General features: G+C 76.0%; 50 protein-coding genes (1 of these 50 running past the window's edge). 13 read left to right on the forward strand and 37 right to left on the reverse strand.

What is annotated here, in order from left to right:
* Positions 1-109 precede the first annotated feature (109 nt).
* From hisF to priA, 3 genes are all read right to left on the reverse strand, one after another.
* Positions 110-904, reverse strand: a complete 795-nt coding sequence (gene hisF, locus ACI79L_RS16875) for an imidazole glycerol phosphate synthase subunit HisF (RefSeq protein WP_456937881.1) — start codon at positions 902-904, stop codon at positions 110-112.
* 73 nt (positions 905-977) lie between these two features.
* Positions 978-1,370: a RidA family protein gene (locus ACI79L_RS16880; protein WP_456937882.1), complete on the reverse strand. Its 393-nt coding sequence runs from the start codon at positions 1,368-1,370 to the stop codon at positions 978-980.
* The gene (gene priA / locus ACI79L_RS16885) at positions 1,367-2,101 is read right to left on the reverse strand and encodes a bifunctional 1-(5-phosphoribosyl)-5-((5-phosphoribosylamino)methylideneamino)imidazole-4-carboxamide isomerase/phosphoribosylanthranilate isomerase PriA (RefSeq protein ID WP_456937883.1); all 735 of its coding nucleotides are present in this window, start codon (positions 2,099-2,101) and stop codon (positions 1,367-1,369) included. Before priA ends, ACI79L_RS16880 begins: the two co-directional genes overlap by 4 nt.
* 58 nt (positions 2,102-2,159) lie before the next feature.
* Here priA and ACI79L_RS16890 point away from each other — a divergent pair, with 58 nt between their 5' ends.
* Both ACI79L_RS16890 and ACI79L_RS16895 read left to right on the forward strand, forming a co-directional pair.
* Positions 2,160-2,786 carry a nitroreductase family protein gene (locus tag ACI79L_RS16890; protein WP_456937884.1) on the forward strand — a complete coding sequence of 209 codons (627 nt, stop codon included), beginning with the start codon at positions 2,160-2,162 and terminating at the stop codon, positions 2,784-2,786.
* A 10-nt stretch (positions 2,787-2,796) separates the two neighbouring features.
* Positions 2,797-3,552: an SDR family NAD(P)-dependent oxidoreductase gene (locus ACI79L_RS16895; protein WP_456937885.1), complete on the forward strand. Its 756-nt coding sequence runs from the start codon at positions 2,797-2,799 to the stop codon at positions 3,550-3,552.
* A 6-nt stretch (positions 3,553-3,558) separates the two neighbouring features.
* On the opposite strand, the gene ACI79L_RS16900 is transcribed toward ACI79L_RS16895, so the two are convergent.
* The gene (locus ACI79L_RS16900) at positions 3,559-3,960 is read right to left on the reverse strand and encodes a VOC family protein (RefSeq protein ID WP_456937886.1); all 402 of its coding nucleotides are present in this window, start codon (positions 3,958-3,960) and stop codon (positions 3,559-3,561) included.
* A gap of 106 nt (positions 3,961-4,066) precedes the next feature.
* On the opposite strand from ACI79L_RS16900, the gene ACI79L_RS16905 reads away from it, so the two are divergent.
* Positions 4,067-5,047 carry a helix-turn-helix transcriptional regulator gene (locus ACI79L_RS16905; protein ID WP_456937887.1) on the forward strand — a complete coding sequence of 327 codons (981 nt, stop codon included), beginning with the start codon at positions 4,067-4,069 and terminating at the stop codon, positions 5,045-5,047.
* 33 nt (positions 5,048-5,080) lie between these two features.
* Here the strand turns inward: ACI79L_RS16905 and ACI79L_RS16910 are convergent, their stop codons facing one another.
* Positions 5,081-7,396, reverse strand: coding sequence for a M20/M25/M40 family metallo-hydrolase (locus ACI79L_RS16910; protein WP_456937888.1), 2,316 nt, complete (start codon positions 7,394-7,396; stop codon positions 5,081-5,083).
* A gap of 65 nt (positions 7,397-7,461) precedes the next feature.
* Here ACI79L_RS16910 and ACI79L_RS16915 point away from each other — a divergent pair, with 65 nt between their 5' ends.
* Positions 7,462-8,502 carry a molybdopterin-dependent oxidoreductase gene (locus ACI79L_RS16915; RefSeq protein ID WP_456937889.1) on the forward strand — a complete coding sequence of 347 codons (1,041 nt, stop codon included), beginning with the start codon at positions 7,462-7,464 and terminating at the stop codon, positions 8,500-8,502.
* A gap of 85 nt (positions 8,503-8,587) precedes the next feature.
* Here ACI79L_RS16915 and hisH read toward each other — a convergent pair whose 3' ends face one another.
* From hisH to hisD, 5 genes are all read right to left on the reverse strand, one after another.
* Positions 8,588-9,223 (reverse strand): imidazole glycerol phosphate synthase subunit HisH, encoded by a 636-nt coding sequence (hisH, locus tag ACI79L_RS16920; protein ID WP_456937890.1) that lies wholly within the window; start codon positions 9,221-9,223, stop codon positions 8,588-8,590.
* Between the two features lie 454 nt (positions 9,224-9,677).
* Positions 9,678-9,854, reverse strand: coding sequence for a hypothetical protein (locus ACI79L_RS16925; RefSeq protein WP_456926678.1), 177 nt, complete (start codon positions 9,852-9,854; stop codon positions 9,678-9,680).
* A gap of 3 nt (positions 9,855-9,857) precedes the next feature.
* Positions 9,858-10,454, reverse strand: a complete 597-nt coding sequence (hisB, locus tag ACI79L_RS16930; RefSeq protein WP_456926677.1) for an imidazoleglycerol-phosphate dehydratase HisB — start codon at positions 10,452-10,454, stop codon at positions 9,858-9,860.
* 5 nt (positions 10,455-10,459) lie between these two features.
* Entirely contained in the window at positions 10,460-11,578 is a 1,119-nt protein-coding gene (locus ACI79L_RS16935; protein WP_456937891.1) for a histidinol-phosphate transaminase, read from the reverse strand.
* Positions 11,575-12,879, reverse strand: a complete 1,305-nt coding sequence (gene hisD / locus ACI79L_RS16940; protein ID WP_456937892.1) for a histidinol dehydrogenase — start codon at positions 12,877-12,879, stop codon at positions 11,575-11,577. Before hisD ends, ACI79L_RS16935 begins: the two co-directional genes overlap by 4 nt.
* Before the next feature lie 106 nt (positions 12,880-12,985).
* Here hisD and ACI79L_RS16945 point away from each other — a divergent pair, with 106 nt between their 5' ends.
* Positions 12,986-13,822 carry an LON peptidase substrate-binding domain-containing protein gene (locus ACI79L_RS16945; protein WP_456937893.1) on the forward strand — a complete coding sequence of 279 codons (837 nt, stop codon included), beginning with the start codon at positions 12,986-12,988 and terminating at the stop codon, positions 13,820-13,822.
* On the opposite strand, the gene ACI79L_RS16950 is transcribed toward ACI79L_RS16945, so the two are convergent.
* From ACI79L_RS16950 to lspA, 6 genes are all read right to left on the reverse strand, one after another.
* Complete coding sequence (locus ACI79L_RS16950; RefSeq protein ID WP_456937894.1) at positions 13,815-14,486, reverse strand: hypothetical protein; 672 nt, start codon at positions 14,484-14,486, stop codon at positions 13,815-13,817. The genes ACI79L_RS16945 and ACI79L_RS16950 overlap by 8 nt on opposite strands.
* A 50-nt stretch (positions 14,487-14,536) precedes the next feature.
* Positions 14,537-18,100, reverse strand: coding sequence for a DNA polymerase III subunit alpha (dnaE, locus tag ACI79L_RS16955; protein WP_456937895.1), 3,564 nt, complete (start codon positions 18,098-18,100; stop codon positions 14,537-14,539).
* A 212-nt stretch (positions 18,101-18,312) separates the two neighbouring features.
* A complete protein-coding gene (locus ACI79L_RS16960; RefSeq protein ID WP_456937896.1) occupies positions 18,313-18,744 on the reverse strand; it encodes a GNAT family N-acetyltransferase in 432 nt (143 codons plus the stop codon).
* The gene (locus tag ACI79L_RS16965) at positions 18,741-19,547 is read right to left on the reverse strand and encodes a CPBP family intramembrane glutamic endopeptidase (RefSeq protein WP_456937897.1); all 807 of its coding nucleotides are present in this window, start codon (positions 19,545-19,547) and stop codon (positions 18,741-18,743) included. The genes ACI79L_RS16960 and ACI79L_RS16965 overlap by 4 nt, the downstream gene beginning before the upstream one ends.
* Before the next feature lie 7 nt (positions 19,548-19,554).
* Positions 19,555-20,490, reverse strand: coding sequence for an RluA family pseudouridine synthase (locus tag ACI79L_RS16970; RefSeq protein ID WP_456937898.1), 936 nt, complete (start codon positions 20,488-20,490; stop codon positions 19,555-19,557).
* Between the two features lie 17 nt (positions 20,491-20,507).
* Positions 20,508-21,089 (reverse strand): signal peptidase II, encoded by a 582-nt coding sequence (gene lspA, locus ACI79L_RS16975; RefSeq protein ID WP_456937899.1) that lies wholly within the window; start codon positions 21,087-21,089, stop codon positions 20,508-20,510.
* 332 nt (positions 21,090-21,421) lie between these two features.
* Here lspA and mqo point away from each other — a divergent pair, with 332 nt between their 5' ends.
* Positions 21,422-22,879 carry a malate dehydrogenase (quinone) gene (gene mqo / locus ACI79L_RS16980; protein WP_456937952.1) on the forward strand — a complete coding sequence of 486 codons (1,458 nt, stop codon included), beginning with the start codon at positions 21,422-21,424 and terminating at the stop codon, positions 22,877-22,879.
* 56 nt (positions 22,880-22,935) lie between these two features.
* Here mqo and ACI79L_RS16985 read toward each other — a convergent pair whose 3' ends face one another.
* Positions 22,936-23,820 (reverse strand): DUF559 domain-containing protein, encoded by an 885-nt coding sequence (locus tag ACI79L_RS16985; RefSeq protein ID WP_456937900.1) that lies wholly within the window; start codon positions 23,818-23,820, stop codon positions 22,936-22,938.
* A gap of 115 nt (positions 23,821-23,935) precedes the next feature.
* Positions 23,936-25,447, reverse strand: coding sequence for a potassium/proton antiporter (locus tag ACI79L_RS16990; protein WP_456937901.1), 1,512 nt, complete (start codon positions 25,445-25,447; stop codon positions 23,936-23,938).
* Between the two features lie 117 nt (positions 25,448-25,564).
* Between ACI79L_RS16990 and ileS the strand changes: the two genes are divergently transcribed.
* Complete coding sequence (gene ileS, locus ACI79L_RS16995) at positions 25,565-28,735, forward strand: isoleucine--tRNA ligase (RefSeq protein ID WP_456937902.1); 3,171 nt, start codon at positions 25,565-25,567, stop codon at positions 28,733-28,735.
* 20 nt (positions 28,736-28,755) lie between these two features.
* On the opposite strand, the gene ACI79L_RS17000 is transcribed toward ileS, so the two are convergent.
* Positions 28,756-29,406 (reverse strand): hypothetical protein, encoded by a 651-nt coding sequence (locus ACI79L_RS17000; RefSeq protein WP_456937903.1) that lies wholly within the window; start codon positions 29,404-29,406, stop codon positions 28,756-28,758.
* 27 nt (positions 29,407-29,433) lie between these two features.
* Entirely contained in the window at positions 29,434-30,555 is a 1,122-nt protein-coding gene (locus tag ACI79L_RS17005; RefSeq protein WP_456937904.1) for an ABC transporter ATP-binding protein, read from the reverse strand.
* 328 nt (positions 30,556-30,883) lie between these two features.
* Here ACI79L_RS17005 and ACI79L_RS17010 point away from each other — a divergent pair, with 328 nt between their 5' ends.
* The 3 genes from ACI79L_RS17010 to ACI79L_RS17020 all read left to right on the forward strand — a co-directional run bounded on the left by ACI79L_RS17010 (position 30,884) and on the right by ACI79L_RS17020 (position 34,286).
* A complete protein-coding gene (locus ACI79L_RS17010) occupies positions 30,884-32,254 on the forward strand; it encodes an ABC transporter substrate-binding protein (RefSeq protein ID WP_456937905.1) in 1,371 nt (456 codons plus the stop codon).
* Positions 32,255-32,376: 122 nt separating this feature from the next.
* Complete coding sequence (locus tag ACI79L_RS17015; protein ID WP_456937906.1) at positions 32,377-33,366, forward strand: carbohydrate ABC transporter permease; 990 nt, start codon at positions 32,377-32,379, stop codon at positions 33,364-33,366.
* Positions 33,363-34,286 (forward strand): carbohydrate ABC transporter permease, encoded by a 924-nt coding sequence (locus tag ACI79L_RS17020; protein ID WP_456937907.1) that lies wholly within the window; start codon positions 33,363-33,365, stop codon positions 34,284-34,286. Before ACI79L_RS17015 ends, ACI79L_RS17020 begins: the two co-directional genes overlap by 4 nt.
* 194 nt (positions 34,287-34,480) lie before the next feature.
* On the opposite strand, the gene ACI79L_RS17025 is transcribed toward ACI79L_RS17020, so the two are convergent.
* The 17 genes from ACI79L_RS17025 to mraZ all read right to left on the reverse strand — a co-directional run bounded on the left by ACI79L_RS17025 (position 34,481) and on the right by mraZ (position 53,195).
* Positions 34,481-35,200 carry a DivIVA domain-containing protein gene (locus ACI79L_RS17025; RefSeq protein WP_456937908.1) on the reverse strand — a complete coding sequence of 240 codons (720 nt, stop codon included), beginning with the start codon at positions 35,198-35,200 and terminating at the stop codon, positions 34,481-34,483.
* Positions 35,201-35,269: 69 nt separating this feature from the next.
* Entirely contained in the window at positions 35,270-35,566 is a 297-nt protein-coding gene (locus tag ACI79L_RS17030) for a YggT family protein (protein ID WP_073422422.1), read from the reverse strand.
* Positions 35,567-35,634: 68 nt separating this feature from the next.
* Positions 35,635-36,540 (reverse strand): cell division protein SepF, encoded by a 906-nt coding sequence (locus tag ACI79L_RS17035; protein ID WP_456937909.1) that lies wholly within the window; start codon positions 36,538-36,540, stop codon positions 35,635-35,637.
* Positions 36,540-37,289 (reverse strand): YggS family pyridoxal phosphate-dependent enzyme, encoded by a 750-nt coding sequence (locus tag ACI79L_RS17040; RefSeq protein ID WP_456937910.1) that lies wholly within the window; start codon positions 37,287-37,289, stop codon positions 36,540-36,542. The genes ACI79L_RS17035 and ACI79L_RS17040 overlap by 1 nt, the downstream gene beginning before the upstream one ends.
* A gap of 90 nt (positions 37,290-37,379) precedes the next feature.
* Positions 37,380-38,081 carry a peptidoglycan editing factor PgeF gene (gene pgeF, locus ACI79L_RS17045; protein ID WP_456937911.1) on the reverse strand — a complete coding sequence of 234 codons (702 nt, stop codon included), beginning with the start codon at positions 38,079-38,081 and terminating at the stop codon, positions 37,380-37,382.
* 98 nt (positions 38,082-38,179) lie between these two features.
* Entirely contained in the window at positions 38,180-39,463 is a 1,284-nt protein-coding gene (gene ftsZ, locus ACI79L_RS17050) for a cell division protein FtsZ (protein WP_456937912.1), read from the reverse strand.
* A 364-nt stretch (positions 39,464-39,827) separates the two neighbouring features.
* On the reverse strand, positions 39,828-40,613 hold the full coding sequence (locus ACI79L_RS17055; RefSeq protein WP_456937913.1) for a cell division protein FtsQ/DivIB: 786 nt from the start codon (positions 40,611-40,613) through the stop codon (positions 39,828-39,830).
* Complete coding sequence (murC, locus tag ACI79L_RS17060; RefSeq protein ID WP_456937914.1) at positions 40,610-42,055, reverse strand: UDP-N-acetylmuramate--L-alanine ligase; 1,446 nt, start codon at positions 42,053-42,055, stop codon at positions 40,610-40,612. The genes ACI79L_RS17055 and murC overlap by 4 nt, the downstream gene beginning before the upstream one ends.
* Positions 42,045-43,145 (reverse strand): undecaprenyldiphospho-muramoylpentapeptide beta-N-acetylglucosaminyltransferase, encoded by a 1,101-nt coding sequence (gene murG / locus ACI79L_RS17065; protein ID WP_456937915.1) that lies wholly within the window; start codon positions 43,143-43,145, stop codon positions 42,045-42,047. Before murG ends, murC begins: the two co-directional genes overlap by 11 nt.
* The gene (gene ftsW / locus ACI79L_RS17070; RefSeq protein ID WP_456937916.1) at positions 43,142-44,623 is read right to left on the reverse strand and encodes a putative lipid II flippase FtsW; all 1,482 of its coding nucleotides are present in this window, start codon (positions 44,621-44,623) and stop codon (positions 43,142-43,144) included. The genes murG and ftsW overlap by 4 nt, the downstream gene beginning before the upstream one ends.
* A 212-nt stretch (positions 44,624-44,835) precedes the next feature.
* A complete protein-coding gene (mraY, locus tag ACI79L_RS17075; protein WP_456937917.1) occupies positions 44,836-45,915 on the reverse strand; it encodes a phospho-N-acetylmuramoyl-pentapeptide-transferase in 1,080 nt (359 codons plus the stop codon).
* A complete protein-coding gene (locus ACI79L_RS17080; protein ID WP_456937918.1) occupies positions 45,912-47,321 on the reverse strand; it encodes a UDP-N-acetylmuramoyl-tripeptide--D-alanyl-D-alanine ligase in 1,410 nt (469 codons plus the stop codon). The genes mraY and ACI79L_RS17080 overlap by 4 nt, the downstream gene beginning before the upstream one ends.
* Positions 47,318-48,862 (reverse strand): UDP-N-acetylmuramoyl-L-alanyl-D-glutamate--2,6-diaminopimelate ligase, encoded by a 1,545-nt coding sequence (locus tag ACI79L_RS17085; protein WP_456937919.1) that lies wholly within the window; start codon positions 48,860-48,862, stop codon positions 47,318-47,320. Before ACI79L_RS17085 ends, ACI79L_RS17080 begins: the two co-directional genes overlap by 4 nt.
* A 65-nt stretch (positions 48,863-48,927) precedes the next feature.
* Complete coding sequence (locus ACI79L_RS17090) at positions 48,928-50,874, reverse strand: peptidoglycan D,D-transpeptidase FtsI family protein (protein WP_456937920.1); 1,947 nt, start codon at positions 50,872-50,874, stop codon at positions 48,928-48,930.
* A 2-nt stretch (positions 50,875-50,876) separates the two neighbouring features.
* Positions 50,877-51,437, reverse strand: coding sequence for a hypothetical protein (locus ACI79L_RS17095; protein ID WP_456937921.1), 561 nt, complete (start codon positions 51,435-51,437; stop codon positions 50,877-50,879).
* Positions 51,434-52,396, reverse strand: coding sequence for a 16S rRNA (cytosine(1402)-N(4))-methyltransferase RsmH (gene rsmH, locus ACI79L_RS17100; protein WP_456937922.1), 963 nt, complete (start codon positions 52,394-52,396; stop codon positions 51,434-51,436). The genes ACI79L_RS17095 and rsmH overlap by 4 nt, the downstream gene beginning before the upstream one ends.
* Before the next feature lie 364 nt (positions 52,397-52,760).
* Entirely contained in the window at positions 52,761-53,195 is a 435-nt protein-coding gene (gene mraZ / locus ACI79L_RS17105) for a division/cell wall cluster transcriptional repressor MraZ (RefSeq protein WP_387994466.1), read from the reverse strand.
* A gap of 317 nt (positions 53,196-53,512) precedes the next feature.
* Between mraZ and ACI79L_RS17110 the strand changes: the two genes are divergently transcribed.
* The 3 genes in view from ACI79L_RS17110 to ACI79L_RS17120 are tightly spaced (at most 5 nt apart) and all read left to right on the forward strand, a layout consistent with a single transcriptional unit that may run on beyond the window.
* Positions 53,513-54,496 carry an AAA family ATPase gene (locus ACI79L_RS17110; RefSeq protein ID WP_456937923.1) on the forward strand — a complete coding sequence of 328 codons (984 nt, stop codon included), beginning with the start codon at positions 53,513-53,515 and terminating at the stop codon, positions 54,494-54,496.
* A 5-nt stretch (positions 54,497-54,501) separates the two neighbouring features.
* Positions 54,502-55,917 (forward strand): DUF58 domain-containing protein, encoded by a 1,416-nt coding sequence (locus tag ACI79L_RS17115; RefSeq protein ID WP_456937924.1) that lies wholly within the window; start codon positions 54,502-54,504, stop codon positions 55,915-55,917.
* Positions 55,914-57,671 carry the 5' portion of a transglutaminase family protein gene (locus ACI79L_RS17120; RefSeq protein WP_456937925.1) on the forward strand. 678 nt of this gene lie beyond the right edge of the window, so the window shows 1,758 of its 2,436 coding nt (coding positions 1-1,758); its start codon is at positions 55,914-55,916; the stop codon falls past the right edge of the window. The genes ACI79L_RS17115 and ACI79L_RS17120 overlap by 4 nt, the downstream gene beginning before the upstream one ends.

The raw sequence follows: 57,671 nt of genomic DNA on the forward strand, positions 1-57,671 counted from the left end.
GGCGCGGGCTGGTGGGGGCGGCCGCGGCCCCCCGCCCCCCCCCCGCCCGGCCCCGCGCCCCCCCCCCCCCCCGCCCGCGGCGGCGGCCCCCCACGGCCCCCGGCCGCCGTCAGCGCAGGGGCGTGTCCGCGGCGGTGCGCACCGGGACGCCGGCGCCGGCCAGCGCGGCCTTGACGTCGCCGATCCGCAGCGTGCCGAAGTGGAAGACGCTGGCCGCCAGCACCGCGTCGGCGCCGGCCTCGACCGCGGGCGGGAAGTGCTCGACCGCGCCGGCGCCGCCGCTGGCGATCACCGGCACGCTCACCTCGCGGCGGACCGCGCGGATCAGCTCGGTGTCGAACCCGGCGCGGGTGCCGTCGGCGTCCATCGAGTTGAGCAGCACCTCCCCCACCCCGAGCTCCGCGGCCTGCACCACCCACTCGACGGCGTCCCGGCCGGTGCCGCGGCGCCCGCCGTGCGTGGTGATCTCGAAGCCGGAGTCGGTGGCCGCGCCGTCGCGCACCCGGCGGGCGTCGAGGGACAGCACGAGCACCTGGTTGCCGAAGCGGTCGGCGATCTCGCTGATCAGCTCGGGCCGGGCGACCGCGGCGGTGTTCACCGCGACCTTGTCCGCGCCCGCGCGCAGCAGCCGGTCGACGTCGTCGGGGCTGCGCACGCCGCCGCCGACGGTGAGCGGGATGAACACGCTCTCGGCGGTGCGCCGGACCACGTCGTAGGTGGTCTCCCGGTCGCCGGAGCTGGCGGTGATGTCCAGGAAGGTGAGCTCGTCGGCGCCCTCGGCGTCGTAGACCCGGGCCATCTCCACCGGGTCGCCGGCGTCGCGCAGGTCGACGAAGTTCACGCCCTTGACCACCCGGCCGGCGTCGACGTCGAGGCACGGGATGACCCGCACGGCGAGGCTCACGACGCCTCCTCGCTGGCGCTCGTCGGCGGCGTTCGCCCGGCTGCTCTGCTCATGCGTGAGCTCGCGAGCTCGCTCACGTCCCCGCCCCCCGGACCGCGTCGGCCTCCACCTCGACCAGCATGTCGGGGTGCAGCAGCGAGGCCACCCCGATCATCGCGGTGGCCGGCCGGACCGCGCCGAACACCTCGCCGTGGGCGCGCCCGACCTCCTCCCAGCGGGAGGTGTCGGTGACGTACATGCGGGTGCGGACGACGTCGGCGGCGGTCAGGCCGGCCGACTCCAGCGCGGCGACCAGCACGCCGAACGCGACCCGGGCCTGCGCGCCCGCGTCGCCGGGGTGGACGACCGCGCCGTCGACGGTGGCGGTGCAGCCGCTCACCCAGGCGGAGTCGCCGTGCACGACGACCCGGCTGTAGCCGACGACGTCCTCCCAGGGCCCGCCGGAGCCGATCCGCCGCGCGGTCACGACGACGCCTCGCGGGTGACCGCCAGCGCCTCGGACAGCGTGAACGCGCCGGCGTAGAGCGCCTTGCCGACGATCGCGCCCTCGACGCCGACCGCGGTCAGCCCGGCCAGTGCGCGGATGTCGTCGAGCGAGCTGACCCCGCCGGAGGCGACCACCGGCCGCGGGGTGGCGGCGCAGACCTCGCGCAGCAGGTCGAGGTTGGGGCCGCGCAGCGTGCCGTCCTTGGTGATGTCGGTGACCACGTAGCGGGCGCAGCCCTCGGCGTCGAGGCGGGCGAGGGTCTCGTAGAGCTCGCCGCCCTCGCGGGTCCAGCCGCGGGCGGCCAGCCGGGTGCCGCGGACGTCGAGGCCGACGGCGATCCGGTCGCCGTGCTCGGCGATCGCGCGGGCGCACCACTCGGGCGACTCCAGGGCCGCGGTGCCCAGGTTGACCCGGCGGCAGCCGGTGGCGAGTGCCGCGGCCAGCGACTCGTCGTCGCGGATGCCGCCGGACAGCTCCACGTCGACGTCGAGCTCGCCGACCACCCGGGCCAGCAGCTCGCGGTTGCTGCCCCGGCCGAAGGCGGCGTCGAGGTCGACCAGGTGCACCCACTCGGCGCCGTCGCGCTGCCACTGCAGGGCGGCGTCGAGGGGGTCGCCGTAGGAGGTCTCGCTGCCGGCCTCCCCCTGCACGAGACGGACGGCCTGGCCGTCGGCGACGTCGACGGCGGGGAGCAGCTGGAGGGTCGGCACGCTCCCAGCCTAGGGACCGGCCCGCTGTGGCCTGGCTCGCCCACGGCAGGCTGCGGGGGTGGAGTTCGCCGACGTCGTCCGCAGGCGCCGCATGGTGCGCGACTACGACCCCGACCGGCCGGTGCCGCCGGAGGTGCGCGAGCGGCTGCTCGCGCACGCCATCCGGGCGCCGTCGGCCGGGTTCACCCAGGGCTGGGCGTTCCTGGTGCTCGAGTCGGCGGAGGACCGGGACCTGTTCTGGTCGGTGACCGCCTCCGGTGCCGTCCCCCACCCGCCCGGCCCCGACGCGTGGCTGACCCGGATGCGGCGGGCGCCGCTGCTGGTGGTCCCGCTGTCGTCGAAGGACGCCTACCTCGACCGGTACGCCGAGCCGGACAAGGGCTGGACCGACCGCGACGAGGCCCGCTGGCCGGTGCCGTACTGGGACGTCGACGCCGGGATGGCGGCGCTGATGGTGCTGCTGACCGCCGTCGACGAGGGGCTGGGCGCCTGCCTGTTCGGCGTCCCGGCCGAGCGGGTGGACGCCTTCCGGGACGCGTTCGGGATCCCCGGCAGCCACCGGCCGGTCGGCGTCGTGTCGGTCGGCTACCCGGGCGCGGACGACCGGCGCTCGCCGTCGCTGAGGCGGGGCCGGCGGGGCGTGGAGGAGGTCGTCCACCGCGGCCGCTGGGGCACGGCTGGTTGACTGCCCGCCCGTGACCTCCTCGCGCGCCGTCCTCGTCACCGGTGGCTCCCGCGGCATCGGCCGCGCGATCGCCCGCGCCTTCGCCGGGCGCGGCGACCGGGTGGCCGTCCACTGGGGCAGCTCGAAGGAGCGCGCCGAGGCCGTGCTCGCCGAGCTGCCCGGGTCCGGCCACGCGCTGGTGCAGGCCGACATGACCGACGCCGAGGCCGTGGGCGCGATGGTCGACGCCGCCGCAGAGGCGCTGGGCGGGCTGGACGTGCTGGTCAACAACGCCGGCGTCTTCGTGGCCTCCCCGCCGCTGACCGCCTCCTTCGAGGAGTGGCAGGAGGTGTGGGAGCGGACGCTCGCGGTCAACCTGCTCGGCGCCGCCCACGCCACCTTCCGCGCCGTGCCGCACCTGCGGGCCGCCGGCGGCGGCGCGGTGGTCAACGTGTCCAGCCGCGGCGCCTTCCGCGGGGAGCCGCAGAACCCGGCCTACGGCGCGTCGAAGGCCGGGATGAACGCCTTCGCGCAGTCGATGGCGCTGGCGCTGGCGCCCCTGGGCATCTCGGTCACCGCCGTGGCGCCGGGCTTCGTGCAGACCGAGATGGCGCGCGAGGTGCTCGACGGCCCCGGCGGGGACGCCGTCCGCGCGCAGTCGCCGTTCGGCCGGGTCGCCCGCCCGGAGGAGGTGGCCTCGGCGGTGCTGTGGCTGGCCTCGCCCGAGGCGCGGTTCAGCACCGGCACGATCGTCGACGTCAACGGCGCGTCCTACCTGCGCAGCTGAGCCGGGTCAGCCGCCGTGGGCGGCGGCCCAGTGCGGGCTGGTGATGAGCCCGAGCAGGTTGCCGAACGGGTCGGCGACCACCGCGGTCGACCAGCCCTCGCCGCGCACGGTGGGCGGGGAGACGACGGTGGCGCCGGCGTCCTCGAGGCGCCGCAGCGCGGCGGGCAGGTCGTCGACGTGCCAGTGGACGACGACGCCGGCCGGCCGCCCGGCCGCCCAGGTGGCGTAGCGGGCGTCCATGACGCCGAGCTCGTCCTCGTCGTCGCCGATGCGGAACTCGACGTAGGCCGGCGGCCCCTCGACCGGCCGGGTGAAGTAGGGCTCGGTGCCGAGCACGCCGGCGTACCAGCGGACGGCGGCGGGGACGTCGTCGGCGAGCAGGGTCACGGTGGCCAGTCCTCGGAGCACGGAAGGGTCCCTCCGTCGGGCGGTCCGCCGGCTGCGTCCCGCTGGACCCCATGCTCCGGGCAGAAGTGCTCACCTCCTGAGCGCTTTCCGCGGCATCCTCGGCGGCGTGCGCGCGGACCGGCTGGTCGCCCTCCTCCTGCTGCTGCAGGCCCGCGGCCGGGTCACCGCCGCCCAGGCCGCCGCCGAGCTGGAGGTGTCGGTGGCGACCGCCCGGCGCGACCTGGAGGCGCTGTCGGCGGCGGGCGTCCCGGTGTACCCGCAGGCCGGTCGGGGCGGCGGGTGGCGGCTGGTCGGCGGGGCGCGCACCGACCTCACCGGCCTGACCGGGCCCGAGGCGCGGGCGCTGTTCCTGCTGCTCGGCCCCGCCACCGCGGCCGGGCCGGACGCGCGCGGCGCGCTGCGCAAGCTGCTGCGGGCGCTGCCGGGGACCTTCCGCGCCGAGGCCGCGGCCGCCGCGGACGCGGTCCTCGTCGACCCGGCCGGCTGGGGCGAGCGCGCCCGCGAGCGGCCGGAGGTGGCGCTGCTGCTCGACGCCGTCGTCGCCCGGCGGGTGGTGGAGTTCGACTACGCGGGGCGCGGCGGCGCCCCCGGCCGGCGGCGGGCCGAGCCGTGGGGGCTCGTGGACAAGGACGGCACCTGGTACCTGGTCGCCGGCACCGCGGCGGGGCGGCGCACCTTCCGCGTCGACCGCATGGGGTCGCCGACGGTGACCGGGGAGGTCTTCGAGCGGCCGGCCGGCCTCGACCTGCCCGGCGTGTGGGACGAGGTGGTCGGCGCGGTCGAGGACCGGCGGTCCCCCGTGACGGCGACGGTGCTGGTGGCCGGGCGCCTGGTCCCCGTGCTGCGGGACCGCTTCGGCCGGCACTGCGCCGTCGAGGGCGGCCCGGACGGCGACGGGCGGGTGCGGCTGCGGGTGGCGGCGCACACGGTGCGCGCGGTCGCCGAGCAGCTGGCCGGGTTCGGCGCCGCGGTGGAGGTGGCCGGGCCCGCCGCGGTGCGCGCCGAGCTCGCCGCGATCGGCGCCGAGCTGCTGGCCCGCCACGGGGACCCGCCGGGTGCCGACCTGCCGCGGCCTCGGCCGTCCTGAGACCGCAGCAGGTCGACACCCGGCCCGCGCCGGTCAGCCGAGGTCCGTCGTCGCCCCCACGACCACCAGGTCGGAGCTGTGCGTGCCGGCCGCGTCCACGCCGGGCGGGCGCTCCTCGAAGCCGGGCAGGCCGCCCAGCCCGTCGCTGCCGTCGACCACCCGCAGCCGCAGCGGCCCGTCGCCGTCCACGGTGAACGTCGCCTCCACGCCCTGCGCGGGCGGCGCGTGGAAGGTGACCCAGAGCCGGTCCTCCCCCAGCGCCTGCCCCGGGACGTCGCGCGCCTCCACCCGGGCGGCGCCGACCGTCCCGCCGTCGGCGGTGAGGTCCAGCACCACCAGCCGGACCTCGCGCTGCGGCGTGACCCGCACGGTCACCGTCCGCTGCCCGCCGGAGGAGCGGTCGTCGAGGACCTCGACCCGCGACGTCGGCAGGTTCGCGACCTCGGCCGGGCCGGCCGCCACCGCCTCCCCGGCGAGGTAGGGGTAGTCGTGCGGCAGCGTCCGCGGGGTGCCGACGTAGCGCGCGGTGTACTCCCCCGGGTCGTCCTCGGTGCTGGCCCACCACGCCTCGCCGGTGTCGGCCTCCAGCGCGTAGACCAGCTGGCTGGGCACCGGGTGCTGCGGGTCGAAGCGGTCCACGGCCAGCCCGACGGCGGTGAGCAGCACGGTTAGCGCGACGGCGACCCCGGGCACGGCGAGCGTCCGCAGCCGGGCGCGGCCGGCCGGGAACAGCCCCTCGACCACCGGCAGCAGCACCAGGGCGAGCACCGTGGCCACCGCCGCGGGCGCGGCCCCGCCGGCCAGGCCGAGCGCCGGGAAGAACAGCGCCACGGTCGGCGCGAGGACCACGACCGCGACCGCCCCGGCGACCAGCGCGCCGGCGAGCTGTGCCCGCCGCGGCAGCAGCCCGGCGAGCGCGCCGGCCAGCGCCGGCAGCGCGGCCAGGTACGAGCCGCCGGGCGCCAGCGCCGCGAGCAGCACCGCGAGGACGGCGAGCAGCGCCAGCGCCCCGGTGCGCAGCGCCGCGGCACCCAGGCGGCGGCGCAGCAGCGCGTACCAGGCCAGCACCACCGCCGCGACCAGTGCGACCGCCGCCAGCCGGAACCAGCCCGGCTGCCACGGGTCGATCATCGAGGCGTAGCCGGGCCGGACGAGCACCAGCAGCCGCCACAGCCCGACGGCGGCCAGCGGCGCGAGCACGAGCGGCAGCAGCGCGGCGGCCGTGCCGAGCAGCGTCCGCGGCAGCGACGAGCCGCGCCGCCGGTCCACCAGCGCCAGGACGGCGACGCCGAGCACCGCCGCCCCCGCCAGCGGCCACACCAGCGCGCCCGGGTACCGCGCGAGCCCGGTGGGCAGCGGGAAGTAGGTGGCGTCGCCGTCGCCGGGGCGGGCCAGGTCGGTCAGGTCGGCGTCGCCGAGCTCCCGGGTGAGGGCGAGGGTGTTGTCGCCCAGCGCCTGCAGCGTGCGCTGGTCCAGCCGGGCGGGGGTGTCCTGCGGGGTGTGGTAGGCGGCGTTGCCGTCGATGAACGCGGTGTTCAGGCCGGTGAAGTCGCCGTCGCCGAGCAGGACGCTGAAGTCGGTGTCGTTGGGCAGCGTCCGGTACACCTCGACGGCGAAGCTGCTGGCCACCGGGTGCGGCACCGCGGCGGCGTACCGCGCGGCCAGCCCGGCGTTGCCCAGCGACGTCTCGAACATGATCGGCGGGCCGGTGGTGCCGCGGGCCTCGAGGTTGAGCACCACCCCGCCCTCGCCCGCCAGCGGGTGGCTGTCGGCGAACGCCTCGGCGCCGCACAGGCAGGCCTCCTCGGCGTCGGTGATCACCACGACGACGTCGTTGCGCAGCGGCTCGCCGTCGCCGAGGGCGCGCACCGTCTCGAGGATCGCGGCCACGCCGGCGGCGTCGTCGCTGGCGCCGGGGCCGGTCTCCACCGAGTCCGAGTGCGCCATGAGGAACAGCCGGCCGGTGCTGTCGGTGCCGGGCAGCACGGCGACGACGTTGCGCACCCGCGCCATCTCCGCGGCCCCGGGGCCGGCCTGCCAGGTGCCGACGGCGTTCTGCACCCGGGTGTCCAGGCCCAGGCCGGTGAGCGTGGCGACCAGCCCGTCGACGACGCGCTCGTGCGCCGGGCTGCCCGCGACGTGCACCTGCGCGGCGATGTCCTGCACGTGCGCGAAGGCCCGCCCGGCGCTGAACGACGCCGCCGGGGCGTCGGCGGGCGCGGGGGCCGGCGGGCGCAGCGCCAGCACGCTCCAGACCGTCAGCCCGGCCAGCAGGACCAGCGTGACGATCGGGCCGGCCGGCCCTCCGCGGCGCTCGGGTGCCGGGGCGGGGGTGCGCGACGCGGGCAAGCGGGTCCTCCTCGACCGGATGCGGGACCGGGTCACCCTAGGCGCGCGCGGAGGACACTCCGGGGATGCTGCGCGGTGCGCTCCCCGCCCGTGCCGGGCGCCGGACCAACCTCGGGCTGCTGGTGCTCCTGCTGGTGGCCGGCGGGACCGGGGTGCTCGCGTTCGGCGTCGGGACGCCGCTGCCCTCCCGGCTCGTGGCCGCCGCGCACGGGGCGGCGGGGCTGGGCCTGCTGCTGCTCGTGCCGTGGAAGGCCGTCGTCGTCCGCCGCTCGCGGGCGCGCACCCGCGGCCGCCGCGACCCCACCGCGGCGTGGGGCCTCGCGGTCCTCGCCGGGCTGACCGTCGCGACCGGTGTGCTGCACACCGTCGCCGGGCCGGGCCTGGCCGTCGGCGGGGTGGCGCTGCTGCAGGTGCACGTCGCGACGGCGGTCGGCACCGCGGTGCTGCTGGCGGTGCACGCCGTGGGCAGCCGGCAGCGGCCGCGGCGCAGCGACGCCTCCCGCCGCGCGCTGCTGCGGGCCGGCGGCCTGGCCGTCGCCGCGGCCGCGCTGTGGGGCGCGGTCGAGGGCGGCCTGCGGCTCACCGGGGCGCCGGGCGCGCGGCGGCGCGGGACCGGCTCGCACGAGCGCGGCAGCGGTGACCCCGCGGCCATGCCGGTCACCCAGTGGTTCACCGACGCCGTCCCGGACGACGCCGGCGGGACCGTCGAGCTGGTCGCGGGCGGCCGCACGACCCGGCTGCGCGCGGCCGGCCTGGACCGCGGCGACACGGTGACCGCGGTCCTCGACTGCACCGGCGGCTGGTACGCGGTCCAGCAGTGGCGCGGCGTGCGGCTGGACCGGCTGCTGGCCGGCCTCGACCTGCCCGACGGCGGCAGCGTCGACGTCGTCAGCGTCACCGGCTACCGGCGGCGGCTGCCGCTGGCCGACGCGGGTGCGCTGCTGCTGGCCACGCACTGCGCGGGCCGGCCGCTGTCGGCCGGGCACGGGGCGCCGGTGCGGCTGGTCGCGCCGGGCCGGCGCGGCTACTGGTGGGTGAAGTGGGTCCGCCGGGTGGAGGTGGTCGACGCGCCGTGGTGGCTGCAGCCGCCGGTCCCGCTCCAGTAGAAGGACCCCCTGCCCCCCACCGCTCGCACGCTCGCGGCGGGACCCTGCAGGGGGCCGACGGAGCGGACCCTGCCGGGGCCGACCCTCAGAGCGTGGCCAGCCAGTTGGTGAGCAGCTGGGCGCCGGCGTCGCCGCTCTTCTCCGGGTGGAACTGCGTCGCCGACAGCGCGCCGTTCTCCACACCGGCGACGAACCGGTCGCCGTGCTCGGCCCAGGTGACCTTCGGCGGCGCCAGCCGCGACGGCGGGCCGTCATGGCCGAGGGGAAACTCGCGGACGCCGTAGGAGTGCACGAAGTAGAAGCGCTCGTCGGCCAGGCCGTCGAACAGCACGCTGCCCTCGGGGACCTCGACCCGGTTCCAGCCCATGTGCGGCAGGACGGGCGCCTCCAGCTGCTCCACCGTGCCGGGCCACTCGCCGCAGCCCTCGGCGTCGTGGCCGTGCTCGACCCCGCGCTCGAAGAGCACCTGCATGCCGACGCAGATGCCCAGCACCGGCCGGCCGCCGGCCAGCCGCCGGCCGATGGTGCGCGGCCCGTCGACGCCGCGCAGCTCCTGCATGCAGTGGGCGAACGCGCCCACGCCCGGCACGACGAGCCCGTCGGCCTCGAGGGCGGCGTCGCGGTCGGCGGTCACGGTCACGTCGGCGCCGACGCGGGTCAGGGCCCGCTCGGCCGAGCGCAGGTTGCCCGACCCGTAGTCGAGGACGACCACCTTCTTCACGTCTGCCACGGTACGTGGCAGCGCAGGCGGGCCCGCCGGGATTCCCCGGCACCGCGGGTGGGCGCCGGTCGTTGCCCGGGCGTGGACAGGGACGTCCTGCGGCAGGCCGCCGTGGTCGCCGGCGTGCTCGGCGGCATGGTCAGCGGGGCCACCGGCGACCACGGCGACGGCGCGGAGAGCGACAGCCGGGTGCTGCCGGCCGACTGGGCGTTCGGCGTCTGGTTCCCGGTCTACGCGGGCTCGCTCGCCTACGCCGCCGAGACCGCCCGCCCCTCCCGCCGCCGCGACCCGCTGCTGCGCCGCACCGGCCCGCCCGCCGCGGTGGCGTACGCCCTCGCGGGCACCTGGGTGCGCCTGCGGCCGCGGGCCCAGATGCCGGTCGTCGCCGCGACGACGGCCGCCGCCGCGCTCGCGCACGCCCGCGCCGCCGGCGGCTCCCCGGCGTCCTCGGGCGTCAGACCAGCCTCAGGATCCCCGATGCGGTGGCCAGCAGCGCCGCCACCAGCAGCACGACCGCGATCACGACCTGCGGGCCGGTGCGGCCCTTCGTGTCGTGGTCCGCCTTCCACATGCTCCACGCCCCGCCCAGCAGGAACCCGCCGAGGACGACGAGGACGACGCCGAACTCCATCCGTTACAGCGCGCCCTTGGTGGAGGGGACGTCGGCGACCCGCGGGTCGATCGCGACGGCGGCCCGCAGCGCCCGGGCGAGCGCCTTGAACTGGCCCTCGACGATGTGGTGGGCGTCGCGGCCGGCGTAGAGCACCCGCACGTGCAGGGTGATCCGGGCGTTGAAGGCGAAGGACTCGAGCACGTGCTTGGTCAGCGAGGTCGGGTAGTCCGGCCCGATCATCGGCGTCATCGTCTCGGGCTCGGCGTGCACGAAGTACGGCCGGCCGGACAGGTCGACGGCGGCCTGCACGAGCACCTCGTCCATGGGGATCGTGGCGTCGCCGTAGCGGGTGATGCCCTTCTTGTCCCCGAGCGCCTCGCCGAACGCCTGGCCGAGGGCGATGGCGACGTCCTCGACGGTGTGGTGCGCGTCGATGTGCAGGTCGCCGTCGGCCTGCACGGTGAGGTCGATGCCGCTGTGCTTGGACAGCGCCGTGAGCATGTGGTCGTAGAAGCCGACGCCGGTGCTGATCGAGCTCTTCCCGGTGCCGTCGAGGTCCAGCTCGACGACCAGCTTGGTCTCGCTGGTGGCGCGCTCCACGCGGGCGGTACGGCTCATGGGTCTCAGTCTCCCAGGCGGTGGTCGGGGGCCACCTCACCCAGCGCGGTGAGGAAGGCGCCGGTCTCCGCCGGGGTGCCGGCGGTGACCCGCAGCCAGCCGGGGATGCCGACGTCGCGGACGAGGACGTCGCGGTCCAGCAGCGCCTGCCAGGCGGCGTGCGCGTCGGCGAACCGGCCGAACAGGACGAAGTTCGCGTCGCTGGGCACACTGGTCAGGCCCAGCGACGGCAGCGTGGCGACGATCCGGTCGCGCTGGGCCTTGACCGCGTCGACGGTGGCCAGCAGCGCGTCGGTGTGCGCCAGCGCGGCCCGCGCGGCGGCCTGGGTCAGCGAGGACAGGTGGTAGGGCAGCCGGACCAGCTGCAGCGCGTCGACGACGGCGGGGTCGGCGGCGAGGTAGCCCAGCCGCAGGCCGGCCATGCCGAACGCCTTGCTCATCGTGCGGCTGACCACCAGCCGCGGACGGCCGGGCAGCAGGGTCAGCGCCGACGGCGTGCCGGCGCGGGCGAACTCCTCGTAGGCCTCGTCGACGACGAGCACGCCGTCGGTGGCGTCGTACAGCTCGGTGATCGTCTCCAGCGCCACCGCGGTGCCGGTCGGGTTGTTCGGGCTGGTCACGAAGACGACGTCGGGCCGGACCTCCCGCACCTGCGCGGCGGCCTGCGCGGCGTCGATGGTGAAGTCCTCGCGGCGGTGCCCGTCGACCCACGCCGTCCCGGTGCCGGCGGAGATGATCGGGTGCATCGAGTAGGACGGGGTGAAGCCCAGCGCCGTCCGCCCGGCGCCGCCGAAGGCCTGCAGCAGCTGCTGCAGCACCTCGTTGGAGCCGTTGGCCGCCCACACCTGCGCGGGCTCGATCCGCTCCCCGCCGCGGCCGAGGTAGGCGGCGAGGTCGGCCCGCAGCGCGACGGCGTCCCGGTCGGGGTAGCGGTTCAGCTCGACCGCCGCGTGCCCGAGCGCCTCGCCGAGCGTGGCCAGCAGCTCCGCCGGCAGCGGGTGCGGGTTCTCGTTGGTGTTGAGCCGGTGGGTGACCTGCAGCTGCGGGGCGCCGTAGGGCGTGCGGCCGCGCAGCTCCGGCCGCAGCGGGAGATCGTCGAGCGATGTCCTCGGCGTGGTCGTCACGGCTTCTGCCGCACCCGGACCGCGGCCGCGTGCGCGGGCAGGTCCTCGGCGTGGGCGAGGGCGTCGACGTGCCCGGCCACCTCGGCCAGCGCCTGCTCGTCGTACTCGACGACGTGGATGCCGCGCAGGAACGACTGCACCGACAGGCCGCTGGAGTGCCGGGCGCAACCGCCGGTGGGCAGCACGTGGTTGGAGCCGGCGATGTAGTCGCCCAGCGACACCGGCGACCAGGCGCCGACGAACACCGCGCCGGCGTTGCGCACCCGCAGCGCCACCTCGCGCGCGTCCCGGGTCTGGATCTCCAGGTGCTCGGCGGCGTAGGCGTCGACCACCGCGAGGCCGGCGTCGAGGTCGTCGACCAGCACGATCCCCGACTGGCTGCCGTCGAGCGCGGTGAGGATGCGGTCGGAGTGCTTGGTGGCCGCGACCTGGCCGGGGACGAGGCCGAGGACGGCATCGGCCAGCTCCTCGCTCGTGGTGACCAGCACCGCGCCGGCCAGCGGGTCGTGCTCGGCCTGGCTGATCAGGTCGGCGGCGACGTGCACCGGGTCGGCGGTGTCGTCCGCGAGGATCGCGACCTCGGTGGGCCCGGCCTCGGAGTCGATGCCGATCAGCCCGCGCAGCAGCCGCTTGGCGGCGGTCACGTAGACGTTGCCGGGGCCGGTGACCACGTCCACCGGCTCGCACGAGCCCGCGCCGTAGCCGAACACCGCGATCGCCTGCGCGCCGCCGACGGCGTAGACCTCGGTGACGCCGAGCAGCGCGCACGCGGCCAGGACGCCGGGGTCGGGCAGGCCGCCGTGGTCGCGCTGCGGCGGGGAGGCGACGGCGATCGACGGGACGCCGGCGATCTGCGCCGGGACGACGTTCATCACCACGCTGGACAGCAGCGGCGCCAGCCCGCCGGGGACGTAGAGGCCGACGCGGCGCACCGGCACCCAGCGCTCGGTGACCGTGCCGCCGGGGACCACCTGGGTGGTGACGTCGGTGCGGGCCTGGTCGGCGTGCACCCGCCGCACCCGGGCGATGGCCTCCTCGAGCGCGGCCCGCACGTCGGGGGCCAGCCCGTCGAGCGCGGCCCGGACCGCCTCCACCGGGACGGCGAAGTCCTCGAGGTCGACGCCGTCGAGGCGGGCGGTGATCTCGCGGACCGCCTGGGCGCCGCGGACGCGGACGTCCTCGCACAGCGGCCGGACGGTGGCCAGGACGGAGTCGATGTCGGTGGCGGCGCGCGGCAGCAGGCCGGCCAGGTCACGGACCCCCGGCAGCGCGGATCCACGCAGGTCGATGCGGGCGAGCACGGGGAGGCCTCCGGAACCAGGCGAGGGACGACTCCCCAGCCTAGTCGGGGCGCGGTCGCCCGCCGTCACGGCGCCGGGGGCGCACGGCGCCCGTAGGCTCGCCGGTGTGGGCGACCTCATCCCGCTGTTCCCGCTCGGGTCGCCGCTGTTCCCCGGGATCGTGCTGCCGCTGCAGGTCTTCGAGCCCCGCTACCGGGCGCTGGTCCGGGACCTGCTCGCGCAGCCGGAGGACGGCGACGGCCGGTTCTTCGGGGTGGTCGCGATCCGGCAGGGGTGGGAGGTCGAGCGCGTCTCCCCCGCCCAGGCGCTCTACGACGTCGGCTGCACCGCGCACCTGCAGACCGTGCGGCCGCAGCCCGACGGCGGGTTCCGCGTCACCACCGTCGGCGGCGACCGGTTCCGGCTGCTCGACGTCCTGGTCGGCGGGGACGGCGAGGACGGGGACGGCCCGCCCTACCTGCGGGCCGAGGTCGAGTGGCTGGCCGAGGAGGAGGCCGCCGAGGAGGCGGCCGGCGACCAGGAGGTGGGCTCCGCCCCGGCCGGCGGCGGCCCGGACGAGGGGCTGGTGGCCGAGGTGGCCCGCGGGTCGCTCGGCGTGCTGGAGCGCGGGGTGGGCTCGCTGTTCACCCGCTACGTGACCGCCGTGGCGGGTCTGCAGACCGGGAGCGCGGAGACCGCCGTGGCCGGCGACGCGCAGGAGCTCGACGGCGTCGACGCGCTGCTCGACGTCGTCGACGGCGACGCCCGCGCGCTGTCCTACCTGGTGGCCTCGGCGGCGCTGCTGACCACCGAGGACCGGCAGGCGCTGCTGGCCGAGTCGGCGACCCGCCGCCGGCTGGTGGCCGAGACGCGGATGCTGCGCCGCGAGCTCACCCTGCTCACGACGGTGGGCGCGGTCCCGGCGCCGCTGCAGCAGTTCGCGGGCCCGACCAGCCTCAACTGAGCGGCGAGCCCCCGGCGAGCCGCTCCGTGTCCCGGCCGAGGTCGTCGCGGGCGGCGAACAGCGCCGCGACGACGTAGACCAGCAGCGCGGCGAACGGGGCCACCGCCAGCGCCGGCGGGCTGGACAGCTCCAGCCCGGTGGTCACCCGGGTGCCGACGTCGCCGAGCTGGGCCGGCGTGGGCCCGGGCGCCAGCAGCTCCCCCAGCTGCCAGGCGAGGACCCCGGCCAGCGCGGTGCCGACCGCGGTGCCCACCACGGTGGCCACGCCCCGCCGGCGGCGCATCGCCCAGGCGGTCCCGCCGGCGAGCAGGCCGAGGCCGGCGAGGACGAGCACCAGCACCGAGTCGTCGGCGACCAGCAGCTCCGCCGACGGGCGCCCGACCGGCACCGCGCCGCCCTCGACCACCTCGAACCGGGCCCGCGGCGCCAGCCAGACCCACAGCAGCCCGGCCGGCATCCCCGCGAGCGCGACGAGCGCGGCCCACAGCGCCGCCCCCCGCAGGTCCCGCCGCAGCTCCGCCAGCACCGCGGCCCGGGCCCGCCGGGCGGGCGGCACGGCGGCGGGCACGGCCGCGGGCGGGGCGTCCGGGGCGGGGCCCGCGGCGCCGACCACCGCGGCGGGCGGGGCGTACGGGCTGTCGGGGAGCGGAGACGGGCTGCTCACGGCCCCCAGTGAACCCCGCGGAGCGGACGGCCCGCTCCCGGGTGCGCCGGTCACAGCAGGGCGACGCTGGTGGGCCCCAGCAGTGCCTTGATGTCGCCCATCAGCGCCGTGCTCGGCCGCACCCGCAGCCCCTGGTCCAGCCGCAGCACCGTCTCGCGCCCGTTGTTGAGCAGCTTGAGGTGCACCTCGGTGGTGCCCGGGTGGCTGCCCAGCACCTCGCGCAGCCGCTCGACCACCGGCGGCGTGCAACGGGCCGCGGCCATCGACACCAGCACCGGGCCGCGGGGGCCCTCGGTGAGCTCGGGGATGGTCACCTCGGAGCCGAACAGCGAGGGCTGGTCGTCGCGGCGGCTGATCCGGCCCTTGACCACGACGATCTGGTCGCGGACGACCTTCTCCGAGACCTCCGCCCACGTCTTGGGGAAGAACAGCACCTCGATGCCGGACTCGAGGTCCTCCAGCGTCGCGATCGCCCACGGCGCGCCCTGCTTGTTGGTGCGGGGCTGCACCGAGGTGAGGATGCCGGCGATCGTGACGTTGGCGCCGTCCTCGACCCCGCCGGCGTTGATCTCCGCGATCGGGGTGTCGGCGTTCGCGGCGAGCACGTGCTCGACGCCGTGCAGCGGGTGGTCGGAGACGTAGAGACCGAGCATGTCGCGCTCGAAGACCAGCCGCTCGGACTTCGACCAGTCCGCCGTCGGGACGGCGATGTCCAGCGCACCGCCGAACGGGTCGTCGCCGCCCCCGTCGCCGCCGAAGCTGCCGAACAGGTCGAACTGGCCCTCGGCCTCCTTGCGCTTGAGCGACATGGCGGCGTCGACGGCCTGGGCGTGGATGGCGGCGATGCCCTGCCGCGAGTGGCCGAGGGAGTCGAAGGCGCCGGCCTTGGCGAGGGACTCGATGACCTTCTTGTTGCAGGCGACCGTGTCGATCTTGCGCATGAAGTCGGCGAAGTCCTTGAACGCGCCCTTCTCCTCGCGCGCCCGGACGATCGAGTCGACGACGTTGGTGCCCACGTTGCGCACCGACGCCAGGCCGAAGCGGATGTCGGTGCCGACCGCGGTGAAGTCCCAGGAGGACTCGTTGACGTCCGGCGGGAGCACCTTGATGCCCATCCGGCGGCACTCGGCCAGGTAGACCGGCCGGCGGTCCTTGTCGTCGCCGACGCTGGTGAGCAGCCCGGCCATGTACTCGGCCGGGTAGTTGGCCTTGAGGTAGGCCGTCCAGTACGAGACCAGGCCGTAGGCCGCCGAGTGCGCCTTGTTGAACGCGTAGTCGGCGAACGGGACGAGGATGTCCCACAGCGTCTTGATCGCGGCGTCGGAGTAGCCGCGCTCCTTCATGCCGGCCTCGAAGCCGACGAACTCGGCGTCGAGGACGGACTTCTTCTTCTTGCCCATCGCGCGGCGCAGCAGGTCGGCCTTGCCGAGCGAGTACCCGGCGACCTTCTGCGCGATCGCCATGACCTGCTCCTGGTACACGATCAGGCCGTACGTGCCCCCCAGGATGTCCTCGAGCGGCTCGGCCAGCTCGGGGTGGATCGGCGTGATCTCCTGCTGGCCGTTCTTGCGCAGCGCGTAGTTGGTGTGCGAGTTCGCGCCCATCGGGCCCGGCCGGTAGAGCGCGCCGACCGCGGAGATGTCCTCGAAGTTGTCCGGCCGCATGAGCCGCAGCAGCGAGCGCATCGGCCCGCCGTCGAACTGGAAGACGCCGAGGGTGTCACCGCGGGCCAGCAGGTCGTAGGTGGCCTTGTCGGTGAGGTCCTTGCTGATCTCGTCGAGGTCGATCGGCTCCTTGCCGTTCGCGACGATGTTGCGCAGCGCGTCGTCGATGACCGTGAGGTTGCGCAGGCCCAGGAAGTCCATCTTCAGCAGGCCGAGCGTCTCGCAGGTCGGGTAGTCGAACTGCGTGATGATCGCGCCGTCGTTCTCGCGGCGCATGATCGGGATCGAGTCGATCAGCGGGTGGCGGCCGATGATGACGCCGGCCGCGTGCACGCCCCACTGCCGCTTCAGGCCCTCGAGCTTGCGCGCCTGGTCGACCACCTCGGCCGCGCCCGGGTCGGACTCGTAGCGGGCGCGGAACTCCGCGGCCTCCTTGTAGCGGGGGTGCGCCGGGTCGAAGACCCCCGCCAGCGGGATGCCCTTGCCCATCACGTCCGGGGGCATGAGCTTGGTCAGCTCGTCGCCCACCGAGTAGGGGCGGTCGAGCACCCGGGCGGCGTCCTTGATCGCGGCCTTGGCCTTGATGGTGCCGTAGGTGACGATCTGGCTGACCCGCTCCTCGCCGTACTTCCGCGAGACGTACTGGATGACCTCGCCGCGGCGGCGGTCGTCGAAGTCGATGTCGACGTCGGGCATCGAGACGCGCTCGGGGTTGAGGAACCGCTCGAAGATCAGCCCGTGCTGCAGCGGGTCGAGGTCGGTGATGCCCATCGCGTAGGCGGCCAGCGAACCCGCGGCCGAGCCGCGGCCGGGGCCGACGCGGATGCCGTTGTCCTTGGCCCAGTTGATGAAGTCGGCGACCACGAGGAAGTACCCCGGGAAGCCCATCTGCGTGATGATCCCGACCTCGTAGTCCGCCTGCTTGCGGACGTGGTCGGGGATGCCGTTCGGGTACCGCTTGTGCAGGCCACGCTCGACCTCCTTGACGAACCAGGAGGTCTCGTCCTCCCCCGGCGGCAGGGGGAACCGCGGCATGAGGTCGGCGCCCTCGGTGAAGGACACCTCGCACTGCTCGGCGATGACCAGCGTGTTGTCGCACGCCGAGGCCAGGTCACCGGGGAACAGCGCGCGCATCTCGGCGGCGCTCTTCAGGTAGTAGCCGTCGCCGTTGAACTTGAAGCGGTTGGTCTCGTTGAGCCGCGACCCGGTCTGGATGCACAGCAGGGCGTCGTGGGCCTCGGCGTCCTCCTTGTGCGTGTAGTGGAGGTCGTTGGTGGCCAGCAGCGGGATGCCGAGCTCCTTGGCGATCTCCAGCAGCTGCGGGCGGGTCTTCTGCTCGATGGACAGCCCGTGGTCCATCAGCTCGGCGTAGAAGTTCTCCTTGCCGAAGATGTCCTGGAAGTCGGCCGCCGCCTGCCGGGCCCGGTCGAGCTTGCCCGCGCGCAGCCACATGTTGACCTCGCCGGACGGGCAGCCCGTCGTCGCGATCAGGCCCGTGCCGTAGCGCTCGAGCAGGTCGCGGTCGAAGCGCGGCTTGCGGTACTGGCCCTCGAGGCTCGCCAGCGAGGAGATGCGGAAGAGGTTGTGCATCCCCTCGGTGGTGCGCGCCAGCAGGGTCATGTGCGTGTAGGCGGCCTTGCCGCGGGAGGACCCGCCCTCGCCGTCCTCGTCGATCAGGTTGTCGCCGAAGTCGAACGGCGCCCGGTCGAACCGCGAGCCGGGCGTGTAGTAGCCCTCCATGCCGATGATCGGCTTCACGCCGGCGGCCTTGGCCTGCTTGTAGAAGTCGTAGGCGCCGAAGACGTTGCCGTGGTCGGTCATCGCCAGCGCCGGCATGCCCTGCTCGGCCGCGGCCTTCGTCACCTCGGGCAGCTTGGCCGCCCCGTCGAGCATCGAGTACTCGGTGTGGACGTGCAGGTGCGCGAACGAGTCGGTCGACGGGCTGCTCACGGTGCTGCGGCGCTCCTCACGGGTCGTGCTGGCCCGGCCGTCGGGTGCTCCGGCGGGCGACCGGCGGGGAAGACCGGGCGGTGCGGTGCGGGCTCGGGACTGGTCCGGCCGGGCACCGACGCAGGCCCGGGCCGGTCCCCTGATCCTCGCACCGGGGACGTTCTACGCCGAGGGTCTGACAGGACGTGTCTCGGCGCGGCGGGACGACCCCGTCACAGTCGGCGGCGCATGGTGACGTGCCGGATGCCCGCCTCCTCGTACTCCTCCCCGACGGCGGTGTAGCCGGCCCGCTCGTAGAAGCCGCGGGCGGTGACCTGCGCGTGCAGCTCCACCTCGGCCAGGCCGCGCAGCGCCGCCTGCCGGTGCAGCTCGGCCAGCACCGCCGCGCCGTGCCCGGCGCCGCGGGCGGCGGCGTCGACGGCCATGCGGCCGATCACGCCCCGCCCGTCGCGCTCGAGCAGCCGCCCGGTGGCCACCACCCGGCCGCTGCCGTCACGACCGACCGCGTGGACGGCGGTGGCGTCGGCGGCGTCCTGCTCGATCTCCGGCGGCACGCCCTGCTCCTCGACGAAGACCCGGGTGCGCACCGCGACCACCTCCGGCCAGTCGGCGGCGGTGGCGACGGCGGCCGTCGCGGCGCTCACGCGGGCGCCCCGCCGGGAGCACGCGGCGCCGGCAGCGCCTCGGGCAGCGCCGACGACGGCACGAGCAGGAACCGCAGGTCGACCGCGGCGTGCAGCAGCACCGGCAGCAGCAGCGACCCGGTCTCCAGGTACAGCGCCGCGAACACCCCGCCGAGCACGCCGGTGAGCACGACCCCGCCCACCCCCTGGTAGGCGTGCGCCAGCCCGAAGGCCACGGCCGCGACGGCGACCAGCACCCCCTGCGGCAGCCCGCCGCCCACCGCGGCGACCACCGCGAGGAAGAACCCGCGGTACAGCCACTCCTCGCACACCCCCGCGGTCACCCCGACGACGGTGAACAGCCGCCGCTCGGACCGGCTGCGCGGCAGCAGCGCCAGCGTGGCGTGCACCGGCGGCTCGGCGTGCCGCCCCTCGCCGGGCTGCGGCGCCGCGGTCGCCCGCGCCAGCGCCCCACCGCGCAGCGCCCGGACCGAGACCAGCGCCAGCACCAGCACCCCCAGCGCGGCGGCGCCGGTGACCGGCCCGGGCAGGCCGGTCGGCCAGGCCAGCCCGACCGCGGCGGCGCCGACGTCCGGCGCGGCCAGCCAGATGACCAGGGCGAGGGTCGCCAGCCCCCACTCCAGGACCAGCAGCCGCCGGTAGAAGGAGCGCCGGGCGGCCGGGTCGGTGCGCAGCCGGCCCTCGAAGCGGCGGTGCAGCACGTGCCCGACCAGCGGCTCGCCGACGACCAGGTAGACCCCGACGACCACGGCCGACAGCGCGGCGGGGCCCCAGTCGGCGAGGGTGGCGGGGAGGCCGGTCACGGGAGGGTCAGGACTCGGCGCGCAGGACGGCCAGCGCCCCCGCGAGGTCGTCCGGGTAGTCGCTGGTGAACTCCACCCGGTGCCCGTCGGCGGGGTGCGCGAAGCCCAGCCGCACCGCGTGCAGCCACTGCCGGGCCATCCCGAGCCGGGCGGCCAGCGTGGGGTCGGCGCCGTAGGTCGTGTCGCCGACGCAGGGGTGGCGCAGCGCGGAGAAGTGCACCCGGATCTGGTGGGTGCGGCCGGTCTCGAGGTGGATGTCGACCAGGCTGGCCGCGGGGAAGGCCTCGATCACCTCGTAGTGGGTGACCGACGGGCGCCCGCCGGAGACGACGGCGAACTTCCAGTCGTGCCGCGGGTGCCGGTCGATGGGCGCGTCGATGGTGCCGCGCGACGGGTCGGGGTGGCCCTGCACCAGCGCGTGGTAGCCCTTGTCGACCGTCCGCTCCTTGAACGCCGCCTTGAGCAGCGTGTAGGCGCGCTCGCTCTTGGCGACCACCATCAGCCCCGTCGTCGCGGCGTCCAGGCGGTGCACCACGCCCTGCCGCTCCGGGGCGCCGGAGGTGGAGATGCGGTAGCCGGCCGCGGCCAGCCCGCCGACGACCGTCGGGCCCTCCCAGCCGGGGCTCGGGTGCGCCGCGACGCCGACCGGCTTGTCGACGACCACCACGTCGTCGTCGTCGTGGACGACGGTCAGGCCGGGCACCGGCTCGGGCGGGGGCGCCTCGCCCGGCGGCGGGGGCAGCTCGACCTCCAGCCAGCTGCCGCCGGTGAGCCGGTCGCCCTTGCCGCGCACGCGGCCGTCGACCCACACCTTGTCGGCGTCGGCGAGGTCGGCGGCGACCGCGCGGGACAGCCCGAACAGCCGCGCCAGCGCCTGGTCCACCCGCTGGCCCTCCAGGCCGTCGGGCACCGGGAGGGCGCGGTGCTGGCCGGGAGCGCTCACCGGTCCATCGTGACAGGTCAGCCGCGCGACACCGCGCCGTCGCCGCGGTCGCGGGTCCGGGTGCCGTCGAACTCGACGCCGCGCAGCGCGAGGTAGGCCCCGAACAGCCCGCCGCAGACGATCGCGGAGTCGGCCAGGTTGAAGATCGGGTAGACCTCCCCGTTGGGCGCGAACACCGACAGGAAGTCGACGACGCCGCCGCGCAGGAACCCCGGCTCGCGGAACACGCGGTCGACCAGGTTGCCCAGGGCCCCGCCGAGGACCAGGCCCAGCGCGACCGCCCAGCCGGTCGAGTACAGCCGCCGCGCCGTCCGGACGATCACCACCGCGACGGCGACCGCGATCAGCGTGAAGACGACGGTGAAGCCCTCGGCGAAGGAGAAGGCGGCGCCGGTGTTGCGCGCGTGCGTGAGGTACAGCGCCCCGCCGAGCAGCCGGAGGTTCTCGCCGCGGTCGATCGTCGCGACGACGAGCAGCTTGCTGGCGAGGTCGGCGAGGAAGACCACCGCGGCGAGCAGGAGCAGCAGCCGCGTGCGCGGCCGCCGGGCCGGCGCCGGGGCGGCGTCGTCCACGGCGTCGGGCACGGCGGCGTCGTCCACGGCGGCGTCGTCCGGAGCGGCCGCGGCGGGAGCCTCCGCGGGGTCCTCGGGTCGCTCGCTCAGCGGGGGCTCCTCGTGCTCGCGGCGGTCGGCGGGTGGCCGCGGGAGGCGGCCGACGAGCCGACGATAGCCTCGGCGGCTGTGCCTCCCGGCCCGCCGCGCGGCCACACCCCCGCCGCGATGGTGAGGCACCTCACCGCGGGGTAGACGAATCTCACACCCCGTCGAGGGCGTCCCAGCGCGCCGTTCGGCCGATCGTCGGAGATGGCGCACGTCCACCCGGCAGGAAGGCAGTCGTGTCCACCGACCTCGGTTCAGCCACCGACCCCGATGTGGTGCTCGTCGGCGGGGGCATCATGAGCGCGACCCTGGCGTCGCTGCTCGGTGTCATCGCGCCGGAGTGGAGCATCACCGTCTTCGAGTCCGCGGACGCGGTGGCGGGCGAGAGCTCGGACGCGTGGAACAACGCCGGCACCGGGCACGCGGCGCTGTGCGAGCTGAACTACACGCCCGCGGGGCCCGACGGCCGGGTGGACACCGCCAAGGCCCGCCTCATCAACGAGCAGTTCCAGGTGTCCCGCCAGTTCTGGTCGCACCTGGTGCGCAGCGGCCTGACCGGGTCGCCCAAGGAGTTCATCTCCCCCGTCCCGCACGTCAGCTTCGTGACCGGGGAGGGCGGCCGCACCTACATGCGCAACCGCCACGCGGCGCTGTCGGCCGAGCCGCTGTTCGCGGGGCTGGAGTACACCGACGACCCGGCCGAGCTGGCGCAGTGGGTGCCGCTGGTCATGGACGGCCGCGACCCCGCGCAGGTCGTCGCCGCGACCCGCTCGGCCGCCGGCACCGACGTCAACTTCGGCGCGCTGACCCGGCTGCTGCTCGAGCAGGGCGAGGCCCGCGGCGTGCAGGTGCACACCGCCCAGCGGGTCACCGGCCTGGAGAAGCGCGACGACGGCCGCTGGAAGGTCACCGTCACGGACAAGCGGACCGACGAGGAGCGCACGGTGCGCGCCCGGTTCGTCTTCGTCGGCGCGGGCGGCGGCGCGCTGCCGCTGCTGCAGGAGGCCGCGATCCCCGAGATCCGCGGGTTCGGCGGCTTCCCGGTCAGCGGCATGTTCCTGCGCACCCGCTCCCCCGAGCTGGTCAGCCGGCACCAGGCCAAGGTCTACGGGCAGGCCGCCGTCGGCGCGCCGCCGATGTCGGTGCCGCACCTGGACCTGCGCCTGGTCGACGGCGAGTTCTCGCTGCTGTTCGGCCCGTACGCCGGCTGGTCCCCGAAGTTCCTCAAGGCCGGCTCGATGTTCGACCTGCCGCTGTCGGTGAAGCCGAACAACCTCGGCTCGATGCTGGGCGTGGCGCGCACCGAGATGGCGCTGACCAAGTACCTGGTCACCGAGCTGCTGCAGTCGCGCAAGGCGCGCCACCGCACGCTCACCGAGTTCGTGCCCCTGGCCGAGCAGGCCGACTGGGACATGATCACCGCCGGCCAGCGGGTGCAGGTCATCAAGCGGGACCCCAGGAGCGGCAAGGGCGTGCTGCAGTTCGGCACCGAGCTCATCGTCGGCGGCGACGGCTCGATCGCGGGCCTGCTGGGCGCCTCCCCCGGCGCCTCGACGGCGGTCTCGGCGATGCTCTCGCTCGTCGAGCGGGCGTTCCCCGACCGGGTGGCCGCGCGCCGCGCCGCGCTCGAGGAGGCGATCCCCTCCTACGGCCGCGACCTGTCCTCCGACCCGGCCCTGCTGCAGGCCGTCCGCGCGGAGACGATGCAGACCCTCGAGCTCAACGGCTGAGCCGCCCTCGGGGCACTTCCGCGGATGTGCACCGTGCACATCCGCGGAAGTGCACGTCACCGGGCACCCGAGCGCGCGCCCAGGGCCGCTCGCACCCGGGCGACGGCGTCGTCCAGCGCACGCAGGTCGGACGCCGACAGCCGGATGACCAGCCAGCCCGCGGCGGCGAGCCGCGCCAGCCGGGCGTCGTCCCGCACGATCTGCAAGCCGTCGAAGTGGTGTTCGCCCTCGTACTCGACGACCACCTTCTGCTCCGGCCACGCGAGGTCCACCCGCGCCAGCCAGCCGCCGGCCTCCACGACGTCGTACTGCGGTACGGGTGCCGGGAGACCGGCCAGGACGCAGGCGACGCGGACCGACGACTCCGGCGGTGACTCGCTGCGCGGATCGGCCAGCTCGAGCACCTGGCGGAACCGCTGGGATCCCCGCCGCCCCGTCCGTCTGCGGAGGAGGTCCTGCACCGCGCGGGGGTCGACCAGGCGTGCACGCAGCATCGCGTCCAGCACCCCCACCGCCGTCCCCGTCGTCTCGAGGACCGCGACGTCCCACACGGTGCGCAACGGCGCTGTCCAGCGGAGTCCGTAGCCGTCGTCCCGGACGTCGACCGGCTCCAGGTCGGTCCGGTGCACACGGACGCCGTCCGGGCCGCGCCACTTGTGCGGCTCCGCCAGCACGACCGTCACCGGGTCCCGCCAGCCCGGCGCTGGTGCACCGAGCAGCGCTGCGGCCGACCGGCCGCCCAGCGCCGCGTCCGGCGGCATGAGCAGTGCCGCGGCGCGGCAGCGCAGCAGGTGGTCGCGTGGCACGGAAGCGTCGGCGTAGACGCCGTGCAGGACGCGGACGTAGGGCCCCTCCGCCAACTGTCTCCGGGTCAGACGCCCGTCGGCGACGGCGAGCGAGCCGACGAAGACGCCCTCCGGGGTGGTCGGTCGCAACAGCACGGAGCGATCGTGCTGGTCGATCACCGCCGGTCTCCGGTTGTCCACAGGAGCGAGGTCCCAGGCGGGCACATCCGCGGAAGTGCACCGGGCAACTCCGCGGAAGTGCACACGGGGGCTAGTCGGACTCGGTCGCCGCGCCCTGCTCGCCGCGCCAGGTGGCCAGCCGGCCGGCGCGGCTGACCGCCCGCAGCCGGCGCTCGGCCTCCGGGCGGGAGCGGCGGGCCGACACCAGCAGCGCCTGGTCACCACGCATGAGCCGGGTGGTCGCGTCCGGCACGAACGAGCGGCCGTCGCGGACGATGAGCACCACCGCGGCGTCCTCGGGCAGCCGCAGCTCGGGCAGGTAGACGCCGTGCAGCCGCGAGCCCTCGGGCACGGTCAGCTGCATCATCTCGGCGTCCAGCTCCTCCAGCGGTGCCGCCTCGACCTGCACGTCACGGGGGGTGACCGGGGTGGCGATCCGCAGGCGCCGCGCCACCCACGGCAGCGACCACCCCTGCACGAGGGTGAAGACGACGACCAGCACGAAGACCGTGTCGAAGACGGTCGTCGCCCTCGGGACCTCCGCGGTCAGCGGGATGATCGCCGCCACGATCGGCACCGCTCCGCGCAGGCCGGCCCAGGAGATGAACGCCTGCTGCGCCCACGGGAAGCGGAACCACACCAGGCTGGCCACCACCGACAGGGGCCGGGCGAGCAGCAGCAGCGCGCCGCCCACGACGAGCGCCGGTCCCACGGCCTCCGGCAGCCGGCCCGGGGAGACGAGGAGACCGAGCAGCACGAACAGGCCGATCTGGGCGAGGGAGGCCATGCCCTCGGCGAACCCGATGCTCGCCGACCGGTGCGGCAGCGTGGCGTTGCCCAGCACCAGACCGCACAGGTAGACCGCGACGAAGCCGGAGGTGTGCGCCAGTGACGCCGACGAGTACGCGAGCACGCAGAGCGCCAGTGTCGCCAGTGGGTAGAACCCGGCCACGGAGAGCGCCACCCGGCGCAGCAGCGCCGCACCCCCGAAGCCGATCCCGATCCCGATGACGGCGCCTCCGATGAGCTCGACGACCACCACCAGGCCGACCAGCCACCACGGTTGCGTCGCCGCCCCCGCGAGCGACTCGGCCAGCACGGTCACGAGCAGGATGACCGGGGCGTCGTTGAGGCCGCTCTCGGCCTCGAGGGAGGCGGCCATCCGGCGCGGGAGGGGCAGCCGCCGCAGGGTCGCGAAGACGGCGGCGGCGTCGGTCGAGCTGATGACCGCGGCCAGCAGGAGGGCGAAGCCCCAGTCGAAGCCCAGGACCAGGACCCCGATGGCCGCGGTCAGGCCCACGCTGACCGCCACACCGACGGTGGACAGCGAGACCCCGGGTCCGACCGCCCGACGGACGTCGGCCCACCGCGTCGTCAGGCCTCCCTCGGCGAGGATGACGAGGAGTGCGGCGTACGCCAGCGTGTGCGTGAGCCGGTAGTCCTCGAACTGGACCCCGAGACCGCTCTCGCCCAGCGCCACGCCGAGGGCCAGGTAGAGCAGCAGGCTGGGCAGGCCGAGGCGGTCGGCGAGTCGCAGGGCGACGGCGGCCACCAGCACGACCAGCGCCCCGACGGCGAGGGCGAGGGTGACCGTGGTGTTCACCGCCCGCCACCCATGGCGGCCAGTCTCCCGTACGACCGCGTCGGGCCCGCCGCGCCTGCACGCGGACGGGCTCGACGGCTCGGGGACGAGGGAAGGGCCGGGTGGGAGGATCGATCCGTGAGCTCTCCGTTCCGTGCGCTGCCGCCCCAGGTCGACCTGCCCGCGCTCGAGCAGGACGTGCTGCGCCGCTGGGAGGACGCCGACGTCTTCGGCCGGTCGCTGGAGGCCTCGCAGGGCCGCCCGCAGTGGGTCTTCTACGAGGGCCCGCCCACCGCCAACGGCCGCCCGGGCACCCACCACATCGAGGCCCGCGCGTTCAAGGACGTCTTCCCCCGCTTCAAGACGATGCAGGGCTGGCACGTGCCCCGCCGCGCCGGCTGGGACTGCCACGGCCTGCCGGTGGAGATCGCCGTCGAGCAGGAGCTCGGCTTCGCCGGCAAGCCCGACATCGAGCGCTACGGCATCGCCGAGTTCAACGCCCGCTGCCGGGAGTCGGTCGAGCGGCACGTCGGCGACTTCTCCCAGCTCACCCGCCGCATGGGCTACTGGGTCGACATGTCCACCGCCTACTGGACGATGGACCCCTCCTACATCGAGAGCGTCTGGTGGTCGCTCAAGCAGGTCTTCGACAAGGGCCTGCTGGTCGAGGACCACCGCGTCGCCCCGTACTGCCCGCGCTGCGGCACCGGCCTGTCCGACCACGAGGTCGCCCAGGGCTACGAGTCGATCACCGACCCCTCGGTGTACGTCCGGCTGCCGGTCACCGACGGCGAGTGGGCCGGGGAGGCCGACCTGCTGGTCTGGACGACGACGCCGTGGACGCTGCCGAGCAACACCGCCGTCGCGGTCCACCCCGACGTCACCTACGTCGTCGCCCGGCGCGGCGAGGACACCCTCGTCGTCGCCGAGCCGCTGCTGGGTGCCGTGTTCGGCGACACCGACGACGTCGAGGTGCTGGCCCGCACCACCGGCCGCGACTGGGAGCGCACCCACTACCGGCGCCCGTTCGAGCTGGTCGCGTTCCCCGAGGGCCCCGACGGTCAGCCGCAGGACGCGCACTACGTCGTCCTGGCCGACTACGTCACCACCGACGACGGCACCGGCCTGGTCCACCAGTCCCCCGCGTTCGGCGCCGACGACCTCGCCGTCTGCCGCGCCTACGGCCTGCCGGTGGTCAACCCGATCGACGCCTCAGGCCACTTCCTGCCCGAGGTGCCGCTGGTCGGCGGGCGCTTCTTCAAGGCCGCCGACGACGCCCTCGTCGTCGACCTGCAGCAGCGCGGGGTGCTGTGGCGCGAGCAGCGCTACGAGCACAGCTACCCGCACTGCTGGCGCTGCCACACCCCGCTCATGTACTACGCGCAGCCGTCCTGGTACATCCGGACCAGCGCGGTCAAGGACCAGCTGCTCGCCGAGAACGAGAAGACCCACTGGCACCCGGAGACCATCCAGTGGGGCCGCTACGGCGACTGGCTGAACAACAACGTCGACTGGGCGCTGTCCCGCGACCGGTACTGGGGCACCCCGCTGCCGATCTGGCGCAACGACGCCGACCCGTCCCGGATGGTCGTCGTCGGGTCGCTGGCGGAGCTGTCGGAGCTGGCCGGTCGCGACCTGTCCGACCTGGACCCGCACCGTCCCTTCATCGACGAGGTGACCTTCACGCGCCCCGGCGAGGAGGGCACCTACCGGCGCGTGCCGCAGGTCATCGACGCCTGGTACGACTCCGGCTCGATGCCCTTCGCGCAGTGGGGCGCGCCGCACCGGAACAGGGAGCAGTTCGAGGCGGCCTACCCGGCGCAGTTCATCGCCGAGGCCATCGACCAGACCCGCGGCTGGTTCTACTCGCTCATGGCCGTCGGCACGCTGGTGTTCGGGAAGAGCTCCTACGAGAACGTGCTGTGCCTGGGCCACATCCTCGCCGAGGACGGCCGCAAGATGAGCAAGCACCTGGGCAACATCCTCGAGCCGATCCCGCTCATGGACCGGCACGGCGCCGACGCCGTCCGCTGGTTCATGCTGGCCGGCGGCTCGCCGTGGTCGGCGCGGCGGGTCGGGCACGAGACGCTGTCCGAGGTGGTCCGCAAGGTCCTGCTGACCTACTGGAACACCGCCAGCTTCCTCACCCTGTACGCCGAGACCAACGGCTGGGACCCGGCCGCCTCCCCCGCGCCGCCGCGGGCGCAGCGGCCGCTGCTGGACCGCTGGGCGCTCGCGCAGCTGGCCGCGGTCACCGAGGGCGTCACCGACGCGCTGGAGGCGTTCGACACCCAGGGCGCCGGGCGGCTGCTCGCGCAGTTCGTCGACGACCTGTCCAACTGGTACGTCCGCCGCTCGCGGCGCCGGTTCTGGGACGGCGACCCCTCGGCCCTGGGCACGCTGCACGAGGTGCTCGACGGGCTGACCCGGCTGATGGCGCCGTTCACGCCGTTCGTCACCGAGGAGGTGTGGACCCGGGTCGTGCGGCCGGGCCTGGTCACCGGCGATGGCGCCGACGCGCCCCACTCGGTGCACCTGGCGTCCTGGCCGGCCGTCGACGAGGACGCCCGCGACCCGCAGCTGGTGGCGCAGGTGGACCTGGTGCGCCGGCTGGTGGAGCTGGGCCGGGCGGCGCGGACCTCGGCGAAGGTGCGCACCCGCCAGCCGCTGGCGCGGGCGCTGGTCGCCGCGCCGGGCTGGTCCGCGATGGGCCGCGACCTGGTGGCCGAGGTCGCCGACGAGCTCAACGTCGCCGCGCTCGACGAGCTGGGGGCGGTGGGCGGCGACCTGGTCGACGTCAGCGTCAAGGTCGACTTCCGCGCCGTCGGGCGGCGGCTGGGCAAGCAGGTGCAGGCGGTGGCCAGGGCCGTCGCCGCGGCCGACGCGGCCGCCCTGGTCGTGGCCTACCGGGCCGGGACGGCGTCGGTCGACGTCGACGGCGAGGCGGTGGCCCTGCAGGAGGGCGACCTGGTCGTGACCGAGACCCCGCGCGAGGGCTGGACGGTGGCCAGCGCCGCCGGGCTGACCGTGGCGCTGGACCTCACGCTCACCCCGGAGCTGGAGCGGGCCGGGCTGGTCCGCGAGGCGGTGCGGCTGGTGCAGGAGGCCCGCAAGAACGCGGGCCTGGCGGTCAGCGACCGGATCGAGCTGTGGTGGACCGCGGACGGCGCGATGGCCGAGGCGCTCACCGGGTCCGGCGAGCAGCTGGCCGGCGAGGTGCTGGCGACCGCCGTCCACGCGGGCACCGCGGGTGAGGGTCCCGGCGTCGAGGGGCCGAGCGGCTCCCGCTTCTGGCTCGCCCGGGCCTGAGTCCCGGCCGCCCGCCGCGGTCACCCGCGGCGGGCGGCCTTCCGGGCGCGCTCGACGGCGGCCAGGTGGGCGTCCGGCCCGCAGACCGCGCACGGGGTGAACCCGTCGGTGCGCGCCTCGTTGACCGGCAGCGGGATCGTCTCCCGGCCGGCCAGCCAGGGGCAGTCGGCCAGGTGGTAGCGCGGGTGCTCGTCGACGACGAGCACCTCGTCGGTCAGGTCCACGACCACGAGCAGGTCGGTGACCTCGACGTCCTCCTCGGGGGTGTCGCCGCCGTTCAGGGGCACGCCCGTGGCGGCGGGCCGGGCGGGCTGCGCCGCGGTCCCCGCAGGCGCCTCCGCCGGCGGCGTGGCGGGCGGGGCCCCGGCAGGGCGCTCGGCCGGCGCGGCGGGCGCCTCCCCGGTCCCCGGCGCCTCCGCGGGCCGGTCCACGGAATCCTCGGGAGCGCGGGCGAGCCCCCTGCGGGCCGGGGCGTCCGTGCGGTCCGGGGTGCGGTCGGCGGCCGGGACGCGGGTGCCGGCGGGAGCGCGCAGCCGGGCGACCACCAGCAGGACCGCGGCGAGGGCGCAGGCGCCCACGCAGGCCCAGTACCAGGCGGTGACGGCGGTCAGCACGCCGGCGACGAACAGCCCGAGGCCCGCGAGGACCAGCAGCGCCGCGGCGACGATCACCGGCGACCCTCCGGCGCCGGGCGCCGGTCAGTCCCCGGCATGGCCGATCCGTCGTCCGGTCAGGGCGGAGAAGACGTGCGCCTCGCCCGGGCGGATGGTCACGTGCACGACCTCGCCCTTCGCCGGGGGCCGGCGCGCGTCGGCCCGCAACACCAGGGGCCGCTCGGTCGTCTCCGCGCCTCCGACCCCGCTGCCGGTCTGGAGTCGTCCGTAGGCGAAGGCGTCCGAGCCGAGCTCCTCCACCACCTGGACCTCGACCGGGAACCCCTCCCCGGCCCCGACGAACTGGACGGCCTCGGGCCGGAAGCCGAGCGTGGCGGTCCCCGTGCCGTCCTGCGCGAGGACGTCGAGCACCGAGCGGGAGAGCGGCACCGGGTGGCCGCCGAGGACGGCGCCGCCCTCGCGCAGCGGCACGGGAACGAGGTTCATGGCCGGGGAGCCGATGAAGCCGGCGACGAACTCGTTGACCGGCCGGTCGTAGAGGGCACGCGGGGTGTCCACCTGCTGGAGGACGCCCTCCTTGAGGACCGCGACCCGGTCGCCCATGGTCATGGCCTCGACCTGGTCGTGGGTGACGTAGACCGTCGTCGTCCCGAGCCGGCGCTGCAGGGCAGCGATCTCGGTGCGGGTCTGCACGCGGAGCTTGGCGTCGAGGTTGGACAGCGGCTCGTCCATGAGGAAGACCTGCGGGTTGCGGACGATCGCCCGGCCCATGGCCACCCGCTGCCGCTGGCCGCCCGAGAGCGCCTTGGGCTTGCGGTCGAGGTACTGCTCCAGGTCGAGCAACCGGGCTGCCTCGCGGACCCGGGCCAGCCGGTCCTCCTTGGACATGCCGGCGATCTTGAGCGCGAAGGCCATGTTGTCGGCCACCGTCATGTGCGGGTACAGCGCGTAGTTCTGGAAGACCATCGCGATGTCCCGCTCCTTGGGCGGGAGGTGCGTGACGTCCCGGTCGCCGATGCGGATCGCCCCGTCGGTGACGTTCTCGAGGCCGGCCAGCATCCGTAGGGACGTGGACTTGCCGCAACCCGACGGGCCGACCAGGACGAGGAACTCGCCGTCGGCGATGGACAGGTCGAGCGCGTCGACCGACGGGCGGGTCGCCCCCGGGTACACGAGCGTGGCCCGGTCGTAGGTGATGGCGGCCATGGCGTTCGTTCAGCATCCCTTCTGCGCCGGTGCAGAGCGCGCCCACTGTGACACGCAGGGTTCCCGGGGACCAGCGCCCCGCCCGGGGGGCACCCGTCCGGGCCGCCGACCGTGACCGGCCCGTGACCTGCGCGGACGGTGCGCGCGGTCTCCTCCCTCGGACAGGGCAGGTGTTGCATAACGGTTTCGGCAACGTGACCGGACGGCGTCGGCCGCGACGTTATGGTCCCCCGGCGTACCAGACGGGCCGGCAGCTGACCGGCCCGTTCGCACGTGACCACACGCCGCGGTCGACGACCGCGGGGACCCTGAAGGGACGTACATGACGATGCGCGCGACAGGCCGGCGCAAGGGTGCGCTGGCCGGCGGCCTGGGCGTGGCACTGGTGCTCGCCGGCTGCGGCGCCAGCGAGACCAGCGGGGGCGGCGGCGGGACCGCGGCGGCCTCCGACCTGACGATCGACTGCGCTCCGTACGAGGAGTTCGGCGACCTCGAGGGCGAGACGGTGAGCGTCTACACCTCGATCGTCGACCCCGAGGACCAGCCCCACATCGACTCCTACGTGCCGTTCGAGGAGTGCACGGGGATCGACGTGCAGTACGAGGGCTCGCGCGAGTTCGAGGCGCAGCTCGTCGTCCGCGTCCAGAGCGGCAACGCCCCCGACATCGCCTTCATCCCCCAGCCGGGGCTGCTGGCGACGCTCGTCGGCACCGGCGCGGTCGCCCCGGCCCCCGAGCAGGTCGAGGCGAACGTCGACGAGTACTGGGACGAGAGCTGGAAGGCCTACGGCACCGTCGACGGCACCTTCTACGCGGCTCCGCTGGGCGCCAACGCCAAGTCCTTCGTCTGGTACTCGCCGTCGGCGTTCCAGGACGCCGGCTACGAGGTCCCGACGACCTGGGACGAGATGGTCGCGCTCTCCGACGAGATCGCCGCCTCCGGCGCCAAGCCCTGGTGCGCCGGCATCGGCTCCGGGGACGCCACCGGCTGGCCGGCCACCGACTGGCTGGAGGACGTCGTCCTGCGCACCGCGGGTCCCGACGTCTACGACCAGTGGGTCGCCCACGAGATCCCGTTCGACGACCCGCAGATCGTCGAGGCGCTGGACACCGTCGGCGGCATCCTGAAGAACCCTGCCTACGTCAACGGCGGCCTCGGCGAGGTGCAGTCCATCGCCTCCACCGAGTTCGGCGACGCGGGCCTGCCCATCCTCGACGGCAGCTGCTGGATGCACCGCCAGGCGTCCTTCTACCAGGCCAACTGGCCCGAGGGCACCGAGGTCGCCGAGGACGGCGACGTCTTCGCCTTCCCGCTGCCGCCCATCGAGGGCGAGGGTGCGGCCCCCGTGCTCGGCGGTGGCGAGTTCACCGCGGCGTTCAACGACGACCCGGCGACCCAGGCGTTCCAGACCTACCTGTCCTCGGCGGACTGGGCCAACGTCAAGGCCCAGGTCTCCGGCCCCGGCTGGGTCAGCGCCAACACCGGCCTCGACGTCGAGAACCTGGTCTCCCCGATCGACCAGCTGGCCGCCGAGCAGTTCCAGAACCCGGACGCCGTCTTCCGCTTCGACGGGTCGGACCTGATGCCCGGTGAGATCGGTGCCGGTGCGCTGTGGACCGAGCTGACCAACTGGGTCGCGACCGACAAGCCGACCCAGCAGGTCCTCAGCGACGTCGAGAACGCCTGGCCGACGGCCTGATCACCGGAGTCCCGTCAGCCGCCGGCTGACGGGACCGCCGTACCCATCCCTGGAGACCGGGGGGACCGCAGCCGTGGCCGCGGTCCCCCCGGCCTTCCGTTGCCGGAGAGAGGCCGTCAGCCGTGCAGTGGTTCCTCGACGCGAGCACCACGGGGCACAAGCTCGCCCTGATGGTGGTCGCCATCCTCCTGTTCGCCGCCGTGATGGCAGCGATCCTGTTCGCCGTCGACCGGCCCCGGCGGGTGCCGAACTGGGTCGTCGCGGCCGGCTTCGTCGGCCCGACACTCCTGCTGCTCGCGGTGGGCCTGGTGTACCCCGCCCTCGACACCATCCGCGGGTCGTTCTACAGCCGGGACGGCTCGGAGTTCGTCGGCCTGGACAACTACGTCACGGTCTTCACCGAGGACAACTTCCAGACCGTCCTGCTGAACACCCTCCTGTGGGTGGTCCTCGTCCCGCTGGTGACCACCGGCCTCGGCCTGGTCTACGCCTACCTGGTCGACCGCACGCGGTTCGAGAGCCTGGCCAAGGCGCTGGTGTTCCTCCCGATGGCGATCTCGATGGTGGGCGCCGGGGTCATCTGGAAGTTCGTCTACGAGTACCGCCCCGACCAGCCCGGCGTGAACCAGATCGGCCTGCTCAACCAGCTGCTGGTCATGCTCGGCATGGAGCCGCGGCAGTTCCTGCTCGACGCGCCGTCGAACACCTTCTACCTGATCGTCGTGATGATCTGGATCCAGGCCGGCTTCGCCATGACGGTGCTGTCGGCGGCCATCAAGGCCATCCCCGATGACATCGTCGAGGCCGCCCGCCTCGACGGCGTCGGCGGCTTCCAGATGTTCCGCTACGTCACCGTGCCCAGCATCCGGCCCGCCCTGGTCGTCGTGCTGACGACGGTGGCGATCGTGACGCTCAAGGTCTTCGACGTGGTGCGGACGATGACTGGTGGCCAGTTCGGCACGAGCGTCGTGGCCAACGAGTTCTACACACAGGCCTTCCGCCAGTTCAACGTCGGTCTCGGCGCGGCCCTCGCCGTCCTGCTGTTCGTGCTGGTCGTCCCGATCATCGCCTACAACGTCCGACAGCTGCGTCTCGCCGAGGAGATTCGATGACCACGACCACCCCGGTCATGGCGCCCGTCCCCGCCGACGAGCGCCGGCTCACCCGGGCGGAACGCCGCGCGGGCGCCGCCCGGACGAAGCTCAGCTCCCCCGCGGCGTCGGTCATCGCGCTGGTCATCGCGGTGCTGTGGACGGTGCCGACCCTCGGTCTCCTCATCACCTCCTTCCGGCCGGAGCTCGACATCCGCCGCTCCGGCTGGTGGACGGTGTTCACCGACCCGTCGTTCACCGTCGACAACTACAACGAGGTCCTCTACGGCGGAGGGACGAACTTCGCCTCGCTGTTCGTCAACTCGCTGGTGATCACGCTGCCGGCGGTCGTCATCCCGATCTCGCTGGCGCTGCTGGCGGCCTACGCGTTCGCGTGGATCCCGTTCCGGGGACGCAACATCCTGTTCGTCGCCGTGTTCGCCCTGCAGGTCGTGCCGATCCAGGTGACGCTGATCCCGCTGCTGAGCCTCTACGTGGACACCGGGCTGGCCGGTTCCTTCTGGACCATCTGGCTGTCGCACTCGATCTTCGCGCTGCCGCTGGCGGTCTTCTTGCTGCACAACTTCATGAAGGAGATCCCCGCCTCGCTGGTGGAGGCCGCCCGGATGGACGGCGCCGGCCACGTGAAGATCTTCTTCCAGGTGCTGCTGCCGCTGCTGACGCCGGCCATCGCGGCGTTCGCCGTCTTCCAGTTCCTCTGGGTGTGGAACGACCTGCTCGTCGCGTTGACCTTCGCCGGCGGCGCGCCCGACGTCGTGCCGCTGACCGTGCGGGTCGCCGAACTCGCCGGCACACGCGGCTCGGACTGGTACCTGCTCGCGGCGGGGGCGTTCGTCTCCATCGTGCTGCCGCTGGCGGTGTTCCTGGGCCTCCAGCGCTACTTCGTGCGGGGCCTGCTGGCCGGGAGCGTCAAGGGCTGACGGAGGTCCCTGCGCCGTCGGAGGGTGCGGGCAGGCGGAGGGCCCCGGACGGGACGTCCGGGGCCCTCCGCGTCTCCGGCGCCGTCTCCGGCGCCGTCGCCCGCGCGGGGCCGGCACGGCGCCGTCCGCGGACCGGCCCCGGAACGCGACAGGGCCCCCGGACCGGTGGTCCGGGGGCCCTGTGCGGGGAGGCGTCAGGCGGTCGCGTGCTGCGTCTGCCGGCTGGCCGACGACGGCTCGGCGGAGCCGCGGGCGTCGAGGTCGCGCAGGTGCGACTCGAGGTAGGAGCGGAAGCGGGTGCGGTACTCGCGCTCGAAGGTCCGCAACTCCTCGATCTTGCGCTCGAGGTTCTGCCGCTTCTCCTCGAGGGGGCCCATGACCTCGCGGTGCCGGCGCTCGGCGTCCTGGTCGAGGGCGGCGGCCTTGGCGCGCGCCTCGCGCTCCATCGTGTCGGCGCGGGTGCGGGCGTCGTTGACCATCGACTCGGCGCGCTGGCGCGCCTCGTTGACCATCTGCTCGCTCTTGGCGCGGGCCTCGGCGACCAGCCGGTCGCTCTGGGTCTTAGCGCCGGCGACCATCTGGTCGGCCTGGGCCTTGGCCTCGTTGACGTAGCGGTCGGCGGTCTCCGACGCCAGCGCCAGCATCCGGGACGCGCGGGTGGTGTCGTCCTCGCGCGCCGCCGCCGGCGGCGGGACCGGTGCGGGAGCCGGGGCCGGCTCCGGGGCGACCGGCTGGGCGGCGACCCGGCCGGTGCCCGAGCCGGCGCGCAGCTCGTTGTTCTCCTCGATGAGGCGGGCGAGCTCGGCCTCCACCACGTCGAGGAACGCGTCGACCTCGTCCTCGTCGTAGCCACGCTTACCGATCGGCGGCTTCTTGAAGACGACGTTGTGCACGTCGGCTGGCGTGAGTGGCAAGGGGCTCACCTCGGGTCGGACGGCGGGTACGGGTTCTGTCGGATCACGCGCGGGGCGCGCGCACGTCGGTCACGCGGTGAGGGCGAGACCGGACGTGATGCTCCGCAGGATGTAGACGGCGATCAATAACACCATGAACGCGAGGTCCAGGCGGATGGACCCCAGGTTCAGGGGCGGGATCACCTTCCGGATCGCCTTGAGCGGCGGGTCGGTGGTCGCGTACACGACCTCCAGGCCCGCGGCGACGAAGCCGGACGGGCGCCAGCTGCGCGCCAGCACCATCACCCAGTCCACGACGAAACGCGCGAACAGCAGGATCAGGAAGACGAGCAGGATCGACGACACGATCTGCCAGAAGAGAGCCACTGTCCTCGCTCGTCCCGGGGCACCTGCGGTGCCGTCTCTGCCTTCCCTCCAGCGCCCCGGCCGACGGCTCAGGACTCGGGGAAGGACCCACCCTCGCGGATCTTGGCCTTGTCCTCGGCCGTCACGTCGACGTCCCGCGGGCTGAGCAGGAACACCTTGGCCGTGACGGGCTCGATGCTACCGCGCAGACCGAACACGAGGCCCGCGGCGAAGTCCACCAGTCGCCGCGCGTCGGCGTGGTCGAGCTCGGTCAGGTTCATGATGACCGGGCTGCCCTCGCGGAACGCCTCGCCGATGGCGCGGGCCTCGTTGTAGGTCTTGGGGTGCAGCGCGGTGATCCGGTAGGGCTGCGCCACCGGAGCCGGCTCCGGCGCGGCGACCGGCTCGCGGGCGGCCAGGCCCGCGGCCGCGCCACCGGTGCCGCCACTCACCGAGCCCAGGCGGGACGGGCCCGACGCCGCGGCCGGGGCGGCGGCGGGGGCCGACGGCGGCTGCTGGGCCAGGCCGAGGCGGGTCGCGCCCGCGCGGCGGAGGGGGGCGGGCTCGGGCGCGGCCGCCGCGGCGACGCGGGGGCCGGGGCGGTCCTCGTCGGCGCGGTCACCGGGGCGGCGGTCGCCGAAGCGGTCGTCGAAGCGGTCGCCGTCGAGGCGGTCACCGGCGGGACGGCGGCCCTCGTCGGCGCGGTCGCCGGCGTAGGAGTCGTCGAACCGGTCGTAGCGGCGCTCGTCGTAGCGGCCCGAGTCGTACCGGCCGGCGTCCGGCCGCGGGGCCTCCAGGCGCCCGGAGTCGTAGCGGGCGTCGTCGTAGCGACCCTCGTCGTACCGGCCGTCGTCGTAGCGGCCGTCGTCGTAGCGGCCCTCGTCGTACCGGTCGTGGTGGTCGGACTGGCGGGCGTCGTAGCGCCCGTAGGCGCGGGCGTCGTCGTCCTCAACGAGCCCGAGGTACATGCCCATCCTCCGCATGGCGCCGGCCATCAGACGACCTCCTCCGGCGTCCCGGGTGGGACCCCTGTGACTGGTGTGACTGCGGGCGAGGGTAGGGGCCGGGGACCGAAGAGCGCGGTTCCGACACGCACCAGCGTGGCGCCGGCCGCGATCGCCTCCTCGAGGTCGCCGCTCATGCCGGCCGACAGTTCCGCGGCGCCGGGGTGGTCGGCCCGCACGCGGTCGACGACCGCGGCCAGCCGCGCGAAGGCGGGGCCGGGTTCCTCGTCGCGCGGGGCGACGGCCATGAGGCCGCGCAGCCGCAGCCCGGGCAGGTCGGCGACGGCGTCGGCGAGGGCCGGGACGTCGTCCGGGGCGGCGCCGCCGCGCTCGGTGATCTCCCCCTCGGCGCCGCCGAGGTCGACCTGCACGAAGACCTCGACCGGGCGGCCGGCCTCCTCCCCCGCCCGGGCCAGCGTCCGGGCCAGCGGGAGCCGGTCGACGGAGTGGACGACGGCGCCGGTGCGGGCGACCGCGGCGGCCTTGTTGCGCTGCAGCTGCCCGATGAAGTGCCACTCCAGCGGCAGGTCGGCGAGCTCGGCCACCTTGGCGGTGAGCTCCTGGGCGCGGTTCTCGCCGAACGCCGCCTGGCCGAGCGCGGCGAGCTCGCGGACGTCGTCGGCCGTCCGCGTCTTGCTCACCGCCACCAGCGCCACCGAGGCGGGGTCGCGCCCGGCGGCGCGGGCCGCGGCGGCGATGCGCTCGCGGACGGCGCGCAGGCGGTCGGCCGGGGTGGTCATGCCGACGATCATCCCCGGTGACGGACTGGAACGGCCCTCCTGCAGGGGCCCGCCGCGAGCCTGCGAGGGGCGGGGGGGCAGGAGGGTCCTTCATCCGAGCCAGGTGACGCCGGCCTGGCGGCCGGTGACGCCGTCGCGGCGGTGGCTGTAGAGCCGCCGGTCCTCGACGGTGCAGCGCGGGTCGTGCACCACCTGGACCAGCCCCGCGCGGCCGAGCAGCTCGGCGAGCCCGGCGCGCAGGTCGAGCCCCGGCGTGCCCCTCCGCGTGCGCACGGCGGCCGCGGGCGCCACCCGGGCCACCTGGGCCTGCATCTCCCGCGGGACCTCGTAGCAGGCGCCGCAGACGGCCGGGCCGAGCAGCGCTGTGGTGTCGGCCGGGCGGCTGCCCAGCCGCGCCATGGCCGCCAGGGTGGCCCGGACGACGCCCTGCCGGACCCCCTCCCGGCCGGCGTGGACGGCGGCGACCACGCCGGCGACCGGGTCGGCCAGCAGCACCGGCACGCAGTCGGCGACCAGCACGCAGAGCACCAGGCCGGGGGTGCGGGTCACCAGGGCGTCAGTCGCCGGAAGCGGCCGCTCGGCCGGGCCGTCGACGACCGCGACGCCGGTGCCGTGGACCTGGTCCATCCAGACCAGCCGGTCGCCGGGCACGCCCAGCTCGCGGGCGAGCCGCTCCCGGTTGGCGGCGACGTCGGCCGGGTCGTCGCCGACGTGGCCGCCGAGGTTGAACGAGTCGTAGGGCGCACGCGAGCGACCGCCCCGCCGGTCGGTGACGACCCGCCGGGGTCGCACCGCCGGCGGGGCGGCCGGTCGAAGGACCCCCTCGCCCCCCACCGCTCGCACGCTCGCGGCGGGCCCCTGCGAGGGGGCCGGAGAACGCGGTCCCTCCGTCACTGGCGGAGGAACTCCGGGATGTCGAGCTCCTCCTCGAAGTCCTCGTTGCCCAGCGGCCGGCGGCCCGCGGCGGCGCCCGCCGTGTGGTTCTGCACCGGGGGCAGCGGCGGGACGGTGATCCCGCCGCCGGCCGGCGGGGCCGGGCGGACCGGGGCCGGGCTGACGGGCGCCGGGGCGACCGCGGGCGCCGGCGGGACCAGGCGCTCCCCCGTCGCGCGCGGCGCGGCCGAGGCCACCGGCGGCGGGCTGCCGCCGAACCGGCTGGGCGCCGGCGGGGCGGCCGGGGCCGCCGCGGGCGCGGCCGCGACGGCGGCGTCCTTGCGGGTGGAGGGCCGGCCGCCGTCGAAGCCCGCGGCGATGACGGTCACGCGGACCTCGTCGCCCAGGGCGTCGTCGATGACGGCACCGAAGATGATGTTGGCGTCGGCGTGCGCGGCGTCGGAGACCAGCGAGGCGGCCTCGTTGATCTCGAACAGGCCGAGATCCGAGCCGCCGGAGATCGACAGCAGGACGCCGTGGGCGCCCTCCATCGAGGCCTCCAGCAGCGGGCTGGCGATGGCCTGCTCGGCGGCCAGCAGCGCGCGGTTGTCCCCGCGGGCGCTGCCGATGCCCATGAGCGCCGACCCGGCGCCGGACATGACCGACTTGACGTCGGCGAAGTCGAGGTTGATCAGGCCGGGGGTGGTGATCAGGTCGGTGATGCCCTGGACACCGGAGAGCAGCACCTGGTCGGCGGTGCGGAAGGCGTCCATCACGCTGACGTTGCGGTCGCCCAGCTGCAGCAGCCGGTCGTTGGGGATGACGATGAGCGTGTCGCACTCGTTGCGCAGCTCCTCGATCCCCGACTCGGCCTGGACCGCGCGGCGCTTGCCCTCGAAGGAGAACGGCCGCGTGACCACGCCGATGGTGAGCGCGCCGAGTTTGCGGGCGATCGAGGCGACGACCGGCGCGCCGCCGGTGCCGGTGCCGCCGCCCTCGCCAGCGGTCACGAAGACCATGTCGGCGCCCTTGAGCACCTCCTCGATCTCCTCGCGGTGGTCCTCGGCGGCCTGGCGGCCGACGTCGGGCTGCGCGCCGGCGCCGAGGCCGCGGGTGAGCTCGCGGCCGACGTCGAGCTTGACGTCGGCGTCGCTCATCAGCAGCGCCTGGGCGTCGGTGTTGATGGCGATGAACTCCACCCCCTTCAGACCGACCTCGATCATCCGGTTGACCGCGTTCACACCGCCGCCGCCGATGCCGACGACCTTGATGACCGCGAGGTAGTTGTGCGGAGGTGTCATGTGGGGCTCCCGACCTCGACCCTCATCCTCAAGTACAGACTTAGTGTTATGTCAACTGGGTCGACGCGGACGAAGTTAGGTGGGCCGCGTCGGGCCCTACAAGCACCCTCCCCGGCCCGGCGTGTCGCCACGTCGACACCTCACCGTCACCGGGCGACCCGGGTGTCACAAGCACACCACGGTCGGTGACGACCCGCCTGCCGCAGGTCTCATCCCGGGGTCGAGACCCGGGACCGCGGTGCTCCCGGGACGAATCGGATCCGCGCAGCGTGTCGGGCGTGTCGCGGCTCGGGCGTGTCGGCGGCGCGCCGTCCCGGCTGCCGTCCGCGAACGGCCGCACACGGAGGGCGAGCGGCCCGCGGGCTCAGCGCAGGACGACGGCGCGCGGCGAGCTGACGTCGATCGTCGTCGCGGGCTCCAGCCCACCGGATGCGACCTGGGCCAGCAGCGCGACCAACGCCGCGGCCTTGTCGGCGGCGTCGTCGGCGCCGCCCCAGACGACGGTGGTGCCGTCGGCCAGGGTGAGCGTCACGTCCTCGCCGGTGGTGGCCCGCGCGCCGGTGACCTGCGCGCGGACGTCGACCGGCAACGACACCAGCGCGCCGAGCGCGGCCCGGGTGGCCGGGTCGTCCGGGCCGGGCGCGGCGACCTCGAGCGGGACGACGCCGTCGGGCGCCTCGCCGGTGACGGTGTCGAACAGCACACCGTCGCGGTCGACCAGCGAGCGCGTGCCGGCCTGCTCGACGACGGCGACCGGCCGCCGCTCGACCACGGTGACGACGACGCTGCGCGGCCAGCCGCGGGTCACCGTGACGTCGGCCACCTGCGGCAGCCGGGCCACCCGCGCGGCGGCGGCGTCGACGTCGACCCGCAGCAGCGGCGTGCCCTCCGCGACGCCGGCGGCGGTGCGCACCTGCTCGGCGGTGAGCGTGGTGGCGCCGTCGACGCGGACGGACCGCACGGCCAGCAGCGGGCTCGCCCACACCGCCCACCCCGCCGCGGCGACGAGCACGACGGCGACCGCGGCCAGCAGGATCCGGCGCCGGCGGCGGTCGGCCGCGCTGAGCCGCCGCCTCCGGCGGGCCGGCCGGGCGACCTCGGCCGGGACACCGCGCTCCCGGTCGGCGGTCGTCAGGCCGGTGCGGCTCACCGCGCCGCGCCCTCCGCGCCGGCGGTCCCGCCGCCGAGGGCGGTGAGCACCTCGGGGCCGAGCATCGAGACGTTGCCCGCGCCCATGGTGATCACCACGTCGCCGGGGCGGGCGCGGCCGGCCAGCGCCGGGGCCGCCGCCGACCAGGACGGCTCGAAGGCCACCCGGTCCGGCGGCAGCGGCACGGCGTCGGCGACCAGCGCGCCGGTGATGCCGGGCACCGGGTCCTCCCGGGCGCCGTAGACGTCCATCACCACCACCTCGTCGGCCAGGCCCAGGGCCTCGCCGAAGGCGCCCGCGAACTCGCGGGTGCGGCTGTACAGGTGCGGCTGGAACGCGACGACGACCCGCCCCTCCCCCGCCACCGCGCGGGCGGCGTGCAGCTGGGCGGTCACCTCGGTCGGGTGGTGGGCGTAGTCGTCGTAGACCCGCACGCCCGCGGCGACGCCCTTGAGCTCGAACCGGCGGTGCACCCCGCCGAAGCGCTCGAGCCCGGTGACCAGCCCGTCGGCGGGCAGGCCGAGCTCGAGGCCGGCCAGCAGCGCGGCGGCGCTGTTGCGGGCCATGTGCTCACCGGGCACCCGGATCCGGACCCGGCCGAGCACCGCGCCGTCGAGGACCGCGGTCCAGCTCGTGGCGTCCGGGCCGACGTCGAGGTCGACGATCCGCAGGTCGGCGTCCTCGGCGGTGCCGTAGGTGCGCACCCGGGCCGGCGTCGGGACCCCGCGCAGCCGGGCGGAGCCCGGGTCGTCGGCGCACAGGACGACGAACCCGGCGGGGTCCACGGTGCCGAGGAACCGGTCGAAGGCCGCCTCGACCGCGGCCAGGTCGCCGTAGTTGTCCAGGTGGTCGGCCTCGACGTTGGTGACGATCGCGCCGTGCGGGGCCAGCAGCAGGAACGAGCGGTCGCTCTCGTCGGCCTCGGCGACGAAGACGTCGCCCTCCCCCGCGTGCGCGTTGCTGCCGGACTCGTTGAGCGTGCCGCCGATGGCGAAGGAGGCGTCGACGCCGCAGGCCTGCACGGCGACGGTGAGCATCGAGGTGGTCGAGGTCTTGCCGTGGGTGCCGGCGACGGCGACGCTGCGCAGCCCGGCCATCACCGCGGCCAGCGCCACCGCCCGCGGCAGCACGAGCAGCCCCCGGGCCCTCGCTGCGGCCAGCTCCGGGTTGTCCTCCCGGATCGCCGAGGAGACGACGACGCTGTCGGCGTCGCCGAGGTGGGCCGCGTCGTGCCCGACCTCCACCCGCGCGCCCAGCGCCCGCAGCGCCAGCAGGGTCGGGGTGTCGCGGCGGTCGCTGCCGGAGACCGGCACCCCGCGGGCCAGCAGGATCCGGGCGATGCCGCTCATGCCGGCGCCGCCGATGCCGATGAAGTGCACCGCGCCCAGCTGCTCCAGCGAGGGCACCGGCGCGGTCCACGCGGCGGTCGCGTCAGCGGTCACCGGTCGCCACCTCCAGGACGATGTCGGCCAGCCGCTCGTCGGCGTCGGGCACCCCGGCCGCGGCGGCGTGCGCGGCGTACCCGGACAGTGCCGCGGGGTCGGTGAGCAGGGGCAGCAGGGTCGCCTGGATCCAGGCGGGCGAGAGGTCGGCGTCGTCGACCAGGAGGCCGCCGCCGGCCTCGACCACCGGCAGCGCGTTGCGCCGCTGCTCGCCGTTGCCGATGGGCAGCGGCACGAACGCCGCGGGCAGCCCGACCGCGGACAGCTCGGCCACGGTCACCGCGCCCGAGCGGCACAGCGCCAGGTCCGCGGCGGCGTAGGCGAGGTCCATCCGCTCCAGGTAGTCGACCACCACGTAGGGCGCGGCACCGGCCGGCCGCGGCGGCACCTCGACGTCGGTGTTCTTGGGGCCGCGGGCGTGCAGCACCTGCACCCCGGCGGCGGTGAGCGCGTCGGCCGCGGCGACCGCCGCCCGGTTGAGCGACGCCGCGCCCTGCGAGCCGCCGAACACCAGCAGCGTGGGCCGGTCGGCGTCCAGGCCGAAGGCGGCGCGGGCCTCGGCGCGGCGGGCGGCGCGGTCCAGGCCGCTGATCGCCGTCCGCAGCGGCATGCCGACGTGCTCGCCGCGGTGCAGCGGCGTGCCGGGCACGGTCACCGCCACCCGGGCGGCGATCCGCGCGCCGATCCGGTTGGCCAGCCCCGGCAGCGCGTTCTGCTCGTGCACCACCACCGGCACCCCCGCCCGCCGCGCGGCCAGGTAGGCCGGCAGCGCCACGTACCCGCCGAACCCGACGACGACGTCGGCGGCGAGCTCGTCGAGCAGCGCGCGGGTGTCGCGGACCGAGCGGCGCACCCGGCCGGGCACGCGCAGCAGGTCCAGCGTGGGCCTGCGGGGCAGCGGGACCGGCGGGATCAGCCGCAGGTCGTAGCCGCGCGCGGGCACCAGCCGGGTCTCCATGCCGCGGGCGGTACCCAGGCAGGTGACCCGCAGGGCGGGGTCCCGCCGCCGCAGGGCGTCGGCCAGGGCCAGCATCGGCTCGATGTGGCCGCCGGTGCCGCCGCCGGCGAGGACGACCGACGGCGCGCTCACCGGGACCGCCCCGGGCGGTCGGCCGGGCGCACGGGGCCGCGGTCGGCGGGCCGGGCGGGCACCCGGTCGCGGTCGGGACGGCGGGCCGCGGGGGGCGGCACCCGGCGCTCGGCCGGGCGGTCCTCGGCGGGCCGGCGCACCGGGTGGGCCTCCACCGGGCGGCGGGGCAGAGGGCGGGGCGCGCGCTCGGGCCGGGACCGGGGCGGCCGGACCGGGTCGACGGCGTGGGCGGGGACGGGCAGGAGCCAGCGGGCCAGGCGACCGCGGGGGGTGCGGCGCAGGTGCTCGATGGCCTCGGGCTCGGATCTTGCGAAGCGGATGAGGAGTCCCACGATGAAGAGGGTGAGCACCAGCGAGGTGCCACCGGCGGAGACCAGCGGCAGGGTGACCCCGGTGACCGGGAGCAGGCCCACCACGTAGCCCATGTTCAGGGCCGCCTGGCCGACCAGCCAGACGGTGATCGCCACGCTGGCCAGCGACACGAAGCGGTCGGTGGCGCGGCGGGCGATGCGGAAGCCGGCGTAGGCCAGCACCGCGTAGAGGGTGATCACGACGAGGCAGCCGAGGAAGCCGAGCTCCTCGCCGATGATCGCGAAGATGTAGTCCGACTCGGCCTCGGGCAGCAGGTTCCACTTCATGGCGCTGTTGCCCAGGCCCACGCCCCACAGGCCGCCGTTGGCCAGCGCGTAGAAGCCGCGGATGGCCTGGAAGCCGGTGTCGGTGGGGTCGTCGAAGGGGTGGAGGAAGGCGGTGATCCGCTCCATCCGGTACGGCTCGGCCATGACCATGAGCACCACGGCGGTGACCACGGTCGCGCCGCCCACCGCCCACAGCCGCCAGGGCAGGCCGCCGGCGTAGAGCAGGCCCGAGACCACGAGCAGCAGGCTGATCACGGCGCCGAAGTCCGGCTCGAGCATGAGGAGCAGGGACAGCAGAGCGAACACCGGCAGCAGCGGGAGCAGCAGCGTCTTGACCGTCAGGTGCCGCCCGTGGACGGCGAGCACGTGCGCCCCCCACAGGGAGACGACGAGCTTGGACAGCTCGGAGGGCTGGAAGTCGGTGAACCCGAGGCTGATCCAGGCCCGCGAGCCGTTGTACATGACGCCGATGCCCGGGATCAGCACCGCCACCAGCAGGACGACGACGACCAGCAGCGCGATCGGCGACCAGCGCCGCACCCACCCGGCCGGCAGCCGCACCGCCACGCCGAGGGCGACCAGGCCGAGCGCGGCGAACAGCAGCTGGTCCACGCCCGGGCGCCAGGCCGGCTGGTCGGCCAGCGCCGCCTCGATCGCCGAGGCGGAGAAGACCATGACCAGCCCGATGGCCAGCAGCAGCCCGGCCGCGCCGATCACCAGGTGGCAGCTGGTCATCGGCCCGTCGAGCCAGGCCGGCCCGCGCAGCCGCGGCCGCGCCGCGGCCGCGGGCACCCGGCGGGCCGTGCGGCGGGGGCGGGTGGACTCGCTCCGGCCGTCCATCCCGCCATCGTCGCCGCTGCGCCCGCGCAGCGTGAGCACCGACGGCGCGTGTCGCGTCCGGTCGCCGCCGACCGGGCCCCGCGGTGAGGTTCCGGAGCGGCCCCCTCGCAGGGGCCCCCGCCGGGCGTGCGAGAGCAAGGACCCCCCTGCCCCCCACCACTCGCAGGCTCGCGGCGGGACCCTGCAGGCAGGCCAGGCGGGGAGGTCCTTTCTCACAGCCCGGTGATGGAGAGCCAGTCGGCGTAGAACAGGCCCAGCCCGAAGGCCACGGCCATGCCGGTCACCAGCCAGAACCGCACGATCACGGTGTTCTCCGCCCACCCGGCGAGCTCGAAGTGGTGGTGCAGCGGGGCCATGCGGAACACCCGCCGCCGGGTGGCGCGGAAGAAGGCCACCTGGATGACCACCGACAGCGTCACCGCGACGAACAGGCCGCCGAGGACGATCAGCAGCAGCTCGGTGCGGGTGACCACGGCCAGGCCCGCGAGCAGGCCGCCGAGGGCCAGCGAGCCGGTGTCACCCATGAAGATCCGCGCCGGGCTCGTGTTCCACCACAGGAAGCCCAGGCACGCGCCGAGCCCCGCGGCGGCGACCAGCGTGACGTCGAGCGGGTCGCGCACCTGGTAGCAGCCGTCGACCAGCGCGCCGGAGCAGTCGTGGGTGAACTGCCAGAACGAGATGATCGTGTAGGCGCCGCAGACCATCGCCGAGCAGCCGGCCGCCAGCCCGTCCAGCCCGTCGGTGAGGTTCACCGCGTTGGAGAACCCGGCGATGAACAGGTAGGCGAGGATCACGAAGCCGACCGAGCCGAGGAACAGCGGGTCGATGTCGCGGACGAAGGAGACGAACTCCGAGGCCGGGGTGACCCCGGCCTCGTCCGGGAAGTTGATCGCGAGCACCGCGAAGGCGACCCCGATTACCAGCTGCCCGACCAGCTTCGAGGTCTTGTTCAGCCCGAGGCTGCGCCGGAAGCGGATCTTGAGGTAGTCGTCGAGGAACCCGACGGTGCCCAGGCCCACCATGAGGAACAGCACCAGCAGGCCGCTGGCGGTCACCCCCCGGTTGGGCTGCCCGACGAGGAACAGGTGGGAGATCAGGTAGCCGCCGACGGTCGCCCCGACGATGACGGTGCCGCCCATGGTGGGCGTGCCCTTCTTCGACAGGTGGCTCTCGGGGCCGTCGTCGCGGATCTCCTGCCCGAACCCGCGCCGGCGGAAGGCCCGCACGGCCAGCGGGGTGCACAGGATCGAGATGAACAGCCCGAAGGCCGCCGCGATCAGGACGGACTTCACGCGCCTGCCCCGGCGGTCAGCAGGCCGTCGGCCAGGACCTCCAGCCCGTGGGCCCGGCTGGCCTTCACCAGCACGACGTCACCGGGCACCAGCACCTCCGAGAGCAGGTCGAGAGCGGCCGCTCGGTCGGGCACGGACGCGACCTGCGTCCCGCGGCCCTCCCCGTGGCGGGCACCGGCGGCCGTGGCACCCGACACCATCCCTACCGCATCGGGTCCGACGGCGACGAGCAGGTCGACCCCGGCGGCGACCGCGTCGCGGCCCAGCCGCTCGTGCTCGGCGTCGGCGTCGGGCCCGAGCTCGGCCATCCCGCCCAGGACGGCGACCCGCCGGGTCGCGGGCAGCCCGGCGAGCGCGGCCAGCGCGGCGCGCATGGACTCGGGGTTGGCGTTGTAGGCGTCGTTGACGACGGTCACGCCATCGGCGCGGCGGGTGACCTCCATGCGCCAGCGGCTGCGCGGCTCCGCGGCCGACAGCGCCCGCGCCACGGCGGCGGGGGCCATGCCGGCGGCGAGCGCGGCGGCCGCGGCCGACAGCGCGTTGGCCACCTGGTGCTCCCCCACCACCTGCAGCGCGACGGGGTGCTCCTCGCCGCCGGCGAGGAGGGTGAACCGGGCGCGCGCGGCGTCGTCGAGGGTGACGCCGGTGGCGCGGACGTCGGCGCCGCCGGACCGGCCGGTGGTGACCACCCGGGCGCAGGTGCGCGGCGCCATGCCGGCCACCCGCGGGTCGTCGGCGTTGAGGACGGCGGTGCCGGTCTCCGGCAGCGCCTCCACCAGCTCGCCCTTGGCCTGCGCGATGACGTCGGCCGAGCCGAACTCGCCGAGGTGGGCGGAGCCGACGTTGAGCACCACGCCGACGTCGGGCCGGGCGACCGCGCACAGCCGGGCGATGTGCCCGACGCCGCGCGCGCCCATCTCCAGCACCAGGTGGCGGGTGCCCTCGTCGGCGGACAGCACGGTCAGCGGCAGGCCGATGTCGTTGTTGAACGAGCCGGGCGGGCTGACGGTCGGGCCGGCGGCGGCGAGCACCTGGCCGAGCAGGTCCTTGGTGGAGGTCTTGCCCGAGGAGCCGGTGATGCCGAGCGTCAGCAGCCCGCCCGCGGTCAGCCGGGCGTGCACCGCGGCGGCCAGCCGGCCCAGGGCGTCCACCGTGTCGTCGACGACCAGCGCCGGCAGCGGTCCTCCGGGGCGGGTGGTCAGCGCGGCGACGGCGCCGGCGGCGGCCGCGGCGTCGAGGAACCCGTGCCCGTCGACCCGCTCGCCGGCGACCGCGACGAACAGGTCGCCGGCGGCAGTGGTGCGGGAGTCGAGGGTGACGCCGGTGACGGTCGCCGCCGGGTCGGCGGCGGGCGTGAGCGCGGCGCCGACGGCCTCCGCGACCTCGGCGAGGGTCAGGGCGATCACCGGCGCGCCGCCCCGGCGGCCGCCGCGGTGAGGACCTCGCGGAGCACCGCGCGGTCGTCGAACGGCGTCACGGTGCCGGCGACCTCCTGACCCGTCTCGTGTCCCTTGCCGGCGACCAGGACGGTGTCCCCGGGCCGGGCCAGCTCCACCGCGCGGGCGATGGCCGCCCGGCGGTCGCCGATCTCCTCCACGCTGCCGCGCCGCTCCGCCGGCACGCCCGCGAGGACGGCGGCGCGGATGGCGGCCGGGTCCTCCGAGCGCGGGTTGTCGTCGGTGACGACGAGGTGGTCGCTGCCCAGCGCCGCGGCGGCGCCCATCGCGGGGCGCTTGCCGGGGTCGCGGTCACCGCCACAGCCGAGCACGGTCACCAGCCTGCCGGTCGTGGCGCCACGCAGCGCGGCGAGCGCCGAGGCGACGGCGTCAGGGGTGTGCGCGTAGTCGACGACCGCGGTGAACGGCTGGCCGGCGTCCACCGGCTCCATCCGCCCGGGGACCACGGCGGTGGCGATCCCCTCGAGCGCCGCGGCCACCGGCACGCCGACGGCGTCGAGCAGCGCGACGGCGAGCACGGCGTTGGTGACGTTGAACCGGCCGGGCAGCCGGACGCGGGCGGGCCACGTGCCGCCGGGGCCGGTGAGGGTGAACACCGAGCCGCCGTCGGGGGCCGGCGCGACGCCGGTGGCGGCCCAGTCGGCCGGGTTCCCCTCGGCGGACACGGTGACCGCGCGCCCGCCGAGCATCCCGGCCAGCCGGCGGCCGTGCCCGTCGTCGACCACGACGACCTCGCGGGCGGCGCGGCCGTCGAACAGCAACGCCTTGGCCTGGAAGTAGTCCTCGAGGTCGCGGTGGAAGTCGAGGTGGTCCTGGCTGAGGTTGGTGAACCCGGCCGCGGCGAAGGGGACGCCGCCGACCCGGCCCTGCACCAGCGCGTGGCTGGAGACCTCCATGACCACGGTGTCGACGCCGGACTCGGCCATGGTGGCCAGCAGCGCGTGCAGCACGGGCGCCTCGGGCGTGGTGCGGACGCTGGGGAAGGCCGTCTCGGCGCCGCGGGCGCGGGTGCGGGTCTGCACGGTGCCGAGCAGCCCGGTGCCGCGCCCGGCGGCGGCCAGGCCCGCCTCGACCAGGTACGCCGTCGTCGTCTTGCCGTTGGTGCCGGTGATGCCGACGACCGGCAGCCGGCGGGCCGGCTCGCCGTAGACGCGGGCGGCGACGTCGCCGAGCAGGGCGCGCGGCGCGTCGACGACGCACACCGGCAGGCCCGTGGCGACCGCCTGGTCGCGGCCGGCGGGGTCGGTGAGGACGGCGACCGCGCCGCGGGCGGCGGCGTCGGCGGCGAAGCGGGCGCCGTGCGTGCGGGCGCCGGGCAGGGCCGCGTAGAGGTCGCCCGGGCGCACCTCGGGGGTGGCCAGGGTCACCCCGTGCACCGGCGTGGCGGGGTCCCCCTGGACGGGGTCGCCGACGAGGTCGCGCAGCGCGCTGAGGGCGAGCGGGCGGGTCCCCGCTGGCCGGGGCACCGACCCGGTTCCGGTCGGGCTCACGTCTTCCCAATCTACCGTCGGCACCCGCCCGCCCCGCGCACCCGCACGGCCTCGGCGGTGCGCGACTAGTCGCCGGCGGGACCGCCGGTCGCGGCCTCGGCGAGGTCCTCGCCGGTGAGCGCGAAGTCCGGCCGCGGCGTCCCCGACGGCACCACGCCGCGCTCGGTGAGCACGTAGCGCATGACGTCGGCGAACACGGGTGCGGCGACCTGGCCGCCCTCGGCGGAGCTGCTGGGCCGCTCGAGGTCGACGGCGACGACGTACTGCGGGTCGTCGGCGGGGGCGAACCCGACGAACGTCGTCACGTAGCCGCCGCCCGCGTAGCAGCCGCACTCCGGGTTGGCCCGCTGCGCCGTCCCGGTCTTGCCGGCCACCCGGTAGCCCTCGACCTCGCCCAGCGGCGCGGTGCCGCCCGGGCCGACGACGGCCTCGAGCATGTGGGCGAGGTCGTCGGCGGTGGCCTCGCTGACCACCCGGGTGGGCTCGGGCGCGTCCGGCGTCGACCTCGTCCCGTCGGGCGCGGTGACCGAGTCCACGATGCGCGGCGCGACCCGGACGCCGCCGTTGGCGATGGCCTGGAAGACCGAGGCCATCTGCAGCGTCGTCACCGACACGCCCTGGCCGATGGCGATGTTGGCCGCGCGGCTCTCCTCCCACTCGTCGGAGTCCGCGAGCAGGCCGCCGCTCTCGCCGGGCAGCTCGACGCCGGTCTCCTCCCCCACCCCGAAGGCGCGCAGGTACCGCTCGAGCGTGGCGTCGCCGACCTCGCGGGCCAGCATGATCGTCCCGACGTTGCTGGACTTGGCGAGGATGCCGGTCACCGTCCAGTCGACCGGGGCGTGGTCGTGGGCGTCGGTGACGACGGCGTCGCCGGCCTGGATGTGGCCGTTGACGTTCAGCACCCGGTCCGGGGTGGCCTTCCCCTCCTCGATGGCGGCGGCCATGGTCACCGCCTTCATCACCGAGCCCGGCTCGAAGACGCTGGTCACGGCGGGGTTGCCGAGCAGCTCCGGGTCGGTGCTGCCGGCCTGGGCGGGGTCGTAGCCGGGGCAGGAGCCCATCGCGACCACCTGGCCGGTGTGCACGTCGAGCACCACGGCCGAGGCACGGGTGGTCGCGCCGTCGGAGCAGGCCTCCGCCAGCCGCTGCTCGGTCGTGAACTGGACGTCCTGGTCGACGGTCAGCTCGACGGTGCTGCCGTCGGTGGCCGGCGTCGACTCGTCGATGCCCGAGGGGATGGGGTGGCCGCCGCTGCCGACCTCGACCCGCCGCATGCCGTCGGTGCCGCCGAGCTCGTCCTGGAACTGCAGCTCGATTCCGGCCAGCCCGTCGCCGTCGCGGCCGACGAAGCCGACGACCTGGCCGCCCACGGCCCCGGTCGGGTAGAGCCGGACCGGGTCGTCCTCGAAGACGATCCCGGCCAGGCCCAGGGCGTCGATGGCGTCGACGGTCTCCGGTGAGACCTGGCGGGCGAGGACGACGTAGCGGCCGTCGCGGGCGAGCAGCTCGGTGAGCTCGGGCACCGGCACGTCGAGCAGGGCGGTCAGCGCGAGCGCCGTCCGCTCGGGGTCCTCCACGACGGTGGGGTCGGCGACGACCCGGGAGGCGTCGACGGTGTAGGCGAACGGGTGGCCGTTGCGGTCGACGATCGCGCCGCGCAGCGCGGAGATGGGGTACTCGGCGAGCCGGTCCTGCTCGGCGGCGTTGGCGTAGTCGGCGCCGTCGACGCCCTGCAGCAGCACGAGCTTGCCGGCGACGACCAGCAGCGGGACGACGACGAGCACCAGCCCCCACCGGAGCCGCTTGGCGCCCATCCGCAGCGGCCGGCCCACCCGCCGGCTGCCCGGGGCGCGCCGCGGCACGAAGGCGCCCGAGCGGGGCAGCGGCTCGCGCGGGCCGCGGGGACCGCCGGCGCGCGGGACGGGTCGGGGCAGCGCGCCCCGGCCGCCGCGGGCGGCGGCGCGCGGGGCGGTGCGGCGGGCGGGCTCGGGACCGGGGGCGGGCGGGAGCACGCTCAGCCCTCGTCCCCGGCCGCGGCGGGGTCCGGGGCCGGCTCCGGGGTGCCGCGCAGGGTGGCGCTGCCGTCGGCGCCGATCACCAGGTGCCCGGCCGCGCCGGCCGGGACCAGGCCCGCGGCGACGGCGGCCGCGGCCAGCTGCACCGGCGTGCTGCCGGAGACGACCTGCTGCTCCAGCTCCTGCACCTCCTCGGCCTTCTCGGCGTTGGCGTTGCGCAGCTCGGTGGCCCGCAGGGAGTTGACCGCGATGGAGGTGTTGAGCACCAGCGCGCCGATCGTGGCGAGCACCAGCAGGACGACGACCAGCAGCACGAACGGCGCCCGGCGCCGGGCCGCCGCGGAGCGGGTGCGGGCCGCGCCCCCGGGCAGCAGCCGCAGCTCGGGCGCCGCGGTGCGGGACGCCGTCCGCGAGGTCCCCACCCGGGGCGCCGGGCCGGTGGTGCGGGTGCGGGCCGGCCGGGAGGGCAGGGCGCGCAGCGGGCGGGAGGGCAGGGTGCGGGCGGCCCGCTCCCCCGGCGCCGAGGGCTCGGCGCGCGACGCGCGTGCGGCGGCGCTCATGCCGGCCGCCGGGTGCGCTCGGCCGCGCGGACGCGGGCCGACGCCGCGCGCGGGTTGGCGGCGACCTCGGCGTCGGTGGGGCCCTCGCCGCCGCGGGTGAGCAGCCGCAGCACCGGGCCGTACTCGGGCAGCCGGACCGGCAGCTCCGGCGGTGTGCGGTCGGTGGCACCGGCGGCGAGGGTCTGCTTCACGATGCGGTCCTCGAGCGAGTGGAAGGTGATGACGGCGATCCGCCCGCCCACGGCGAGCGCGTCCAGCGCCGCGGGGAGGGCCCGCTGCAGCGCACCGAGCTCGTCGTTGACCTCGATCCGCAGCGCCTGGAAGGTCCGCTTCGCCGGGTTGCCGCCGGTGCGCCGGGTGGCGGCGGGGATGGCGTCGCGCACCAGGTGGGCCAGCCGCTCGGTGCGCGTGAACGGCTCGCGCGCCCGCTCGCGCACGATCGCGGCGGCGATGCGGGAGGCGAAGCGCTCCTCCCCGTACACCCGCAGCACGCGGGTGAGCTCGGCGGCGGAGTAGGTGTTGACGACGTCGGCGGCGGTGCGCGGCGCGCCGGGGTCCATCCGCATGTCGAGCGGCCCGTCGGCGGCGTAGCTGAACCCGCGGTCGGCGCGGTCGAGCTGCAGCGAGGAGACGCCGAGGTCGAACAGCACCGCCTGCACCTCGGCCAGGTCCAGGCGCTCGAGCACGTCGGGCAGCTCGTCGAACACGGCGGGCACGAGGGTGACCCGGTCGGTGTGGCCGGCGGCGGCGATGCGGGCGGCGGCCTCGGCGCGGGCGTGCGGGTCGCGGTCCAGCCCGACCAGGCGCAGCCCGGGGTGGGCGTCGAGCAGGGCCAGCGAGTGCCCGGCCAGGCCCAGGGTGGCGTCGACCAGCACGGCGCCGTCGGCGGCGCAGGCCGGGCCGAGCAGCTCGGTCACGCGGTCGAGGAGGACCGGGACGTGCGCCGCCGGTGCGCTCACGTCGTCCTCCTCGCGGGCCGGGCCCGGCGGGGCGCGCCGGGCGGGTGTCTCATGGTGGCGCGGACGGCGCGCCTGCTGGGGGAGCTCGCCGGGCGTGCCGCGCGGGGACCGGGCCTCCCGGACCCGGGGAAGAGGAGACCCCCGCCCCCGCGGTGTCGCCTGGCGCCGGGGAAGAGCGTCAGGAGGCGTCCGCGGGAGCGGGGGTCGCCGGTTGCCGGTGGCCGGTCCGACCGGCGGCGGGGAGCGCCGCCTGCGCACGGGGTCCGAGCCGCGGGGAAGACGGTTCGGGCCGCACCCGGTCGAGCCGCGGGGAAGTCGGCTCGCGGACGGGCGTGCGGGGGTCGGGGCGACCGGCGGGACGGGGTCAGGACAGCGTGGGCATCCCCTCGCTCTCCATGGCGGCGAAGGCCGCCTCCTGCTCCTCCACGTAGGCGTCCCACGTGGCCTGGTCCCAGATCTCGAAGCGGGTGTCGACCCCGACGACGACCACGTCGCGGTCGAGGCCGGCGTACTGCCGCAGGTTCGCCGGGATGGTGATGCGGCCGGCCTTGTCCGGCTCGACCTCGACCATCGAGCCGAAGCTCATGCGGGCGCGCATCCGGGCCTCGGCGGTGTCGGCGGGGGCCATGCTGGCGGCGGCGCGGCTCTGCTCGGCGACCCGGGCCATGGTCAGGCCGTAGACGCAGCGCTCCTGGCCCTTCTTGATCACCATGCCGTCGGCCACCTGGTCGCGGAACCGGACGGGGAGCGCGAGCCGGCCCTTCTCGTCGAGACGCAGGGCGAAGCTGCCGACGAACACCGGATCACCTCCCCCATGTGGTCCTCCTCGTGTCCTCCGCGGACCCGGGACGGGCCCTGGCTCCCCACCGCGCCACACACTAACCCACTACGCCCCACCAGACACCACTCGACACCATGTCGTGACCCACCCGCTCCACCCGTTGGCGTGCAGGTCAGGGGCGCGGGGACGGCGGGGGGCGGCCGGGTGGGGCGCGGTGGGGGGACGGCCCACCGGGAGGGGTCGCGGGGGCCGCCGTGGTGGGGGCCCGGGAGGGGCCCGGTGGGGGCGGTGCGCGAACACGTTGCGGACCGCCGCGGGCACGTACCGTGGGCCGGGTGACCGACACCATGCGTGCGGCGGACGGGACGGCGGGGCTGCCGGTCGACGTCGCCGGGGAGGGCGCGCGGATCGCGGCCAACGTGTCCCGCGTCGTCCAGGGCAAGCCCGACGTCGTCCGCCTGGCCCTCGTGGTGCTGCTCGCCGAGGGCCACCTGCTGGTGGAGGACGTGCCCGGGACCGGCAAGACGACGCTGGCCAAGGCGCTGGCCGGCTCGATCGACGCCAGCGTGCGGCGCATCCAGTTCACCCCCGACCTGCTGCCGAGCGACGTCACCGGCGTGGCCGTCTACGACCAGGAGACCCGGGCCTTCGAGTTCAAGCCCGGCGCGGTCTTCGCCAACGTCGTCGTCGCCGACGAGATCAACCGGGCCTCGCCCAAGACGCAGTCGGCGCTGCTGGAGTGCATGGAGGAGCGGCAGGTCACCGTCGACGGCGTCAGCTACGAGCTGGCCCGGCCGTTCCTGGTGATGGCCACCCAGAACCCGGTGGAGATGGAGGGCACCTACCCCCTCCCCGAGGCCCAGCGCGACCGGTTCACCGCACGGGTGTCGATGGGCTACCCCGACCGCGAGGCCGAGGTCGCCATGCTCGACGACCGCGGCACCGCCGACCCGCTGGCCTCCCTGACGCCGGTGGCCGACGCCGGCACGGTGCGCGCGCTGGTGACGGCGGTGCAGTCGCTGCACGTCTCCGACGCGATCCGCCGCTACGTCGTCGCGCTGGTCGAGGCCACCCGCCGCTCCCCCGAGCTGCGGCTCGGCGCCTCCCCGAGGGCCGGGCTGCAGCTGCTGCGCACCGCCCGCGCGTCGGCGGCGCTGTCCGGCCGCGACCACGTGCTCCCCGACGACGTGCAGGCGATGGCCGTCCCGGTGCTCGCCCACCGGCTGCTGCTCACCGCCGACGCCGCGGCCGCGCGCCGCACCGCCGAGCAGGTGGTCACCGCCCTGCTGTCCACCGTGCCCGTGCTCCGCGGGCGCTGACCGCCGTGGGTGGGCCGTTGCGCTCGGCGCTGACCTCGCTCACCCTCCGCGGCCGCTGCCTGGTCGCCGCGGGGGCCACCCTGCTCGGCCTGGGCGCGCTGATCGGCGAGCGGCCGCTGGTGCAGATCGCCGTCTTCGTGCTCGCGCTGCCGCTGCTGTCGGCGGTCGCCGTCGCGCGGCAGCGGTTCCGCGTCGGCGTGCGGCGCACCGTGTCGCCGTCGCGGGTGCCCCGCGGCCAGGACGCCGAGGTGCTGCTCGAGGTGACCAACGCCGACCGGCGCACCGGGCGGCTGTGGCTGCTGTCCGAGCACCTGCCGCCCGAGCTCGGCCGCTCCCCCTCCTTCGTCGTCGAGCGGCTGCCCGCCGCCGCGACCGCCGGCATGCGCTACCGGGTGTCCGGCGCCCGCCGCGGCCGGTTCCGGCTCGGCCCGCTGCGGCTGCGCCTGGTCGACCCGTTCGGGCTGGTGCAGCGCACCACGAGCGGCACCGACGGCGCGCCGCTGGTGGTCGTGCCGCGGGTCCGGCCGCTGGGGCCCGGCGGCCCGGGCGGCGGGCACGGCGGCGGCGGCGAGGGCGCCCGCCGCTCGATCGCGGTGCACGGCGAGGACGACGTGAGCACCCGCGCGTACCGGCACGGCGACGACCTGCGGAAGGTGCACTGGCGGGCCACCGCCCGCACCGGCGAGCTCATGGTGCGGCTGGAGGAGCGGCCCTGGCGCGCCCAGGCGGCGCTGCTGCTCGACATCCGCACCCGCGCCCACCTGCTCACCCGCGCCGCGGGCCCGGGACCGGCCGCCGGCGGCACCGTCCCCGGTCCGCCCGGCGACCCCGCGCCGCCGCAGGACAGCCTCGAGTGGCTGGTGGAGGCCGCGGCGAGCATCGGCACCACGCTCGCGCGACGGGGGGCGGCGCTGCGCGTGGTCACCACCGCCGGCGAGCTCACCCCCACCGCGCCGGACGGCGGCCGCGCCGCCCCCGCCGCGCGGGCGGCCCTGGGACCGGGCGAGCTGCTGGACCGGCTGGCCGCGCTCGGCCCCTGTCGGGGCACCGGCCTCGGACCGGCCGCGGAGCTGGTGCACCGGGTGGCCGGCGAGGGGCCGGTCGTCGCGCTGCTCGGCGCGGTCGGCCCCGACGACCTCACCGAGCTCGTCGCCGTCCGCTCGGGTCCGTCCGCCGACGTCGCCGTGCTGCTCGACGTCACCAGCTGGGCCGACCCCGGCGCCCGCAGCAGGCGCGGGCTCTCGGCCACCGCGCGCTCGGCGCTGACCACCCAGCTGGAGCAGTCCGCGGCGCTGCTGCGTGGCGCCGGCTGGCAGGTCGTCGTCGCCGACTCCTCGCGCACCGTCGAGGCCGTGTGGGCCGACCTCGCCCCGGCCGCCGCCGGGGCCCGGGCCGGCGGCGTCCTGGGGGTGCCGGCGTGACCACCCTGGCCCCGCCGCCGCCCCCGGTCCGGTCCGGCGGGCCGGTCCCGCCGCCGGTCCCCGCGCCCCCGCCGGCGCCCGTGCCGCCGGGCACGCTGCGCCACGAGGGCGGCACGACGCTGGCCGCCGCGGTCGCCACCGCGCTCGGCAGCTGCGCCCTGGCGCCGGTCTTCACCCGCCCGGCCTGGGTGCCGCCGGCGTTGGCGGCCGTCGCGGTGGTCGCCCTCGCCGGGCTGGCGCTGCGCGCGGCCGGCCCGGCGCTGTGGGCCTGGGCGTCCGGCGGCCGGGCGCTGCCCGCCCGCGCCGGCGCCGCCGGCGTGCCGCTGGTGCCGCTGGGCCAGCTCGCCGCCCTGCTGTGCCTGATGACGGCGCTGTTCGCCCCCGGCGACGCGATCGCCGGCTGGCTGCCCACCCCGGACTCCCTCGGCGACCTCGCCGCGGTGCTCACCGACGGCTCGGCCGAGATCCGCGAGCAGTCCACGCCGGCCCTGCCGCTGACCGGCCTGCTCGCGCTCACCGTGCTGCTGGTCGGGATCGTCGCCGTCGTCGTCGACCTGATCGCCGTCGGCGGCCGGCAGCCGGCCCTGGCCGGGCTGGGGCTGCTGGTCCTGTTCTGCGTGCCGGTCAGCACGGTCAGCGGCAGCATCGGGCTGACGGCGCTCGCGGCCCCGGCCGCGGGGCTGGCGCTGCTGCTGTGGGCCGACCAGGCGCGGCGGCTGGCCGCGCGGGCCGGGCGGCGGGGCGGCGCCGGCGGGCTCGCCGCGACCGGCACCGCCGCACTGGCCCTGGCCGCCGCGCTGGTGGGCGGCAGCGTGGTGCCGACCCTGCCCGAGGGCCGGCTGGCCGCCGGCTTCGGCCCCGGGGGCGGCGGCGGGTCGACCGGCACCGCGCTCGACGCGGCCGCGGCGCTGCAGGGCCAGCTCACGCTGCCCGAGCCGATCGACCTGTTGCGGTTCGACGCCTCGGTGCTCGACCCCGGCTACCTGCGCGTGGTGACCCTCGACGTCTACAGCGCCGCGGACGGCTGGACGGTGGGCAACCTCGACGGCGAGACGTCGGTGGCCCAGCCCGACGACCTGGCCCCGCTGCCCGGGCGCCGGGACGGGCGGCGGGTCGAGGCGACGATCACCGCCGTCGGCCACGACGACCGGTTCCTGCCGGTGCTCACCTCCCCGCTGACGGTGGAGATCGCCGACCCCGGCGCCTGGCGGTTCGACCCCACCACCGGCACCGTCTTCGGCCGCGACGTCAGCACCGTGGCCCAGAGCTACCGGGTCACCGCGGTCGAGGCCCGCCCCACCGAGGAGGAGCTGCGCACCTCCGGGGAGGTGCCGCCCGGCTCGCCCGTGCGGGAACGCGACACCGCGCTGCCGCCGCTCGACCCCGTCGTCACCGACCTGGTCGCGGGCCTGACCGCGGGCGCGGCCACCCCCTACGACGCGGTGCGCGCCATCCAGGGCCACTTCTCCCGCGCCAACGGCTTCGTCTACAGCCTGGCGACCCAGCCGGGCACCAGCGGCGACGACCTCGTCGACTTCCTGCAGCTCAAGCAGGGCTACTGCGAGCAGTACGCCGGGGCGATGGCCGCCATGGTCCGCGCCGCGGGCATCCCCGCCCGGGTCGCGCTGGGCTACACGCCCGGCCGGGTGCAGCCCGGCGGCGGGCGGCTGGTCACCAGCGACGACGCGCACGCCTGGGTCGAGGTGTACTTCGACGACCTCGGCTGGGTGCCGTTCGACCCCACCCCGATCGAC

Source organism: Geodermatophilus sp. SYSU D00684 (genome assembly GCF_054050455.1).

What these genes read in the sequence shown, in the direction of transcription:
- ACI79L_RS17005 (WP_456937904.1), bottom strand. Translation starts at nt 30,555, where the DNA reads ATGGCCGCCATCACCTACGACCGGGCCACGCTCGTGTACCCGGGGGCG.
- ACI79L_RS17040 (WP_456937910.1), bottom strand. Translation starts at nt 37,289, where the DNA reads ATGACCACCCCGGCCGACCGCCTGCGCGCCGTCCGCGAGCGCATCGCC.
- hisB (WP_456926677.1), bottom strand. Translation starts at nt 10,454, where the DNA reads ATGAGCCGTACCGCCCGCGTGGAGCGCGCCACCAGCGAGACCAAGCTG.
- ACI79L_RS17095 (WP_456937921.1), bottom strand. Translation starts at nt 51,437, where the DNA reads ATGAGCGCCGCCGCACGCGCGTCGCGCGCCGAGCCCTCGGCGCCGGGG.
- ACI79L_RS17035 (WP_456937909.1), bottom strand. Translation starts at nt 36,540, where the DNA reads ATGGCCGGCGCCATGCGGAGGATGGGCATGTACCTCGGGCTCGTTGAG.
- ACI79L_RS17010 (WP_456937905.1), top strand. Translation starts at nt 30,884, where the DNA reads ATGCGCGCGACAGGCCGGCGCAAGGGTGCGCTGGCCGGCGGCCTGGGC.
- ftsZ (WP_456937912.1), bottom strand. Translation starts at nt 39,463, where the DNA reads ATGACACCTCCGCACAACTACCTCGCGGTCATCAAGGTCGTCGGCATC.
- ACI79L_RS16925 (WP_456926678.1), bottom strand. Translation starts at nt 9,854, where the DNA reads ATGGAGTTCGGCGTCGTCCTCGTCGTCCTCGGCGGGTTCCTGCTGGGC.
- ACI79L_RS17020 (WP_456937907.1), top strand. Translation starts at nt 33,363, where the DNA reads ATGACCACGACCACCCCGGTCATGGCGCCCGTCCCCGCCGACGAGCGC.
- ftsW (WP_456937916.1), bottom strand. Translation starts at nt 44,623, where the DNA reads ATGGACGGCCGGAGCGAGTCCACCCGCCCCCGCCGCACGGCCCGCCGG.
- ACI79L_RS16915 (WP_456937889.1), top strand. Translation starts at nt 7,462, where the DNA reads ATGCTGCGCGGTGCGCTCCCCGCCCGTGCCGGGCGCCGGACCAACCTC.